Consider the following 57,671-nt stretch of genomic DNA (forward strand, 5'->3'; position numbering starts at 1 on the left):
ACATGGTGCGGCCCCCGCCCCAGCCGCCGCGGGCCGCACCATGTCCACCAGCGCCAGCAGCCCGCCGGGGCGCAGGCAGCGCGCCGCCTCCGCGAACGCCGCCCGTTTCCCGCCCGCGGCGGTGTCGGGCAGATGGGAGGTGACCTCCAGCATCAGGGCACGGTCGAAGGAACCCGCCGCGAACGGGAGCTCCGTGGCGTCCGAGTGGCGGAACGCGACCCGGTCACCGGCGGCCGAGCCGACGGCCTGGCGCCGCCCGGTCGCGACCATGCCGGGGGTCGCGTCCACGCCCACCACGGAGCACCCCGTCTCCTCCGCCAGCAGCAGCGCGGGCTGCCCCATGCCGCACCCGACGTCGAGGAGGCTGTGCTCGGGCCGCAGCCCGAGCCGTTGCCCGGCCAGCCGGACGAGGCGGTCGGCGGCCTCGGCGATGGTGGCCGGATCCTCGGCGTCGGCGTAGTACCCCATGTGCATGGCGCGGGTCTCCCGGAACGCCAGGGCCACGTCCGCGTGGCCCTCGTAGTGCTCCGCGACGGTGCGTCGTTCGTCCTGCTGTTCCATGGCGGCCGGATCACCCCGCGGACGGTCGGGCGGGGCGGACCGGCCGCCGGACGAGGCGCCGGGCCGACGCGCGGGCGTAGCCGAGGACGAAGCTGCCGCCCGCGGCCGCGCCCCACCCCAGCCTGCTGCCACGCGCCGGGGCGAACAGGTCGTGGTGGGAGCCGACGGACAGCCGCAGGCCGTACCGGGTCAGGCGCACGAACTGGCGTGGCAGCTCGCGCGCGACGGGATCCGCGAGCCGCCACCAGTCGCCGGCCCGCTCCAGATACCGACACGCGCGGTCGACCTCGAACCGCACCCAGTCCCTGGCCGGTCCCGTCATCCGGCGGTCGCGGACGGCCCGCACCAGATCGGCGCGGTCGAGCCCGAACGCCCGCAGGTCCGCCAGGGGCAGGCAGAGCCGACCGCCCGCCAGGTCCTCCTCGAGATCGCTGAGGTTGTCCATCAGCTGCAGGGCGAAGATGGCGGCCACCGCCCGCTCCCTGGCCTCCTCGCTGGTGTGGGCGCGCCGGCCCAGCAGCGCGTTGACCCACAGGATGTACGGGGCGCCCGAGCCGCGGATGTAGCGCTCCAGATCGGCGAAGGAGGGATACTCGGTGACGTGCGCGTCGCCGGCCATGGTCTCCAGGAGCCGCCGGACGGAGTCCGGCGGCACCTCCCAGACCCGCGTGAAGTGCGCGAACGCCCGGGCGAGCCGCCGGCCAAGGGCGTCCTCGGGCGATCCGGGTGGCCCGTCCCACGGGTCGGGGTCCTCGCCCGCCAGGAGCGCGAGAACGGCGCGCCGGTACGCGTCGTAGCGGGCCACGCGGACGTCGGCGGGCACGTTCGGGTCGTCGATGAGCGCGTCCGCGTGGATGGTGAACGCCTGGATCGCGTCGCAGTAGGGGCGCCGGGCGGGCGGCAGCAGCATCCGCGGCATGGCGTAGACGACGGCGCCGCGGCGGCGCATGTACGCCTCGCAGGCGGCGTAGTCCTCGCGGAGGCCCGCCCGGTCGATGGCGGAGCTCACCCCGCGCTCCGGGTGAGGGTCCAGGTGTCGTAGATCGTGTGCGGCCCGGACGGGTCGGCGGAGTAGTTGTCGTGCACCTCGGCGGTCGCGAAGCCGTGCTCGGCGGCCAGGCGGCGGACGGTGTCGTGCGGCAGCGGGTGGTAGCGGTGCAGGTCGCGGGTCCGGACGAAGGCGTCGGCGGCGCCGTCCCCCCGCGCCGCCGGGCTGAACTGGGTGTAGGCCATGTCGACGAAGCCGCGCTCGGCGGGCGCGGTGAAGGTCCAGATGTACGCGACGTCGCCCAGCTCCAGCGCCATGACGCGGGGCGTGGACGGGTCGAAGAACCGGTCGTAGAAGCCCTGGCCGAAGACGTCGAAGACGAACGTGCCGCCCGGGGGCAGCACCCGGGCGACGGCGCCGAACGTCGCGTCGATCCGCGGTTCCGATAGGTAGTTCAGCCCGCCGGCCGCGCTGATGACGGCGTCGAACTCCCCCGCCGGCACGGGGACGTCGGGCAGCTCGGCGTGCACCAGGGTGACGTCCCCGCCCAGCCGCCGCCGGGCCTGCTCCAGCATCGCCGGGGACCGGTCGAGGCCGGTGACGACGTACCCGCGCCGCACCAGCTCGGCGAGCATCAGGCCGGTGCCGCAGCAGATCTCCAGGACCGCCCGCACGGGACGCGGTTGGGTCCGCCAGAAGGTCTGCAGGAAGTCGGCGACGCGGTCGCGCGGGGACTCCTCCTGGTCGGTGACGGCCCATTCGGCCAACCGGTCGTAGGACGCCGCGAGATTGGCGTAGGGGTCGGCGGAGATGGCCGTCTCGACGCTCATGTGCTGACTGTTCCCTTCCCTTGCCCGTGCCCCGCTGTCCCGAGCCGTTGTCCGAGCCGTTGTCCGAGCCGCGGCGCCCGGGGCCGACGCCGACACGCTCTTCCTTCCCCGCTCGCCTCGCGGAGAGGCGCAAATACTCACAACGAGTGAGGGACCGGGACGACACGGGACGTTGTCCCATCGGGTGTTCGCCGATGGCGCGGGGCCACCCGGGCCGCGGCGCGGCGGTCGGGGATAGCGTGCGGTGCCTGCGTCCGGCCCTGACGGCGCGGCTCGGGCGGGACGGGTGGAAGAGCGGGACGGGCGGGACGGGCGGCGTCGCGGTGCGGGCTACCGCCAGACCAGTGCGGCGACGCGGCGGAAGTTGCCGCCCAGGATCGCGCGGACGGCGTCGTCGGGGTAGCCGCGGGCGCGCAGCGCGTCCTCGACGGTCAGCAGGCCCTCCGGGGGCATGAACTCGATCGGTCCCCAGCGGGTGTAGCAGTCGGGGAAGAGCTCCGGGTGCTGTTCCAGGAGCGCGTTGAAGTCCTCGGCGTCGAACGGGAAGTCGGTCGAGAGGCCGACGTGTTCCGGGCCGACGAGGTCCACGGCGTGGTCGATGTGCCGCACCAGCGCCTCGACGGTGGCCTCGTTGGGGCCGAGGAAGATCCCGACGCCGGTGATGCCGACGACGCCGCCCGTGGCGGCGCACTCCCTGGCCTGCTCGTCGGTGATGTTGCGGGGGTGATCCCACAGCGCGCGCATGCAGGAGTGGCTGTAGACCACCGGCCGTTCGGAGACCTCGCACAGGTCCAGGCCGGTCCTGGCGCCGCAGTGGGAGCCGTCCACCACCATGCCGACGGCGTTCATCTCCCGCACCAGCGCCCGCCCGTAGGCGGTGAGCCCCTCGTCGACCTCGTCCAGGCAGCCGCCGCCGGCCGCGTTGCGGGTGTTGTAGCTCGGCAGCATCGTGCGCACGCCGAGGTCGTAGAACTCGCGCACCCGGTCCAGGCGTCCGCCGAGCGGGCCCGAGTCCTCCAGGTCGAAGGCCACGGCCACGTCACCCGCACGCCGGGCCGCCTCGACGTCGTCGACGGTCACGGCCAGCCGCAGCCGGTCGTCCGCGACGATCCGCTCCCGCCAGCTCGCGATCAGCCCGGTGACGTCGTCGGCGCTGTGCGGGGCGTAGCCGACGTTCACCGAGGCGAAACTGCCCCCCGGCCGGCGATAGCGGGCCAACTCGCCGACGTCCGCGGTCCGCTCCAGCGGCAGGCAGCAGTGCTGCTCCCACAGCAGGGGCGGGCGGCGCGGGACCGGAGACTCGTTCGACACGGTACGCATTATGGGTCACGGCTCATGGGTCACGGCCGATCGGTCACGGCTCACGGGTCAAGGCTCATGGGTCACGGCTCATCGCTCACGGCTCATGGGTCACGGCCGATGGGTCACGGCTCATGGGTCACGGCTGATCGGTCACGGCTGATCGGTCACGGCTCATGGGTCACGGCCGATGGGTCACGGCCGATCGGTCACGGCCGATCGGTCACGGCTGATGGGTCACGGCTGATCGGTCATGGCGTCGCGCCGGGCGCCGGATCTGCCGGGTCCTCCGTCAGGAAGAGCTCCACGACGGGCACGGCCACGTCCGGCCACACCACCGGGAGGGTGAGGGTCAGCGTCCCGGCGGGCTGGCCGCCCATGCCGGTCAGGGTGGCCTGGGCCGCCGGCTCGGTCTCGCGGAACGCGATCTCGGACGCGTCGTGCAGCAGTTGGGCGTACGCCACCCTTCCGGCCAGCCCGGGCAGGTGGACGTGCTCGAACGGCCAGGCGAACAGGTGCAGGTAGAGGCGGTCGCCGCGCCGGGTGTAACGGGCGTCGGGTGGGGCGCTGAACTCCGCGGGCCCGGCGCCGCGCCCAGGCCCGCGGGTCGAACAGGTCCGGCTCGAAGTACCGCAGGTAGCGCTCGTAGTCCGGCACGGTCCGGCGCTCGCGGTTCATCACCCACTCGTGGCGGGCGCGAGCGAGTAGAGGCCCCAGTGGACGAACATGCCGAAGCGGTCGTGGGTGAACCAGGCGGGGACGGGCATGGCGGCGGGTCCTTTCGGGCGGTGCGTGCCGGGTGCTCCACACATGACGGGCCCTACTCTGCGCGCCCGCCGGGCCCGGCGGGAGGGGTGGGGGCGGAGCGGTGGCGGAAACGTCCCCGCCGGCCGACGCGGTTCCGGGGGCGTCGGCCGGCGGGGCGGTGTGCGGGGCCGCGCCAGGGGTGGCGGCCCGAGGGTGCGGACGGTGACTCAGAAGGTCACGTCGCTGCAGATGAAGTAGATCTGGTCGGCGTGCGAGGCCTTCCAGACCGTGTAGACGACGTGGTGCCCGGAGCGGCCCGGCGCGCTGACCTGGGTGGTGTAGTGCTCGGACGGCGCGTAGGCGTCGGTGCTCTGCAGCAGCTCCAGGTCACCCCAGTCCAGGGCGTCGGTCTCGGCGTCGTAGCCCTGCTTGGTGACGTAGACCTTCAGGTAGTCCGCGCCGTGCAGGGCCTGGTCGTAGAGGTCGACCGTGAAGGTGCTGTTGATCTGGCTGGTCGTCCACGCCCCGGGGGTGTCCATCGCGTTGTACCGGCCGCTCTCGACCTGGCCGGCGCTGCACAGCTGGTTGTCGGGGATGAAGGCCTCGTAGTCGCCGCCCGTCCCCTCGCGGTACAGGCCGTTCCAGTTCCACATGGCGTTGACGTCGTCCTGCCAAGCCTGCCAGCACATGGGGTCTTCCTGCTCCATGGCCGGGTTCTGGAAGTCGTCGCCCCAACGCTGCAGGCAGCCGTAGTTGCGGGACAGGGGGTCCACGACCGAGCCGTGGGCGGAGGCGTTCGGGGTGGACCACGGCGTCAGCAGGAGCATCGCCGCGGCCAACCCGGCCAGCAAGGCACGCAGCGTCAGTTTCCTGGCGTCCACGTGTGCGTAACTCACCATCACTGCGACTCTCTTCCGGGTGGGGGGATGTTATCCGGATCTTGGGAGCGCTCCCAATCGGGGGCGTTTCCCACCCGGTGCGTCGATGAAACTCTTCGACACACGAAAGTCGTGCCCGCCCTCCGCGCGGCGAGGACGCGAATCCCCGACGCGCGGAGGGCGGGCTGGTGCGTTCGGGCTCGATCAGGGTGACGTCAGGGCTGGTCAGGGCCGGTTGGGGCCGGTCGGGCCGGGCTCCGGCCTGCCGATCCGGGAGCGTCAGGGCTGGTCGTAGCCCAGGAGGTAGTCCCCGGAGCCGCTGAGGCCCTGGACCAGGTAGCGGTAGTAGCCCTCCTGGCCCTGGTGGCTGATGCTCTCGTCGGTGGTCGGGCCCGTGCTCTTCGCGACGGTCGTCCACGAGCCGCTGGTGCGCGGCCGCCACTGGAGCTGGAGGTCGTAGTCGGCGTCCGCCGGGCCGCTGAGGCAGGCGGTGTGCGTCCCGGCCGGGGCGAAGAAGTACGACTTCGGGTCGTCGAAGTAGCGGTTGGGCATCAGGTCGCTGTTGCCGGCCACCATCTGCTCGGGGTAGACCGCCGGGTACGCCTCGCAGCCGCTCGGGGTGGTCGGCAGGTCAGGCGCGTCGCCGGTGGTGGCCAGCTCCAGGTCGAACTCCGACAGCAGCGGGTTGAGCGGCTGGAAGTAGGTGTGGCCGCCGGTGCTGCAGTCCCCGGTGCCGCCGGAGAGCACGCCCTGGGCCTGGTTGCCGGACAGGAACCCGCCGCCGGAGTCGCCCTCCTCGGCGCACACCGACGTCCGGGTCAGCCCGGTGACCGTGCCCTCCTCGTAGGTCACGCTGACGTTCTTCTGCTCGATCAGGCCGCAGCGGAACGCGGACCTCTGGGAGGCCAGGCAGACCGGCGCGCCGACGGGCGCCTCGGCCGAGCCGGCGACGGGGAACCAGCCGTAGGGCCCGGGACCCAGGCCGTGTCCGTCCACGTAGGGCGTCGGCTCCGCCTCGGCGCTGTCCGGGGAGATCCAGCCCATGTCGGAGCCCGGGTAGACCACCTCCTCGACGGTGCCCATCGGGACCAGCGACGTGGCGTAGACGAGGGAGCCCGCGGGGGCGCAGTGGCCGACGCTGATCATGGCCGGCTGGCCGTCGTGTGTCGCCTCGAAGCCGGCCGTGCAGATGTCGGTCGTGCCGTAGTACCCGGCGCCGCCGACCAGCGGTCGGGGCGATGCCGTCGCCGCCTCGATCTCGACCGCCGCGGGGGCCACGCCGGCCTCCGCCACGAACGCCTCGGCGGCGGCCCGGTCCCGGGCCTCCACGACGACGGCGTCGCGGCTCGCGTCCACGTACCAGGCGGCGACGTCGGTGCTGGCGGCGGAGCCGGCCGCCAGCGCCGTCGCGTCTAACGCCGCCTTGACGTCGTTCGGTTCGGTCAGACCTCGCTCGCCCGCCCCGGCGGGCGTGGTGGCCCCGACGCCGATCGTCGCCAGGGCCACGAGGGCCACGCCGAGGGTTCTCCGTTTGCGACTACGCAGCATGAAGGGTCTCCTCAGTCGGTAGTACGAATTTGAACCGGGGGCAGTCTGACACGCGACCGCAGCCAACGGAAGGCGTTCAAATCCCCTTCAAAATAAGGAAGTTGTCAACGGCGACAGTCGGCGCCGACCGGTGGACCCGGGCCCGGGAGAGGAGGTCCGCCGACCCGGCCGGGTGGTGGAAAATCCCGATTGCACCTGCTTAGCTCGAACCTCGGCACACATGGACCAAGAGGGATGGAACGACATGACGACGATGGGGAACCTGCCCGAGGTGGTCTCCCAGGAGGAGTGGCTCGCCGCCCGTAGGGAACTGCTGGCAAAGGAGAAGGAGGTCACCCGGGCCCGGGACCGGGTCAACGCCGAGCGCCGCCGGTTGCCGATGGTCCGCGTCGACAAGCCGTACGCGTTCGAGGGCCCGGAGGGGACGGTGAGCCTGCTCGACCTGTTCGAGGGCCGGCCACAGCTGGTGGTGCACCACTTCATGTTCGGGCCCGACTGGGAGCAGGGCTGCTCCAGCTGCTCCTCCGCCGCCGACGGGATCGCCGGGCTGCGGCGGCTGCACGCGCGCAACACCTCGCTGGCGGCCGTGTCGCGGGCCCCGTATCCGAAGCTCGCCGCGTTCCGCGAGCGGATGGGCTGGACGTTCCCCTGGTACTCCTCGTACGACAGCGACTTCAACTACGACTTCCACGCCACCCTCGACGACCGGGTGGCGCCGGTGCTGATGTACCTCCGCACCGAGGAGGAGCTCGCCGAGACCGGGGAGCCGTGGACGGAGGACATGCGCGGCTCGGAACTGCCGGGCATCAGCGCGTTCCTGCGGGTGGGCGACGAGGTCTTCCACACGTACTCCACGTACGGCCGCGGCATCGAGGAGTTCCACAACGGCTACCCGTACCTCGACCTCACAGCCCTCGGCCGCCAGGAGGAGTGGGAGGAGCCGCACGGCCGCGCCACCCCACTCGGCCTCCAGGTCGGCGGCCCCGCGATGCGTCTTCCCGACGAGTTCGACGCCTGACCCGCCCGCCCCACCCGGGCAGCGCCCGGGGGCGGCCACCGTGCCAGCGGGGCGGCCGCCGTGAGCGGGATCGCGGGGCGGGCGCGCGGCACGGCTACGGGCGGGCCAGGGCGTCGGCTCGCAGGGCCAGGAACACGTCGACCCGGCCCTCGAGGCGCAGCACGTCCCGACCGGTCAGCTCGCTGATCCGCGAAAGCCGCTTCCGCAGCGTGTTGACGTGAATGTAGAGGGCGTCGGCGGCGGCCGCGAACTGCCCCTCGTGCTCCAGGAACGCCCGCAGCGTCGCCTCCAGACGGGCGCCGCGCGCCGTGTCGTGCTCGCGGAGCGGGGCGAGCAGCGCGTCCGCGAAGCGCCGCAGGTCCCGCGGGTCCAGCTGGCCGAGCAGCGCGGTGTGGGAGGGCAGCTCGGAGAACCGGGCGACCGACGGGCCGGTCGGGCGCCGCCCCAGCACCTGGCACGCCTCCCTGGCCTCCATCAGCGGGTTGCGCAGCGCGGTGCCGCCCACGACGGGACCGCCGAGGCCCAGCACCGTCCGCCGCCCGGCGAAGCGCCGGTCCAGCGAGGCGACCAGGCGCCCGGCCCACTCCGGCAGGGCCGCCGCGGCGCGCCGCCACGCGAAGATCGCGACGACGTCCCGGCTGCCCGTCGCCAGCACGGCCGGCACGCCCTCGGAGACGAACGCCTGCCTGGCCGTCTCGGCGAGATCGGGCGATCCGGTGGCGCCGTCCTCCGCGAGGGCGAGGGCGCACACGGCGAGCGGCCCGTCCGCGTCGATGCCGAACGCCTCCAGCCGGCCGGCCAGCTCGCCGGACGCCCCGACACCGGAGAGGATCATGTCGACCAGTTCCCCGGCGAACCGCATCTCGATCGCCTGCACCGCCTGCCGTCTGGCCACCTCCAGGCTGAGGAAGTGGGCGGCCTGCTCCAGGGCTCCGCGTTCCGCGTCGTCCAGGGCGTCGGCCGGCCGCAGGCAGAGCAGGGCGGCGTCCGCCTCCCCGAAGGCCCCGACCGGAAACAGCACCGCCGGCCCCTTCGAGGCGAGCGCCACCTCCAGTGGCGGCGGACGCCGGGTCAGGGCGCGCGCGACGGCGGTCAGGTCCGCGTCGGGCAGTTCGACCCCGGTGGTCGTCAACGAGCGGCCCGCGCGGTCCACGACGGCCAGCGGCAGGTCGTGGTCCCGCCCCAGCACCCGGAGCACGCCGTCCGCCCCGGTCCCGCCGGAGATCGCGTCGGCGAGGGCGTTCCCGCGCCGTACCGAGGCCACCAGGGTGTTCTGCCGGTCCTCGGCGTAGGCGCCGGCGGCGGCCTGCGACAGCGCGGTGAACGGCACCGCCACGGACAGTTCGAGCAACGGCAGCTCCGCCCGCCGGCACTCCTCGACGAGATCGCGCGGCGTCGCAGGCACGGACTCCCGCAGCCCGAAGACGATCCCCGCGCCGCCGGCCGCGCGGACATGGGCGACGAAGTCCGCCGCGGCCCCGGGCGGGCCGTGCCACAGCCCGTTGGTCAGGACCAGCTCCCTGCGGCCCAGATAGGGGGACGGGTCGGGGAGCTCGGTGGTGTGCGGCCACGCGATCTCGGCGTCCAGGGCGCCGGCGGGACCGGGGACGAGCACGGACAGCGTGAGCGCCCTGTCCTCGACGAGCGCGCGGAGCGTCAGCATGGTGGTCATTCCACCACCCGGGGCGCGAGAACAGAACGACTCGTCCACTGCCGCCCGACAGCACGGTGTAGCTCCCCACACCACGACCGGCGCAACGGTGGATGATCGCCCCTGGCGCTCGCGGCCCTGCGGCTGGTGTCGTGGACGCATGACATCAGCAGGGTCCGTCCTCGACCGGATCGAGGTACCCGCCCGCGAGGGGCGCGCCGTCGTCGTCACCGCGGGCCAGCGGGTGCGGGTCGTCGACGTCGAGGGACAGCAGGTGGGCGACGTGTTCGCGGTCTCCAGCGACGACCCGACCGAGTACCACAGTGCCGCGCACACCCGGGCGCACGTCAGCCGGCTCTTCCCGGCGGTCGGCGAGCGGTTCGTCACCAACCGGCGGCGGCCCGTCCTGACGTTGGTCGACGACTCCTCCCCGGGCCGGCACGACATGCTCGTCGCCGCCTGCGATCCGCCGCGCTACGCGGCGCTCGGCGCGCCTCCCGGCCACGCCTCGTGCGCCGAGAACCTGGAGAAGGCGCTGGGCTCCCTCGGCCTCTCGCTCCCCGTCGTGCCGCAGCCCATCAACGTCTTCATGGACATCCGCGTCGACGACGCGGGTGCCCTGGTCTGGCGGACCTCGCCCTCCCGGCCCGGCGACAGCGTCACCTTCCGGGCGGAGATGGACTGCGTGGTCGCGGTGTCCGCCTGCCCGCAGGACCTGGTGGGCATCAACGGCCCCGTCCTGACCCCCCTGACCGTGCTGGTGCTCGACGCGCCCGCCGAGCCCTCCGACACCACGCCCCGTACAGACCCGACCCGTACAGACCCGACCCGTACAGAGCGGAACCGATGATGCCCGACGCACCCGCCCGCACCACCGCCCATCCGGCCCTGGACCCCGTGCCGCTGCACGGCAGGACGCTCGGCAACCGACTCGCCGTGGCCCCGATGACCCGGGTCTCGGCGACGCCGGACGGCACGCCGACGCCTCAGATGGTCGACTACTACGCGGCGTTCGCCCGGGGTGGGTTCGGCCTGGTGATCACCGAGGGGACCTACACCGACCAGCGGTACAGCCAGGGCTACCTCAACCAACCCGGCATCGTCACCGACGCCCACGTCGAGGGCTGGTCCGCGGTCGCCGCCGCCGTCCACGAGCACGGCGCCCGGGCCGTCCTGCAGTTGATGCACGCGGGCGCTCTGTCCCAGGGCAACAGGTACCGGACCGACACGGCCGGGCCGTCGGCCGTGCCGCCGCGCGGACGGATGATGCCGGAGTACGGCGGCTCGGGCCCGTGGCCCACGCCGAAGGCCATGACGTCGGCGGAGATCGACGAGGCCGTGCGCGGTTTCGTCACCGCGGCGGTCAACGCGCGGCGCGCCGGGTTCGACGGCGTCGAGGTGCACGCGGCGAACGGCTACCTGCTGGACCAGTTCCTGACGGACTACACCAACCAGCGCGCCGACGCGTACGGAGGCTCGGTCGAGGGCCGCGTGCGGCTCACGGCCGAGGTGGTCCGCCGCATCCGGGAGGCGGTGGCGGACGACGGTTTCTGGGTCGGGGTCCGGCTCTCGCAGACCAAGGTCAACGACTTCGAACACCGCTGGGCGGGCGGGACGGCCGACGCCCGGGTGATCTTCAGCGCCCTGGCCGAGGCGGGCAGCACGTGTCTGCACGTGGCCAGCGAGGGACGCGACTGGATCGAAACGGCCCGGCTCGACGGCGCCGACACGATCACCGCGCTGGCCAGGAAGACCACGGGTCTGCCCGTGATCGCCAACGGCGGCATGCACGACGTCGACCAGGCCGCCGAACTGCTGGCGGGCGGCCATGCCGACCTGCTCTCCCTCGGGCGTGGCGCGCTGGCCAATCCGGACCTCCCGCGCAGGCTGGCCGAGGGCCGGCCGCTCGACAGGTTCGACCATGCGATGCTCGAGCCCATGGCGACGCTGGACAACGCCCGCGCCCGGCGGGAGGCCGGCGCGCGTCAGTAGCCGACGCGTCGCGCTGGCGACGCGGCCCGCCCGCCGGTGGGGACCGGGCCCGGTCCCCACCGGCGCACGACCAGGACGCACCAGCCCGACGAACCAGCCCGAGGAACCAGCCCGAGGAACCAGCCCGAGGAACGAGGCGAGGAGCACCCGGATGAGCGGGACCTGGCACGGTGGTGCGGCCGCCGTGGTGACCCTGACCTTCGACGTGGACGCCGAGGCGCCCGTGCTGGCGCACGGTCGCCGGTTCGCCGGGCACGCCAGCACCATGTCCCACCAGGCGTACGGCCCGGACGTCGGCGTCCCCAGGATCCTCGACCTGCTGGACGACACCGGCGTTCCCGCGACGTTCTTCGTGCCCGGCTGGGTGGCGGAACGGCGGCCGGGACTGGCCAGGAGCATCGTCGACCGGGGCCACGAGGTGGCCCACCACTCCTACGGCCACCGTCCGCCGACGACGATGACGCCCGAGGAGGAGCGCGCGGACTTCGAACGCGCCCTGGCGGTCTTCGACGCGCAGAACGTGCCGATCCTCGGCCACCGCGCCGCGAACTGGCAGGCCAGCTGGCTCACCCCGACCCTCGTCGCCGAACACGGACTCCGCTACGACTCCTCCCTGATGGGCGACGACCGTCCCTACCACGTCGAGACGCCCGCCGGTCGGCTCGTCGAGCTGCCCGTGCACTGGTCCCTGGACGACTGGGAACAGTACGCGTTCCTGCCCGAACCGCGGGTGGGCGCGGTGATCGAGTCGCCGCGCAAGGTTCTGGAGATGTGGCAGGACGAGTTGGACGCGATGCGGCACTACCGGTGCCTGTTCAACCTCACCAACCACCCCTTCCTGAGCGGCCGTCCGTCCCGGGCCCTCGCCCTGCGCCGGCTGATCGAGTTCGCCCGGGCGCGCGGTGACGTCCGCTTCTCCCGCTGCGACGACCTCGCCCGGGCGGCGGACGCCGACCCGTCCCTGGCCTCCCGCCGCCTGGCCCCACCGGAGCCGGACGGCTACCCCGGCGGCTGACCCCGGATCAGGGTGCCGGGGCGGACGACCGGGCCCGCGTCGGTGCTGGTGTCGGGGCTGGTGTCGGGGCTGACGTCGGGGTGGCCGGCAGGGCGAGATGGTCGCCCACCCAGCGCTGGCGCAGCCGGCGGTCGTGGCTGACCACGACGAGGGTGCCGTCGTAGGCGGCGAGGGCGGTCTCCAACTCCTCGACCAGGGCCGGGGACAGGTGGTTGGTGGGCTCGTCGAGCAGCAGGACGTCCGCCGGTTCGTCGACCAGCCGGGCCAGGGCGAGACGCTGCCGCTGCCCGGTGGACAGGCCGCCCACCCGCGCCGTCAGCTGGTCGACGTGGAACAGGCCGAGGGACAGCAGCCGCTCGGCGTGCTCCTCGGGCGGTCCGGGAAGGCCCCGGGCGAACGCGGCCAGCAGCGTGTCGCCCGGCCGGCCGGGGCGCGGTTCCTGCGGAAGGTAGCCGAGCCGGCCCTGCCGGGCGACGCTGCCGCCGCCCGGGGCCAGGTCGCCGACCAGCAGGCGGAGCAGGGTGCTCTTCCCCGCCCCGTTCGGCCCGGTGATCAGCAGCCGCTCCCCCGACCTGACCGTCAGGTTGGTGCGGCCGAGCCGACCCGGCACGCAGACGTCCGCGGCGTCGAGCACCACGCCGCGCAGTCCGGCGGCCCGCAGCGCGGGGGTGAAGCGCAGCGGCTCGGGCGGCGGCGGGACCGGGTTCGCGAGGAGTCGGCGCAGGCGTTCCTCGGCCTGCCGCACCCGGCTGGCGACCGACTGCTGCACGCGTCCCCCCGCCCGGTCGTAGGCCATCTTGTTGCCGTCCCGCATGCCCCGTCCCGGGGCCACCCGGCGGGCGGTGGTCGCGGCGGCCTCGCGCAGCCGCTCGGTCTCGGCCTGCCAGTGGTCGTACGCCTGCGCCCACCGCTGCCGGGCCGCCGCCTTCTCGGCGAGGTAGCCCGCGTAGCCGTTGCCGTACCGGACGACGCCGTGCCGGTCGGCGTCCACCTCCAGCAGGCTGGTCGTGACGCGTTCGAGGAAGACCCGGTCGTGCGAGACGACCACCGTGGTGCCCCGCCGGGTGCGCAGATGGTCCTCCAGCCAGCCCAGCGCGGCCCCGTCGAGATGGTTGGTCGGCTCGTCCAGCAGCAGCACCTCCGGGCCGGCCGCCAGCACGGCGGCCAGGCTGAGCCGGACCTGCTCGCCGCCGGACAGGCTGTGCACGGTGCGGTCCCGGCCCAGCCGACCCAGGCCGAGGCCGTGCAGGGCGCGTTCCACGCGGGCGTCGGCCTGGTAGCCGCCGCGCAGTTCGAAGAGCGTCAGCAACTCGCCGTACTCGGCCATGCCCGACTCGTCGCCGCCCGCCATGGCCGCCTCCAGGCGGCGCATCCGGCGCTCCATCGTCCGCAGTTCGTTCAGCGCCCGGTCGATGACCTCCCGCACGGTCGCCCGCGGCGGCAGTCGCTCGTCCTGGGCCAGATAGCCGAGGCCGCCGTCGGTGAGGACCACGACCTCGCCCTGGTCGGGCCGTTCCCGCCCGGCGAACAGGCGCAGCAGGGTGGTCTTGCCCGATCCGTTCTCGCCGACGATCCCGGTGCGTTCACCGGCGGCGATCGAGCACGTGACCGAGTCGAGGACGAGCCTGGTGTCGAAGGACTTGCTGACGGCGAGCGCCGTGATCTGCGTGGGCATGCGGAGACTCCGAAGCGTTCGAGAACGGTGCGGCCGTCAGGGACCGCGGGACCAGGTGACCGCCTCGGAAGAGCATCGACGACTCCGGTGGTGCGACAACGGTGCACCCCGACGCTGCCACAGGTGCCCTTGCCGGGCAATTCACTTCCTACGACGCCGCAGCCTGCCCGCCCCCGATCTCACCGGGGCGGGCAGGCGGCGGCGCTGAGAACGGCCGGCCCGGAGCCCAGGGACCGAACATCGGAACCCGACACCACGAGGTGGTCGGGTACGGATACCGATTCCAGATGTTTCTCCCTCCGGCCACCAGAAGCACGGTCAGCAACCGGTCCGGCGCCGCCCGGGCGGAAACTTTAGGAAACGGCTGGTACAGTCGCTCGCATGGCGAACCGGAAGCGGGTCACCGCGCGCGATGTGGCCGAGCTGGCGGGGGTTTCCCCTGGCACCGTGTCCAAGGCGCTGTCGGGCCGGGGCGCGGTCCACCCCGACACCCGGGAACGCATCCTGGAGGCGGCCCGGGAGCTCGACCTCAGGTCCGGCCGCGCGCTGGCCCCGCCGGACCCGGTGCGGAACCTCACCGTCGGCCTGGTGACCCAGGAGCCCTTCAGCAGGCGGCGCACGTCGCCGCTGTTGCTGGGCGCGATGGAGAAGCTCGCCGAACACGACATCGCGTCCCTGATGTGCGACGGCCGCGGCGACCCCATCCGCGAGCAGCACTTCGTGGAGTCGCTGCTGCGCCGCCGGGTGGACGGCATCCTCGTCGCCGGCAGCGGCGGCGAGAGCCTCACCCGCCCGCCGCTGCGCGGCGTGACCGGCGTGCCGGTGGTCTACCTGATGACCGCCTCCACCGATCCCGGCGACGCCTCCGTCGTGCCCGACGACCGCGGTGGGGCCGAGCTGGCCGCGCGGCACCTCGTCGCGACCGGCCGCCGGCGCATCGCCTGCGTCCTGGGACCGCGGCGCGAGGAGGCTTCCGGGATCAAGACCGCCGCCACCCGCGAGGCGCTGTCCGAGCACGGCCTGGACCTGGCCGCCGAACCGCTGTACGGACCCTGGAGCGAGCAGTGGGGCCGCCAGGCCACGCTGCAGCTGGTGCACAACGGCGTCCCGGTCGACGGGCTGATCTGCGGGAACGACATGATCGCCCGGGGCGCCACCGACACCCTCCAGGCGCTGGGGGTCCCCGTCCCCCGAGAGATCGGCGTCATCGGCTACGACAACTGGACCGTGATGGCCGAGGCCAGCCGCCCGCAGCTGTCGAGCATCGACCCCAACCTCACCGAGGTCGGCACGGTGGCGGCGACCAGGATGATCGAGGCGATCCACCACGGTTCGCCCACCCCCGGCGTCACCGCCGTCGCGTGCGACCTGGTGCCCCGGGAGTCGACCGCCGTCCCGTTCGACGCGCCGGGCACCACACCACGTCCCCGGGACGCCTGAGACACCGCCACCACCGGAACCCCACACGGCGATCGCCGTGTGGGGTTCGTCATGCGCGCGACGGCGCGGCACATTTCCTAAAGTTTCCGCGTAGGGAGACTTGTCCGCTCCTCTCCAGGCGTGATTGCATCCCGGCTGCAGGAAACATTGTTGATAGTTTCCACATCCCCAATGCTCCGGAGAGGAGGTGGACGACGGCATGACCCGGACCAACGCGCGGCGTCCCACCCGGCGTCAGGCTCTCGCGCTGCCGCTGCTGCTCGCGCCGCTCCAGGCGGCGGCCGCCTGTTCCCGCTCCGACGCCGGGGCCACGGACGGCGTGATCACGCTCCAGTTCTGGTGCTGGGCGCCCATCGCACCCGCGATCGACCTGTGGAACCGCACGCATCCGCGGATCCGGGTCGAGCTGTCCGCGCCCGCCGGCGGCGCGAGCCTCTTCCAACGCCTGTCCGCCGCGATCGTCGCGGGCTCGGGCGCTCCCGACCTGGTGCAGGCCGACTACCCGAACCTCCCCACGCTGGCGGTGGCGGGCTACCTGGAGGACCTCACCGACCTCGCGGCCGGCCTGCGCGACGCCTTCGTCCCGGCCGCGTGGCGCCAGGTGGTGATCGGCCAGCGGATCTGGGCGGTGCCGCAGGACATGGGACCGATGGGCATGTTCTACCGCGCCGACCTCCTCGACGCCCACGACCTGCCGGTGCCCTCGACGTGGGAGGAGTTCCGGGACGTCGCGGAGCGGTTGCGGCGGGCGGCTCCCGGGCGTTACCTCACCGCGTTCCCGCAGGGGGACATGTACTGGTTCGCGGCCCTGGCCGCGGCGAACGGTGCCGAGTGGTTCGGGACCGAGGACGACGCCTGGCGGGTGAGCATCGACGGCCCGCAGGCGCGGCGGACCGCGGAGTACTGGACCGGACTGCTGGACGACGGCCTGGTGACGATCCGTCAGCACTGGAATCCCGCCTGGCACCAGGCCCTGCAGGACGGCACCCTCGCCGCCTGGCTGGCCCCGGCCTGGGGCCTGACCACCCTCGTCTCCTACCCCCCGAACGACCCGGACGGCGTCTGGCGGGCGGCCCCGTTGCCCCGCGCGGATCCCGACCGGCCCGCCTCCGGCCCCTGGGGTGGCTCGTCGACGGCCATCGTCAGGGGGTCGGCGCATGTGGAGGCCGCGATGGAGTTCGCGGCCTGGTTGAACACCGACGGCGAGGCCGCCGACCTGATGAGCGATCCGGAGAACGCGGCGTTGTTCCCGGCGTCGGTGTCCGGGCAGGACCGGCCCGCGGTCGCCCGGCCGCAACAGGTGCTGGGCGGGCAGCGCTCGGGCGAGGTCTTCCGGGAGGCGGCCGCGCACACCCGGCCCATGATCTGGGGTCCGACCATGGACCAGGTGCGCGACGACTTCATCGACGCCGTGACCGTCGCGTTGAACGAGGGCGAGTCGCTCACCACCGCGTTGACCAGCACCCAGGACCGGACCGTCGAAGCCCTCGAACGCAAGGGACTGGGTGTCCGCACATGACCAGCACGAGCCCTCCCGCACCCCGGCCCGGACGTGAGCGACTCGGCCGCCAGACCCGCCACGGCTGGGCGTTCCTCTCCCCCTTCCTGGTCCTCTTCCTCCTGTTCCAGGCCGTCCCGATCGGCTACGCCGTCTTCCAGAGCCTGCGCGCCCAGGAGTGGTCGGGGCTCGGGCTGGGCGGCCCGGTCACCCGCTTCGCCGGGCTGGAGAACTACCAACGGGTCCTGCAGGACGACGAGGTGATGAACGGTGTGCTGCGGATGCTGCTCTACGGCGCCGTGCAGGTCCCGGTCATGCTGGGGCTGGCCCTGGCCATGGCCCTGCTGTTCGACGCAGGGGTGCTCCGGGCACGGCGCTTCCTCCAGCTCGCCGCGTTCATGCCCCACGCGGTGCCCGGCATCGTGGCGGCCGTGCTGTGGGCGTACCTGTACGTGCCGGGGATCAGCCCGGTGGTCGAGACGCTGGACGGCCTCCGGTGGGAGGTGGACTTCCTGGGCCCCGACACGGTGCTGTGGTCGATCGCCAACATCGCGACCTGGCAGTGGACCGGCTACAACATGCTGATCATCTTCGCCGCGCTGCAGGCCCTGCCGCGGGAGCTGTTCGAGGCGGCGCGGGTGGACGGCGCCGGCGGCTGGGCGGTGACCTGGCGCATCAAGGTTCCGCTGCTGCGGCCCGCGCTCGTCCTGACCTGTCTCTTCTCCGTCATCGGCACCCTCCAGCTGTTCGCCGAACCGCTGGTCGTCCGCTCCCTGACCGCGAACGTCACCGGCTCCTACACACCGAACATGGCCGCGTACTTCCAGGCGTTCGGCCTCAACGACCCCCAGTACGCGTCGGCGATCGCGGTCAGCCTGGCGCTGTTCACCTTCGCCCTCAGCTACGGGCTGATGCGCCTGGCGCAGAAGGGAGTCGACGAATGAGCGCCGCTCCGACCACCCACGCCCCCGCCTCCCGTTCCTCCGCTCCGGCGCGGCTGTTCCCCGCGACGCTGGCCTGGCTGTTCCTGGGGGCGCTGACCCTCTACTTCCTCTTCCCCATCTTCTGGCTGCTGGTCTCCGCGACCAAGGACACCTCGGAGATGGGCGGCACGAACGGCTTCTGGTTCGCCGACGCCGGGTTCCTGTCGGGGCTGTGGGACAACGTGGACACGCTGTTCACCACGGAGGACGGCGTCTTCGGCCGGTGGCTGCTGAACTCCGCCGTCTACGCCGGGCTCGGCGCGCTGGGCAGCACGGTGGTCTCCGCGTTCGCCGGCTACGCGCTGGCCAAGTTCCGCTTCGCCGGGCGCGACGCCGTCTTCGCCGGGATCCTGGGCGGCGTCCTCGTCCCCGGCACGGTGCTCGCGCTGCCGCTGTTCCTGCTGATGAGCCGGCTAAACCTGACCGACACCTACTGGGCCGTTCTGCTGCCCTGCCTGGTCAACCCCTTCGGGGTCTACCTCTGCCGGGTCTACACCGCGGCGGCGATGCCGGACGAACTGCTGGAGGCCGCCCGCATCGACGGCGCCGGCGAGGTGCGGATCTTCACCACCGTCGCGTCCCGCATCCTCTCCCCCGCGCTGGTGACCGTCTACCTGTTCTCGTTCGTCTCGATCTGGAACAACTTCTTCCTGCCCCTGGTCATGCTCACCGACCGCGACCTGTGGCCGGCCACCCTCGGCCTGTACGGCTGGCAGCAGCAGTCCATGACCATGCCGGAGGTGACCACCGTCGTGATCACCGGCTCCCTGGTCTCCACGCTTCCGCTGATGGTGGTCTTCTTCGCCATGCAGCGCTACTGGCGGGCCGGCCTGACCGTCGGTTCCCTCAAGGGCTGACGCCGGAGACCCGAGTCCGCCGTTTCCCGGCTCCGCCCGCTTCCCCCGTGACCGAACCCGTTCGAAGGAGAGAGTCGTGTCCCCTGGAGATCGCGCCGAGGAGCCGCTGGCCGGTCTCCGGCAACGGCTGGGCGGTTTGGCCTTCGGCGGTGACTACAACCCGGAGCAGTGGCCGCCCGAGGTGTGGCGGGAGGACGTGGCGCTGATGCGGGAGGCCGGGGTCAACCTGGTGACCGTCGGGGTCTTCTCCTGGGGGCTGTTGGAGCCGCGTCCCGGGGTGTTCGAGTTCGGCTGGCTGGACGAGGTGATGGGCCTGCTCGCCGACGCGGGCATCGCGGTGGACCTGGCCACGCCGACCTCCTCGCCGCCGTCCTGGCTGGCCCACGAGCATCCGGAGACGCTGCCGCTGGACGCCGAGGGCCGCCGGTTCGCGTTCGGCGCGCGCCAGCACTACTGCCCGTCCTCCCCGGTCTACCGCCACCACGCGGCGCGGATCGCCGAGCGGCTGGCCGAGCGCTACGCCGCCCATCCGGCGCTGGCGATGTGGCATATCGGCAACGAGTACACCGGCCTGGAGTGCCACTGCCCGGTCTCCACGGCGCACTTCCGGCGCTGGCTGGCCCAGCGCTACCGGACCGTCAACGCGCTCAACGACGCGTGGGGCACCGCCTTCTGGGGTCAGCGCTACGACTCCTTCGGCCATATCGGCACCCCGGGCGGCCCGTTGCTGTCCGGGCCCAACCCGGGCCAGCGGCTGGACTTCCAGCGCTTCACCAACGACGCGGGTCTGGAGTGCTTTGCGGCCGAACGCGACATCGTCCGCCGGCACACCCCCCAGCTGCCGGTCACCACGAACTTCATGGGCGCCTTCAAGCACCCGGACTACTGGCGCTGGGCCGAGCAGGAGGACGTCGTCTCGGTCGACATCTACCCCAACACCTGGGACCCGGAGGGCCAGGTCTACGCGGCATGGAACTTCGACCTGATGCGCTCGCTGGGCGGCGGCCGGCCGTGGCTGGTGATGGAGTCGGCCACCGGGCCCAACGTCCAGCGCCGCCGCAACTCCGCCCGCGCCCCGGGCCGGATGCGCGTGCTGTCCCTCCAGGCCCTCGCCCGCGGCGCGGACTCCGTGATGTTCTTCCAGTGGCGCGAGTCGCGGGCCGGCGCCGAGCGCTTCCACTCGGCCATGCTGCCGCACGGCGGCACCCGCACCCGCACCTGGCGGGAGATCACCGCGCTGGGCGCCGACCTGGGCCGGCTCGCGGAGCTGACCGGCGGGGCGTGCGATCCGGCGGAGGTCGCGATCGTCTTCGACTGGGAGAACTGGTGGGCCCTGGAGGGACCCAACCACCCCTCCCAGGACCTCGACCACAAGACCCGCGTGCTGGACCACTACCGGCCGCTGTGGGGCGCCAACATCCCCGTCGACTTCGCCCGCCCCACCGACGACCTCACCCGCTACCGCCTGGTCGTCGTCCCGAACCTCTACCTCGCCGACCACACCGCCGCGGACAGCCTCACCCGCTACGTCCACGCCGGCGGCCACCTGCTGATGTCCTACTTCTCCGGCATCGTCGACCAGCACGACCGGGTCCACCCCGGCGGCCACCCCGGCGCCTTCCGGGAACTGCTCGGCATCCACATCGACGAGTTCAACCCGCTCCAGCCCGACCGGACCCACGGGCTGCGGTACGCCGATCACACCGGCACTGCCACCGACTGGCAGGACGTCATCGAACCCGACGGCGCCGAACCCCTGGCCACCTACGCCGACGGCGACCTCACCGGCACCCCCGCCGCCACCCGCCATCACCACGGCGCCGGCACCGCCACCTACCTCGGCACCTCCCCCGACCCCGACACCCTGCGCCGCATCGTCCTGGACGCCACGGCGGCCGCCGGCGTCACCCCCGTCCTGGACACCCCGGACGGCGTCGAGGCCACCCGCCGCCACACCCCCGACGGCACCCCACTCCTCTTCCTCCTCAACCACACCCCGGGCGAGGTCACCGTCCGCCTCCCCGACGACGCGCCCTCCGCTCTCGACCTGCTCGCCACCGACGACACCACCTCCACCACAGGACCGCTGCGCCTCGCCCCCTACGGCGCGGCCGTGCTCCGCGAGGCGCCCTGACGGGACGGCGCCGGCCGTCAGCGGAGGGGCGCGGTGCGGATGAGGGCCCGGAAGCTTTCCAGGGTCGTCAGCAGCCGGCGGGCCTCCGCCCGGAGGCCGGGCTCGCCGGCGCACAGGTCGCCGACGGTGACCGCGGCGCCGGCGGTGAGCGCGTCGAGCAGGGCGACCAGCCGGTCGGGGGGCAGCGGGCTGCGCGCCACGTGTCCGTTCGCCGCGCAGAGCACCCCGTCGGACGCCCGGGCCCAGCGAATCGGGCCGGCGGCCCGCACGGTGTCGCCCTCGGCCAGTTCCACGGCGGGCGCGGGCGGCGGCGCGGGCAGGAAGCCGCCGCCGGTCCACCGTTTGAGGGACAGCACCGCGGCGCGGTCCGCGACCCGGTCCGCGGTGCCGCGGTCCCGGAACGAGCGCAACGCGCCGCCGAGCGCCTCGGGCAGGTCGCCGGGCAACGCGGCCGGCGCGTCGCCCGGCGGCACCAGCAGGCCCTCGGCCACCGGCGGCAGCAGCGCGGGATCGCCCTCGCCCGTCACCAGCGACTCGGGGCTGCTGTCGTAGAGGAGGTCGTGCACGTCGTAGCTGGCGCGGTGCCCGCCGCGCGGCACGCCGACGTTGACGCTGGTGGCCGGCCGGTCGCTCAACGCGCTCTCGCCGACGTGGAAGTAGCTGTCCGGCCAGTACAGCAGCTGCCCGGGGGCGACGTCCGCGGTGAACGACCCGGCCAGCATGCCCTGGTAGTCCAGCACCGAGGACACCGGCTCCGACCACGGCCGTTCGGCCCAGAACCGCATCCGCTTGTGCCCGGAGAGCCCGTACATGAAGGTGGCGAAGCGGTCCTTGTGCACCCCCACCGGGCTGTGCTCGTAGCTGCCGTGGAACAGCGTGGTGATCGCGCCCGTCAGCGGCAGCCCGACGCGTTCCCACAGCCCGGAGAAGAACGCCCGCTCGCGCCGCCACTGCGGCTCGTGGAAGGCGTGCAGCACGTGCACCACCAGCGCGTACCGGCGCCCGTCGAGCCGCTGCGCGAGCCGTTTGGCGTACCCGTCCAACGAGCCGTCGGCGGCCTCGGGCAGCAGCCCGCCCGGCTCGGTCTGCTGCTCGCGGCCCACGGTGAACTGCGCGTTGGCCGGCAGGTAGCGCGACGCGGGCGGCACGGTCCCGGCCACCGCCGCGTGGAAGATCTCGGTCTCCTCGAACGGGGCGGCGCCTGGCGAGGTGACGAGCACCGGCTGCCGGTCCCAGTAGCGCTCGACGAAGACGTCCCAGTCCAGGGTGTCCATGACGGCCAGCCGTGTCATGCCTCGGCTCCTCCTTCGGATCCCTGGGCCGCTTCGGACCCCTGGGCTGCTTGGGCCGCTTCGGACCCCTGGGCTGCTTGGGACCCCTGGGCCGCTTGGGCCGCTTGGGACCCCTGGGCTGCTTGGGCCGCTTGGGACCCCTGGGCTGCTTGGGCCGGTTCGGACCCTTGGTCGTCCACGACGTCCACGACGTCCACGACGTCGATGCCGCGCAGTCGGTGCAGCCGGCCCAGAAGGGCCAGCACGCCTGCGCTGCGGTCCCCGGCGCCCACCTCGGCGCACAGTTCGGGCACGCCCAGGGTCCGTCCCGGCCGCAGCGCGGCGCCGAGCCGTTCGCCCGCCGCCCCGGCGACGGGCAGGAGCTGCCCGTTGACCGCCCACACCGCCCGTCCGGGGCCGTCCGGCAGCCGGACGATCTCGCCGGTGACGCGAACGCGGTCCTCGGCCCGCGGCCCGGGTTCCTCGGACGGCCGCGGGCCCGGCACCGGTTCGAGCCCGGCCGCCGAGCGCCGCGCCGCCCACTGGACGCGCAGCGTCCGGGCCAGGTCCGGGCTGTCCGCGGTCCGCCGCACCAGGTCGCCGGTGTGCCGGTCCGCGGCGGCGACGGCCACCGAACCGTCGGGCAACAGCGGGGGCGCGGCCGGCAGATACGGCACCGTGCCGTCGGCGTACGCGGCGTCCCGCTGCGCCGCCTCGATCATGAGGTTCTTCACGATGGCCACCGCCGCCCGGTGTTCGGCGCTGACGAGCAGCCGCAGCGCGAGGCAGCGTTCGCCGAACGCCTCGGCGAAGCGGTAGCCGCCCGGCCAGTACAGCAGGTCGCCGGGCGCGCCACGGAGTTCCAGGTCCCAGGCGTCCGCGTCGGGCTCCGCGCCGTCCGCCCGCTCCCGCCACAGTCGCACGGTCAGCTCGCCGCCCAGCACCCAGACCAGCCCGGCGTGGCGCGGCGGCAGCGCCAGGCCCGCGGTGCGCAGGTAGCCGTGGCCCGCGGTGAGTTCGGCCGTGACCGGCAGGGCGGGCCAGCCCACCAGGTGCCACAGCCCGGCGACCAGATCGCGTACCCGGGACCACAGGGCGAAGTCCAGCAGCAGCGGCTGCGTCACGGACAGCAGGAGCCCGTCGTCGCCGAGCTTGTGCCGCACCCGGTCCAGATAGCGATCGGCGTCCGGGTCCTCGGGCCCCGGCAACAGCTCGCCCGGCGCCCGCAACTGCCCGCCCGTGCTGAAGAAGCGCACGTCCGGCAGGCTCCGCGCCCGGGTGCCCGCCCGGAACGACGCGCTCGCCGCGGTCATCACCGCGAAGGCGTGGTCGGGGGCCACCGCCGGATCCGGCCCGGTCTCCCCCGCCGGATCCCCGACCCGGACAGGCTCCCGCCCCCACGCGCCCGCGACGGTCTCCTGCCACGGGGCCCGGTCTGTCGTCACGATGTCTCCTCCACGGGCGAGCTGAGCGGAAACGTCTCGCGCACCCGGCGCGCGTACCGGGCCAGCGGCTCCAGGCCCAGCCCGGCCCGGCGTTCGTCCACCCGTTCCGGGTCCTCGATGGGGCAGGGCCGGAGCAGGTCGCCGACCCGTTCGAACTTGGTGCCGTACAGTTGCGGGCGTTCCTCGGCCAGCCGCAACGCGTCGGTCACGTAGGCGATCTCGCGGGGCGGCATGTCTCCCGCCTCGGCCGCTCGCCGGATCAGCTCCAGGCAGCTGGTGCGGAACGCCACCTCGCCGCGCGCGTGCTGGACCAGCCGGCAGGCCACCGCCGCGGCCCGCTCCCCGACCAGCGCCCGTCCCGGCCAGCCGTGCCGGTCGACCACCGTGCGCAGCCAGACGAGCCCGGCGTCCGTCAGCCGGTGGAGCTTCTCCTCCAGCGCCGCGTCGGCGAACCCGCCGGCCCGCCACGGGGCGCGCAGCGCCGCGTCGACGCGGTCGAGCCGCAGCAGCCTGCGCCGCACCTCGGCCGCCGGGCCGGTCGCCGGCGGCGCCAGGGGCGCGGACAGCTCGGCCACGCGCATCCGCGCCCGACTGCCCTCCCAGCGGTAGACGACGCGCCGGTCGCGCTCCGGCCAGGCGAACGCGACCTGGCCCTCGCCCGGCGCGCCCACATCGATCGAGACCCCCGCCGACTCGGCCGCGGGCGCCTCGTCGAAGACGTGCTCCACCGCGTCCCGCAGCGCCACGCCCAGGCCCTCGAGGCGCCAGCGCGCCCCGCTCACCACGGGGGTCGCGGGCGGCCAGTACTCCTCCTCGGGCATCGCGGAACGCCGCGCGGGCGGCTCCTCGCCGACGCTGAGCAACCCGCCCCCGGCGGCGGACCGAAAGAAGTACGGCACGTCGCCCCGCGCGAGCTGCGCCCGTTCGTCCGCGCCGAACGTCTCCAGCTCCCCGGCACCGCGCAGGGCCGCACAGTAGTCGGCGGTCCGCCGGAGGATGACCCGGACGTGATGGGCGTTCCGCCGCTCCTCGACGAACCGCACCACGGTGTCGCGGTGGCGGCACAGCAGGGTCCAGGCGTCGAACATGCCCCGGAGCATCGCGGGCAGATGGGGCCCGTAGCCGGTGCGCCCGCGCGCGTCGGCGACCAGCGAGGGGGCGGCGACGCGGCCCACGGCCTGCTCCGTCCGCCACAGTTCGAGGGTGCCCGCGGGGCCTCGCCGCCAGTGGCAGGGCACGGCGGCCAGCGAGCACCAGCGCGCACCGCTCTCCAGGCCCGGATGGTGGTGGCCGCCGCTGGCGAGCGGGTGGTACGTCAGCCCCGTGGTGGGCAGCCGAGGCACGTCCGCGAAGTACGTCTCCAGGTCGATCGGATACAGCAGCGGTTCCGGCTCCCCGTCCCGCCAGCCCACGACGACGTTGTCCGCGTGCAGGTCCGCGGCTCCCAGCGCGTAGCAGACCGCGGTCAGCTCCCCGGCGCGCCGCCAGAAGCGTTCGGCGTCCGGCTCCGGCAGCACGGTGCCGGTCATCCGCCAGCCGTCCTCCTCGCGCAGCACGCCCTGGTGCCGGGACGGCGGAGTGACCCACTCCTGCCAGAGGTAGCCCGCGTCGCCCTTCCCGCGCCAGGCCGGGAGCACCGGCAGGCGCACCTGGCCCGACGCCGGGGCCAGTCGGTTCAGCAGGTCGAACACGCCGCCCTCGGCGAGCAGGAGCAGTTCCCCGGAGGCCGGGCGTGGTTTGTAGGCGAGCCGGGTGCCGTCCGCCCGCTCCAGGCAGAGCACCCGCTGGCCGCCGTTGTGCGTCTCCTCGCCGTGCGCCCACAGCCGGGTCACCGCACCGCGGATCCCCAGGTCCGGGCCGTCCGTCTGCAGCCGCTGGAGGAAGACGCCGAGGAAGCTCTCGCACTGCGCGACCCGCAGCGCCGCCAGGCGCCGCGCCTCGTCCTCGGACCCGGCGGCGCAGGCCAGCAGGATCTCGCCGAACAGGGGCCCGAACAGCTCCCCGTTGGTCACCTCGAGGACTCCGGGAGCCAGGACTCCGGCGCAGCCGGGACCGTTGCTCCGACACCAGGAGTCGAGCCGCTCCACCAGGGCCGCGAGCGGCGCGAAGCGCCGCCCCGCCAGGGCCCCCGCGATCAGGCGGGCATCCGCCGGACCGCACGGCTCTCCCCCGGTCATCAGGGTGTTCTCCGGCCCGAGCACGCCGAACGGCGGTAACAGCCCGGGCGCGGAACCGTTCCTCACGGCATCCACCACGCGCGTCACAGCCGTCGTGGCACGCGGGACCTCAGGTCCGGGATCGCGCAGCACGCACAGCGCGGCTCTGGCGGCGTGGGACATGCCGACGCGTTCAGCAGCAGTAGATCGCCTGGCAGGTCTCGGGGACCTGCGGGCTCGCCATGGACGTGGCCCCGTGCTCGGGGATGTCCATCTCCACCTCGCCGACCACCAGGTCGAACTCGGCGTCGCTCTGCACGCGTTCCATCTCTGTCACAGGGTGCGGACTCATGTCACCTTCCCACATCAGGGATAGCGGAACTTGCAGCGGTACTTGCACGAACCACCTACCCGGTCGGTTTCGCGAGCAATCTGCCGACCGCTGGCGCGAATATGCCAGGGGCGGGTGGCGGAACTCCCCCGCGAGCACCTTCCGCACCCGGTTTCCCACGCGTCACGGACCGCCTCGGCAGCGGCCGGTCCCGCGGGGCTGCCGGCGGCGCGGACGAGCACGTGCGCCGCCCTCGTGATCGACGGCGAGCGCGGCACACCAGGCGGCGGCGCACCGGCCGTCCGCGCTCCTCGACCGGGCGCCGCCCCGGTGGCCGGCGTTCTCCGGCCACTAGGCTGAACGCCAACGCGGGCTGACCAAGCGCTGGGCTGGTGCGGGCCGTTGACGAAGGGGAAGCGTTCGTGAGTTTCGGGCAGCCCGGCCAGGCCGGGCCCGAAGGGGGTTACGGCTTGCCGCCGCAGGGCGGCCAACCTGGGTCCGGAACTCCGGCGCAGCCGTATCCGCGGCCCTCCCCGCAGCGGTGGCAGGCCCCCGGTCCCGGCGGCCCCGGAGATCCCCGAGACCCCGGCGGGAACCGGTCCCGGTCGCTGGTCATCGCCATCGCCGCCGTCGTGGTGGTGGCGGCGCTGCTCGTCGGGGCGGTCTTCCTGATGGGCGACGACGAGGACGGCGGCTCCGGCGGCGGCTCCGGCGGTGACGGCGACGCCGGCGGCGACGCGGACGTCAGCTACGAGCTGGTCCTGCCGGTCACCAGCGGCGACTTCCGGATCGCCGGCTCCGCCCAGGAGCTCACGGACCTCGACCGCGACCAGCTCGCCGAGATCGGCCTCCGGGAGCCCGAGGGGACCGCCGGCACCTACCTCGCCGGCATCACCGCCGGCGAGGCCGCCCAGTTGACGGACCTGTCGGAGCTGGGCGCCCGCGAGGTCAGCACCATGACCGTCTACGGCCTCTGGGGCGCGGTGGCCGATCCGGGGCGCTCCCTGGACGCGCTCCTCGACTACGGCGCCAGCCAGAGCGGGGCGGCCACGGGCACCAGCCTCACCCTGGTCGGCGAGCCGGAGCCGATGGAGCCGGCCGGCCTCGACGGTGCGGTGATGAAGTGCCAGTACGCGGAGGCGGCCGACCCCGCCACCGGCGGGATCAGCAGCATCCCGGTCTGCGCCTGGGCCGACGGGGCCACGCTCGGCTTCGCGGGCCTGCAGCGGCAGAACGCCGCCGGCAACGTCGACGTGGAGCTGCACGTGGCCGCCGACCACATCGCGACGCTGCGCGCCGCCTCGCTGGTCGAGACCTCGCCCCGGCCCGCGGACTGACCGGACCGAACCTCCGGGGTGACCGCGCGCGTCTGACCAGGCGACAGTTGACCAGCCGACCAGCAGGCCAGCAGGCCAGCAGACCAGCAGACCAGCAGGCCAGCAGGCAGTAGGCAGTAGGCAGTAGCGAACACGAGGCGTAGCGGAGGACCCGGCATGGCCGTCACGTTGGCCGAGGAGATCATGCTGCTGTCCCTGGACGACGAGTCGGGGGCGAAGGAGCAGCGGGACGCGGCGGGCTGGGCCGTCGCGGGCGGGATCCTGCTGGAGCTGGTCCTCGCCGGGCGGGTGTCCGTCGAGGGCAGGAACCTCGCCCTGGCGGACGCGACGCCCACCGGTGAGCCGTTGCTCGACCTCCGGCTCGCCCTGCTCGAGTCCTGGCTGGGCGGCCACGAGAAGCGCCGCGTGAAGGACTGGTTGACAAAGGACCGCTCCCCCGCCGTCGACGCGGCGGTGGAGCGGCTGTGCGAGCGCGGCGTGGTGGTCGAGCGGCGGCAGAAGTGGCTCGGTCTGTTCCCGGTGCGCCGCTACCCCGAGGCCGACGGCGCGGCGGAGGCGGAGCTGCGGCAGCGGCTCCGGGACGCCGTCCTGGACGGCGCCGACCCCGACGAACGGACCGCGGGACTCGTCGCGCTGGTTCACGCCGCCAAGCTGCACGGGCTGGCGTTCCCCGGCGTTCCCCGTAAGCGGGTGGCCGACCGGATGGCCGCGATCGCCGCCGGGCAGTGGGCGGGCGAGAGCGTGCGCGCCGCGATCCGCGACATGGAGGCGGTGATCGTGGCGGTGACCATGACCACCGTCATCACGGCCACCACCTGACGGCGCGCCCGCCGGGGCGCCTGATCCCGGTCGGCCGGACCGGCGACGGTCTCGCACATGTTCTCCTCTTCTCCGCGGACCCGAGAGCGGGGCGACGGCAGGAGCCGGACGCCCCGGAACTCCCCCTGCTCGCCGACGCCGCGTCCGCGCTGCTGACCCACCGGGAGTCGCCCGGCGCGCGGTGAAAGCGCGAGGAAAGCGGCGTCACCATCCTTGGCGTACAGGAGGGGCACCACGGCTGCCGGAGTTGACGGGCGCGCGATCCGTGGCTGACAGCGCGGGCGCGCGCCGATCAGCGACGCCCGCGGTTCGGACGCCGGGTTCGTCACCCAGCCCAGGCCCGAGGACACACGACCGGTGCGGGACGTCCTGATCGGTCAGCAGCAGGAGCGGGAGAAGAACGCCATGTCAGTTACGCCAGGCGGCTACCAGCCACAGCCCGGACAGCCCCCGCCACCCGGGCAGCCGCCGCAGCAGCCGTACCCGCAGGCCCAGGCATACCCGCAGGCCCAGCCCTATCCCGGGCAGCCGCCGCAGCAGCAGCAGCCGCCGCAGCCGTACGCGGCACCGCCGAACGCCGCGTCGCCGAACGGGCAGCAGCCGGGGCAGCCGTATCCCGGGCAGCAGCCGGGGCCGTATCCCGGGCCGTATCCGGGACCGCAGCAACCGGGTCCGCCGGCCGGCGGACGGCGGCGCGGGGGCCGGTCCCCCATGGTGGCCGTGCTCGTCGTGGTGCTGGTGCTGGCGCTGGCCGGGGGCGCCTGGTTCGTGTTCGGCCCCGGCGAGGACGAGGACGAGGGCGGCGGGCGGTCCACAGGAGCCGATCCCAACACTCCCGGCGGGCAGATGTGGGCGGTCAACGAGGACGGCGCGGAGGACGGCGACCGACCCACCGGCTTCTGGCCGGTCGGCGACACCGTCGTCAAGGCCACCGGGAACGTGTTCACCGCCTACGCCGTGGCCGACGGCTCCGAGGCCTGGTCGCTCGAAGTGGAGGGCACGGCCGTCTGCGTGCCGGCCACCACCACCGAGGACGGCCTGATCGTCATCGGGCACGGGGAGCACAACTGCGGCCAGAACATCACCCAGATCGATCTGACCACCGGCGAGACCGGATGGAGCCGGCCGCTGGAGCCGGAGGAGAACCCGCTCAGCTTCCACATCGCGATCGCGGGGTCCTCCTACGCCGTCCAGACGCTCGGCGGCTGGAACCTGCACCGCGTCGAGGACGGCGAACCGATCTCGACCGCGGCGGCCATGTACGACGCGCTGGGCCAGTCCGTCAACGACACGGACTACGCCCGGGAGCAGCAACTCACCACCGGCCAGGAGGTCTGCGCCGTGGACGCGCTGGCGGGCGGCGAACTGCTGATCCGGCGGCGCACCTGCGCCACGGTCACCGACCCCGCCACGGGGGCGGTGTCGGCGCCCTTCTCCCGGCTGGAGAACATCGACCCGGCCACCGGCGACACGCTGTGGAGCCTCGACCTGCCGGAGGGGCGCTGGCTGTCGAAGATCAACAGCGTCTCGCCCCTGATCGTCACCCTGCGCGACCAGGAGTTCGGCGGGGAGCTCGAACTGGCCTTCATCGACGAGGCCGGGCAGATCACCGGCCAGGTGCCCATCGAGAACATCGGCCTCGGGGCGGACGACACCGCCGCCTACAGCGAGCAGGCGTGCCGTGGGGACACCGTCGTGTACAGCCCGGTGGACGACTGCGAAAGCATGGCCGTGCACGGCGACCGGCTCTACGCCTCCCCGTCGACGATCTTCAGCGATCCCATCGTGACCGCGCTGAACGCCACCACGGGAGAGGTCGAGTGGTCCTACGAGGCCACGGACTTCTCCGCGCAGGTTGTGCTGGACGCGGACGAGGACGGCGTGATCGTCCATCAGGCCGGCTTCGACGGTGAATCATCGGGGCAGATCGCGCGCATCTCCCCCGACGGGCAGCAGGTCGAGCCGCTCTTCAGGACCGACGACCTCTACCTGGCGGGGAACAGCTTCGTGGACTTCCGCGACGGCCGGCTCGTCACCAGCCCGCCGGACTACTCCCTGGACGAGGATCTCGCGGCTTACGGCCCAGACGGCGGCGGCGGCAACACGCCGAAGTAGCCGGCCACGGCGGAACCGCCGGCCCGCGGTCGTTGGCCACCGCCAGGTGGACGGGGCACTCCAGCCGGTCGAGGCAGCCGGACACCCCGGCAAACGCCGCCTTCATCGCGGCGAAGGCCGTGCGGTCGGCGAGCAGCGACCTGTCGGCCAGCCGGGCCAGGGCCTCGGCGGTGCCCGGCCGTTCCGCCACGGCCGCGGCGGCGTCCGGAGTGAAGGGCGCCACGAGTACGGACACCGCCCGCAGCACCGCCCGTTCCTCGTCGGTGAGGAGCCGGTAGCTCCAGTCGATGGCGGCGTGCAGCGCGTCGGGGAGCGCGCCGCGGGTGCTCAGCTGCCGGGCCACCGTGGGCAACGGGGTGGTGGCCACCCGGGGCGCGACCAGCTCGATGGCCAGCGCAATCCGGTCCACGGCCCGGCACACGGCGTCGACCTCGGACGCGGTGACGGCGTCCGCGGCCCGCGGCGAGACGCGGGCCAGCCGGCCCGCCGAGCCTTCCGGTGGCCAGCAGCAACGAGTGGCGCTGGCCGGGCGTTGGTGACGCGGCCCGACGTGGTCTTCGCGGACGAGCCCACCGGGGCCCTGGACCTGGCCTCCCGCCGGGACGTGCTGGCCCTGCTGCGGGAGGTCGTCGACGTGACGGGGCAGACGGTGGTGATGGTCACCCACGACCCGGCCGCCGGCCGCCGCGGACCGGGTGCTGTTCCTGGCCGACGGCACGGTCGTGGACGCCCTGGACTCCCCCGGCGAGGCACGGGTGGCCGAGCGGATGAACGGGCTGGCGGACCTGCCGCCGCCCGCCGCGCCGCGGACGCAACCCCGTCGGGGGCGGTGACGGCGCCGGCGGTTCGCCGCGACGCCGGAGTACCGCCGCAGCGCTGGTGGCACTGCGGCGGTACTGTCGCCGAACTCCGACCGGTGACGCTCGCCTTCGTCAGTCGGTGGGTCCGGCCGCTTCCGGCGGCGACGGCCGTCGCCGCCGCGGGCCTAGCAGCTGCCGTCCGACTCCGCCAGGCCGGTGCCGGCACCCGCCGTCCTGGCGACGATGGCGGGCACGCAGTCGGCCGCGTCGAGGTCGTAGGCGTAGGGGATGGAGACCGAGGTGTTGGACTGCGGGTCGGGTCCCGCGGGGTTGGTCTCCTCGTCCGGCTCGGACCAGGTCACGTTGTCGAACGTGTTGCCGCTGACCTGCCAGTACCCGGCCTCGTCGGTGTAGAAGGTGCCGAGTACGTCGTGGGCGTCCTGGAAGTAGTTGTTGTCCACCTTGGCGCGGGCCCCGGCCCGGGAGTTGATGCCGGACTCGTGGATGTCCACGTAGTGGTTGTTGTAGACGTGGGCGATGCCGCCGCGCAGCAGGGGCGTGCGGGAGTCGATGTTCTCGTACAGGTTGTGGTGGTACGTGACGTACCCGTTCGAGGTGTCGCTCTCGCTGGACCCGACGAGCCCGCCCCGGCCGGAGTTGCGCAGGATGCTGTAGGACAGGGTCACGTACTGCGTGTTGTTCTTCATGTCGAAGAGGCCGTCGAAGCCCTCGTCCTCGCCGCCCGACGCCTCCAGGGTGGTGTGGTCCACCCAGACGTTGCGGACGTCGCTCTCCATGCCGATGGCGTCTCCGCCGTTGGACGTCGGGGAGCCCGACTTCTTGACGTTCCGGATGGTCACGTTCTGGATGATGATGTTGCTGGCCTCGCGGATGTGGATGCCCAGCTGGTCGAAGACGGCCCCGCCGCCGACCCCGACGATGGTGACGTTGCTGATCTGCTTGAGCTCGATCACGTCGTCGGCGGTGTTGCAGCTGTCGCCGTCGACGTCGCTGGTGTTGCCGTGGTTGATGGTGCCCTCGACCTCGATGATGATGGGCGTGTCGCTGCTGGCCCGGCCGCACAGCGCCTCGTGGATCTCGGTGCCCGTGGAGGCCCGGACGGTCTCGCCGCCCGCGCCGCCGGTGGTCCCGCCGTTCTGGGAGGCGTAGCCGGTCGCGGTGCCGGCCACGGCCGACGCCTGGGACGTCGTCAGCACCGCACAGGTCGCGGCCGCGATGGCCATCGCGGTCGCCACCACGGGGAGTCGCCGTGCGACTGATCGTTTCATCCTGGTCTCCTCCTGCGCCGTCGAGTGTGGGGGGTGCTGCTCCGCGGGGTCGTGGTCCCGGCCGGCCGTCGAGGCTGCCGAGTGCCTGTGGTGGGGCGACCACACGGAAGCGTCCTGGCGTGAGCGCCTGGTGGGCGCGGCTGAGACCGTGATCGCGCGGCGGTGCCGGTGGGCAGTGCGAGGCGAAGCGGCTCCGGGCGCCCGGTGGTCCCGTCCGGCCAGGCGCCTGGAACGGAAGCGTAGAGGCGGGAAAGAGCACTATTCAGCGCACCGCTTGGACATTACCGAACCACCGCTTCCGCACCCTCCGTGGCGCCCCGGCGGGCGGCCCGGCGGCGGCGGGCGTCGGCTCCCCGGCCTCCCCCCGCAGGCCGGTAGTGTATGAGGGGGTCACGTGGCGACGCTGCGTGGCCTCCTGACGGTTGCGGTCACACGACGAGGACGCGAGCATGCGCACGCACGAACTGAGCCAGCGCTTCCAGAACTTCTTTGCGGCCAGGGGGCACAAGGTGGTTCCCAGCGCCTCGCTGATCTTCGACGACCCCAACCTGCTCTTCGTCAATGCCGGAATGGTCCCGTTCAAGCCGTACTTCCTGGGTGACGTGACGCCGCCCGACAAGCGGGTCACCAGCGTTCAGAAATGCGTCAGGACCGGCGACATCGACGAAGTGGGCAAGGCGACGCGCTACAACACCTTCTTCCAGATGGCGGGGAACTTCTCCTTCGCCGACTACTTCAGGGAAGAGGCCATTTCCTGGGCCTGGGAGCTGATCACCACCGCGCAGTCGGACGGCGGCCTGGGCCTCGACCCCGCCCGGCTGTGGGTCACGGTGTACCAGGACGACGAGGAGGCCGTGCGCTTGTGGCGCGGCATCGCCGGACTGCCCGAGAGCCGCATCCAGCGGCTGGGGAAGGCGGACAACTTCTGGTCGATGGGCGTTCCGGGACCGTGCGGCCCGTGTTCGGAGATCTTCTACGACCGGGGCCCCGAGTTCGGTCCTGACGGCGGTCCGGCCGTCGACACCGAGCGGTTCCTGGAGATCTGGAACCTGGTCTTCATGGAGAGCGAGCGCGGCGAGGGAACGGACAAGGAGAACTTCCCGATCCTCGGCCCGCTGCCGGCGAAGAACATCGACACCGGCATGGGCCTGGAACGGACCTCGATCGTGCTCCAGGACGTCGCGAACGTCTACGAGACCGACCTGCTGCGACCGGTCATCGACCGGACCGAGGACCTCAGCGGTCAGAAGTACGGTGCGAAGCACCAGACGGACGTGCTCTTCCGCGTCATCGCCGACCACGCGCGCAGCGGCGTCATGCTCGTCAACGACGGCGTCACGCCGGGGAACGAGGGCCGCGGCTACGTGCTCCGCCGGCTGCTGCGCCGCATCGTGCGCTCCACCCGGCTGCTGGGCGTCGACGAGCCGATCCTGCGGGAGTTCGCGACCGTGGTCCTCGACATGATGGCGCCCTCCTACCCGGAGCTGGTCGCGGACTTCGAGCGCATCGCGACCGTCATGGAGAACGAGGAGACGGCGTTCCTCACCACGCTGGCCAGCGGCCTGAAGATCTTCGACCTGGCGGTCAGGGAGACCTCCTCCGCCGGCGGGTCCGTGCTCCCGGGCGCCAAGGCGTTCCAACTCCACGACACCTACGGCTTCCCCATCGACCTGACGCTGGAGATGGCGGCCGAGAAGAACCTGACGGTCGACGAGGACGGGTTCCGTCAGCTGATGGCCGAGCAGCGGGCGCGCGCGAAGGCCGACGCCGCCGCGCGCAAGACCGGCCACGCCGACGGCGCGGTGTACAAGCCGCTGCTCGACCTGGGCGCCACGGAGTTCACCGGGTACCAGGAGTTGGAGAGCGAGGCGACCGTCCGCGGCGTGGTCCGCGAGGGCACCCGCGTCGCCAGCGCGGAGCCAGGTGACGTCGTCAACGTCGTGCTGGACCGCACGCCGCTGTACGCCGAGTCCGGCGGGCAGGCCAGCGACGCCGGGACGATGCTGGGCGACGGCCTCGAACTCGAGGTGCTGGACGTCCAGAAGGTGCACCGGAAGCTGTGGGTCCACCAGGTCCGGGTGCGGTCGGGCGAGCTCCGCGAGGGCGACCACGTGCTGGCGAGGGTCGACCCGGAGTGGCGCACCGGCGCCCGGCAGGCCCATTCGGGCACCCACGTGGTGCACGCCGCGCTACGGCAGGTCCTCGGCCCCAACGCGCTGCAGCGGGGCTCGTTCAACAAGCCCGGCTACCTGCGGCTCGACTTCGCCTGGCAGCAGGGTCTCTCCGAGGCGACGCGCAGCGAGATCGAGGAGGTCGCCAACCTGGCGGTGCGCAGGGACCTGCCCGTCAGCGTCGCGCACATGACCATGGCCGAGGCCAGGGACCTCGGCGCGCTCGCCCTGTTCGGCGAGACCTACGACGAGACCGTCCGCGTGGTGGAGATCGGCGGCGCCTGGTCCCGGGAGCTGTGCGGCGGCACGCATGTGGCGCACTCCTCGCAGATCGGCCCGGTGGCGCTCGTCGGGGAGTCCTCCGTGGGGTCGGGGCAGCGGCGCGTCGAGGCGTACGTGGGCATCGAGTCGTTCCGCTATCTCGCCCGGGAGCGCACGCTCGTCCGGGACATCTCCGAGGTGCTGAAGGTGCCGGGCGAGGAGATCCCGGCCAAGATCGAGAGCCTGCTGGAGCGGCTGCGGTCGGCCGAGAAGGAGCTGGAGCAGCTACGCCAGGCCGAGCTCCGGGCGTCCGCCGCCGCGCTGGCGGGCAGGGCGGAGAGCCTGGGTGGCGTCTCGGCGGTGGTCTCCACCGACCACGACGTGCCGGGCGGCACACTGCGGACGATGGCCTCGCAGGTCCGCGACCGGCTGGGGCAGGCGCCCGGGGTGGTCGCGCTGTTCTCGGTGGTGGACGGGGGCAAGGTCGCCGTCTGCGTCGCCACCACGGCCGCCGGCCGGTCTGCAGGGCTGGCGGCCAACCGCCTGCTGGCCGAGGCGCTGCCGCACGTGGAGGGCCGGGGCGGCGGCAGTCCCGAGCTCGCCCAGGGCGCCGGTAAGGCGTCGGCCGGCATCCCCCAGGCCGCCGCGGCGCTGCGCCGCGCGCTGGCCGGCTGACGCGAGCCGGTCCCGACCGGCAATCCCGACCGGCATCGTGGCCGGCATCCTGGTCCGCGCCCTGGAACCGTCAGGGAAACGCCTCGATGCCGGCCAGCCGGTACGCCGCGGCGACGATCCGCCGCCGGCGCAGCAGCACGGGCGTGCTGAGCCGCATCAGGTTGGACGCGTAGGTCATGACGACGCCGTTGGTGTGGTCGGCGAAGCCGAAGGTGCCCGTCGCGGCGTCGACGCCGACGGCGGGGAAGGCGAACCGGGCGCCCACCCAGCCGGACCCGGTGTAGGCGCCGGCCGAGTAGCCCCAGCCCTGCCCGCCCGCGTCCCAGGCCGTCATGCCGGTGCCGAGTTCGTCGGAGAGCTGGGCGAGGGCGCGGGCGAGGGACCCCGGGACGTGCGGCCGGTGCGGGCACAGCACGTACGAGTAGAACGCGGCGAGTTGCGCGACGTCCCCCCACATTCCGGTGCCGGCCCATGCCGCGTCCAGCACTCGGGGGTCGCTGATCCAGTCCAGCGGCCGGGGATCGTCGCTTCTGGCGTCCAGGACGCCGACGGGCGGCGGGGGCGTCCCGTGGTGCGCCGGCGGACCGAAGCCGATGCGCAGCCCGAGCGGCCCCAGCACCAGGTCGTGGACGGCCGTCACCCGGTCCGTCCCCGTGAGCTTCTCGATGACGAGCCCGACCAGGTACCAGGACGTGAACATCCCGTAGCGCGGGACGGTGCGCGCGGCCGTGTCGACGGGCGAGCCGGCGATCCAGGCGCGGATCCTCGCCTCGTCCCAGCCGCGCGGGATCGGCTCCCGGGTGATGCCGGTCCGGTGGGTGAGGAGATCGAGCAGGGTGATCTCCCGCTTTCCCGGTCGGTCCAGCTCCGGGACGTAGGCGTGGACGGGATCGCCGAGGCTCGTCTCCGGCCGCTCCTGGACGAGCCGGAGGAGCGCGGCGGCCACGATCGGCTTCGCGGCGCACATGTAGGGGAAGCGGACGGGTTCGGCGGCGCCGACGGTGAGGTGGGCGACGACGCCGCCGGGCGCGCGCAGCGACACCGCCTCGACCGCCCCGTCCGGCGCCCGCTCCCCCAACCGCAGGGCCGCCCAGAGCTCCTCGTCATCCATGACCGGCTCCTCGTTCCGCGCCCCCGGTGAGCCCGGCCCCGGCGGTGAGGGCGACGAGCCGCGGGTAGTCGATCTTCCGTGCCGGCGTCAACGGGAGCTCCGGCAGGGCGGCGACCCGCACCGCGGGTGCGGGGATCCCGAGTTCGCGGCACATCGGGCCGAGCCGCCGCCGCGTTCCGGTCGGGTCGCCGGCGCAGTAGACGACGATGCCGGCGGCGTCCGGAACGGCGGCGACCGGCCGGGCTGCGGTGCCGAGCGCCTGCTCGACCTCGTCGAGACTGACCCGCCGCCCGGCGATCTTGGCGATGCGCCGGACGCGGCCGGTGAGGGTGAGGAAGCCGTCGGCGGAGAGCGATCCGAGGTCGCCGGTGCGCAACAGCCCGCTGAGCCGGTCGCCCCTGGCCAGGTCCGCGCGGTCCGCGGCGTAGCCCAGCATGACGTTCGGCCCCTGGTAGAGGACCTCGCCGTCGGGCGCCAGGGACAGGCGGCCACCGGGGACGGCCCGGCCGACGGTACCGACGCGGTCGGGGTGGGCGCGGGCGTCGAGGACGGAGATCCGCGCGGTGGCCTCCGTCTGCCCGTACATCAGGAACAGCCGGGCCTCGTGTCGTTCCGCGGTGGTGCGGAGCGCGTCGCGGAGGTCGGGCGCCAGGAAGCCGCCCGCCTGGGTGAGCGAGCGCAGTTCCGTGGGCCAGCGCGCGGTCAGGGACCGCAGCAGCGCCTGGTAGGTCAGCGGCACGCCGGCGACGGAGGTCACCCCGGTGCCGTGCAGGACGCGCAGGAACTCGCGACCGGAGGAGGGCGCGGTGGTCAGCGTGACGCTGCCGCCGGCGCGCAGGTGGCTGTTCAGCACCGACAGGCCGTAGCAGTAGTGGAGCGGCAGCGAGGTGATCGCGCGGTCGTGCCGGGTGATGCCGAGGGCCGCGACGATGCTGTCGGCGTTGCTGAGAAGGTTGTGCGCGGACAGCGTCACCGCCTTGGGGCAGCCGGTGGAACCGGAGGTGAGCAGCAGCAGCCGGGCGTCGTCGTGGATCGGCGGACCGGCGTCGGGAGCGATCCGCCGGAAGAGGTCGCCGTCCGGCCGGTAGCCCGCGGTGGGTGGCGCGGGGGGACGCACCAGGAGTTCGGGGCGATACGCCGTCACGAGCCTGTCGACGGCGGCCGGCGTCAGCCGGGGGTCGGCGCACAGCACGGCGTGCCCGGTGTCGAGGCAGGAGAGGTAGCACAGCACGGTGTCGACGTCGGCGCGGGCGAACAGCACCACCAGGCTCCTGGTGCCCAGGCCGGAGAGCAGCCGGCGCCAGCCCGCCGAGCGGCGGTCGAGGTCGCGGTAGGTCAGGCCGCTCCCGTCCGGATGGACCAGCGCGGTGTCGTCACGGGCTCCGTCGGCCAGCCACATGGTGGTCAGGCGTCCCGGCCCGAGCGGGAGCTGACGGCGTGGGCCAGCGCGCGGACGCTTCCCGCGTCGACGGCCTCCTCCAGCGGCAGTTCGACGCCCAGCGACTCCTGGACGAGGGTGACCAGCTGGATGACGCTCATCGAGTCGGCGCCGAGGTCCAGGAAGTCGTCGTCCAGCCCGACCCGGGAGGCGTCGGGGACGCCGACGGACTCGGCGACCATGGCGCACAGCGTGCGCTCCAGCTCCGAGTGGGGCGGCACGAAGCGGGTGATCCGGGTCGCCGGCAGCGTCGGCAGGGTGGCGGCGAACGCGTCCGGGTCCGCGGGCAGAGCGTCGACGAGCGCGACGAGCGCGGGGCCGTCCTCGGCCAGCAGCGACCAGAGGTGCTCGCGGATCTCGATCACGCTGGTGAACCGCACGGGCACGACGGCGAGCGCCCAGGCGTCGTCGTGTCGGAAGGCGAGGGCCTCGCGCACGTCGGGGTGGGTGAGCGCGGACTCCCGGACGCGTTGGTCGGCCGCGGTGGTCTGGTGGGGTCCCGTCATGGCGCGGTGTCCTCCTGAGCGTGGTTCGTGACTCTCCAGCGGTGCAGCTTGCCGGCGTCCGTCCGGGGCAGTTCGGCGACGAAGGCGATGGTGCGGGGCCGTTGGGCGGGCGAGAGCGCCGCGCGGCAGTGTCGGGCCACGTCCGCGGGCGTGAGGCCGGAGCCCGGGGCCGGCACGACGTGCGCGTGCGGCACGCTGCCGAGGTCGGCGTGCGGGTGGGCGACGACCGCCACGTCGCGCACGCCGGGCAGTTCCAGGACGACGCGCTCGATCTCGGCGGGATACACGTTGCTGCCGCCGACCGTCATCATGTCGGCGCGGCGGCCGACGAGGTGCAGGTAGCCGTCCTCGTCGAGGCGGCCCTGGTCGCCCACCGACAGGAAGCCGTCCACGGTGTGCCGCAGCCCGGGTGCCGCGCCGGCGAGGGCACGGCTCCGCCGCGAGCCCCGCCGCATGAAGACGGTGCCGACCCGGCCCGGGGGCAGCACCGCGCCGTCGTCGTCCAGGATTCGCAGCTGGGTGAGGAAGCCCTTCCCGACGGTGCCGGGTCGACTGAGCCATTCGTCGCCGCGGGCCAGGGTCATGCCGATCTGCTCGGTGGCGCCGTACATCTCGAAGACCCGCTCGGGACCGAGCAGGTCGAGCCAGGCGCGTTTGGTCGCGACGTCACAGGGCGCCGCGGTGTGCAGCAGGCCGCGCAGCCGGGCCAGGTCGCCGCGGCGCGGCGCCGCCTCGAGCATCCGCCGCATGTGGGACGGGGTGACCTGCAGCCATTCGACGCCGTGTTCGGCGATGGTGGCCACCGCGCGGTCCGGGGAGAAGACGCCCTGCACCACGAGCGTGTGCCGGTCGGCGAGGCCCGCCACCGCGCTCAGGAACGGCGCGGAGTGCGACAGCGGCCCGAGGACGATCTGGCGCGTCCGCTCGCGCCAGCCGGTCCTGCGCAGCAGCAGGCGCAGACCGGTGAGGGAACCGTCGCCGAAGCTGCCCGCGGAGAGCCGGGGGCGACCGCTGGTGCCGCCACCGGCGAGGAGGTAGTCCACGTCGGCGTCCGCCGCGGGCGCGGACGGAGGACCGGCCACCCGCTCCGGCGCGCCGTCCGGGTCCCGCGGCATGCGGTAGGCGGTGCCGTGGGCGTCCGCCACCAGGTCCATGAGCCGCGCCAGTTCGGGCGCCGGAGTGGCCGCGCCGACCGGGAACACGGGCAGTTCGGCGCTGAGCGCGGCTACCAGCCGCAGCACGCCCTCCAGGGTGTTCGACACCGGAACGACGAGCGCCGGCCGCGCGGCCGGCGAGCCGCCGGTGAGGCGGCGGCGTAGCGACGCCGCCCAGGACGCGCTCGTCTCGGCGAGTTCGGACCAGCTCAGGACGCGCGTGGCGCGCCGCCGGGACTCGATGACCGCCGCCGCGCGGGGCGTCTCGGCCGCGGCGCGGGCCAGGCTGTCGCGCAGCACGGGGGCGGTGGACGAGGCGGCCATTCAGCCTTCCCTGATGTACTCGGGGGAGAATCGCGGCGGCCAGCTGCGGGCGGGGAAGAATCCGAGGGAGTAGGCCCTGGACACCAGTTGCGGCCGATTGACGACTCGCAGTTCACGCAGCATCTGCCCGATGCGGTAGTCGACGGCCTGCCTGCTCAGGTGGAGTTGCGCGCCTATCTGCACGCTGGACAGACCCGCCGCGACCGCCTGCAGGATCATGGCGTCGAGGCGCGGCAGGTATCTGGTATTCACATGACCTCCATTCATCGTGGCGAAGTCAACTCATGGGGCGAGAGCAGAGGATGAGAACGGTCACCGACGCGGTGACGGCGCGAGGACAATCATCGGCGAATACCGTAACCGTCGCGCGGCGGCTGGGCATGTCCCGGATTCCGGGTACAGCCGTTCCGTTGACGCCGTGTGGGCGTCACGGAAACATGGCACCGGGTAACGAATCGGCCTGACTCGGTGGGAGGTTCTTCTGGTGACGTGGAAAAGACCTCATGTCTCGCCCGCGCCGACCGGGGACAGGTATTCCGTATCACGGTTCCAGGAGCGCCAGGTCCTCTTCGAAAGGCAGGAGCGGTGCGCCGGGCGGCATCGCCTCGACAATCTCTATCTGGCCTACCGAATAACCGGCCCGCTGGAATTGACGGCGCTTCGACGCGCGGTGGAGTTCCTGGTGCGGCGGCACGAACCGCTGCGGACCTGTTTTCCGCCCGACGAGGTGCGGCCGCCCGTGGCGCGCGTCCGTCCGGCGGGGGACGCGCTGGACGTCCTGCCGCCGCTGGACACCGCGGACGTCGCGGACACGGCGGACACGGCGGACACCGCGGACACGGCGGACGTCGAGGAGGCGGCGCTGTCCGCGCTGCGCGGCTGCGTGGAGACGCCGTTCGACATCCAGTCAGGACCGCTGTTCCGCGCCTTCGTGCTGCGGCTGCGCCGTGCCGAACACCTCCTGGTGCTCTGCCTGGACCACGTGGTCAGCGACGGCATCGCGTCCCTGCGCCTGCTGCACGACGAGTTGGCCCGCTGCTACGCGGCCTACGCCGGTGGGGCGGAGCCCGACCTGCCGCCGCTGCCCTTCCGGTACAGCGACTTCGCGGTCGCGCACCGCTCCTGGCTCACGCCGGCGCTGCGCGACGAGATCCTCGACCACTGGCGGCCGCGGCTGCCCCCCGACGTGGCGGAGCCCGAACTGCGACTGCCCCCGCTCGCCCCGGGCAGCGAACGGTCGCTGGGGCGCGGCGCGGTCGCACGGCTGGCCCTGGGCCCGGATCTGGCCCGGGCGTTGCCCGAGATCCGCGGACGGCACCGGGCCACCTCGTTCATGGTCTTCAGCACCGCGCTGCTGGCCGCCCAGCGCGCCTGGTCGGGCGAGGAGCGGGTGGGCGCGCTGTTTCCCGTCGATCTCCGCGCCGGCTACGGCGCGCAGGCGCTGATCGGCCGCTTCTCCAACCTGTCGGTGCTGTGGCTGCCGGTGTCCAGGGACCGGGCGCTGGGGGACCTGCTCCTGGAGGTGAGGTCCCGCACGCACCAGGCCATGCGGTTCTCGGACATGCCCTTCGGCGAGATCGTCCGCGAGCTCTATCCGAGCTGGTACGGCTCGATCGACACCCCGCCCTACGTGTTCTTCCAGGTGCGCGGCGCCGCCCCGGCTCCCTGGCGGGCGGGGGCGGTGGTGGCCCGGCCGGTGCGGCTGCCCGCCACGGAGGGCAGCCAGCTGCACCCGGGCGTCAAGGTGCAGGTGCACACCGACACGGCGGAGCTGACCTGCCAGTACGGCGCGACGGCGTACGCGCCCGAGGTGGTGGACGGCCTGCTCGGCCTGATGGCGGACGCCGTGCGCCTGCTGCACGAGCGGCCCGAGGCGTCCATGGCCGACCTCGCCGCCCGGCTGCGGAGTTGATCATTGGAATCACGGGCTCCCCAGCGCCGCGCGCAGCGCGGCCAGGTCGACTCGCCGGCTGCGCAGCAGACCCGTCATGAACTCCTCGGGGCTGCCGCCGAAGTCCGCGCCGGTCATACGCAGTCCGAGCCGGCGGGCCAGGGCGACGTTCTCGTTGCGGTGCACCTCGGCCACCACCGCGCGCACGCTCTCGGCCGCCGCCACCCGTGGGCGCAGGAAGCCCGACCAGTAGGCGTGGGAATGGCGTGCCACCTCCTCGACGACGGCTCCGGAGCCCTCGGGTTCGGCGCAGGCGAGCTGCGCGAGGCGCCGCATGACGTGCCCCCTGCCCTTGTTGGCGGGGACGAGGCCGGCGCCGGCGAGCAGCGTCATCGTCCGCACCAGGTCGACGAGGCGGTGGTGGCCCACCAGGGCGTACGGCATCGGTCCGATGAGCGAGAAGTAGGAGTCGGCCTCGTTGGCCGCCCACACGATCCGCTCGAAGCCGAACCCGACGTCGATGATGCTGCGCACCGCGAGCCGGTCGTTCGTCGCCCGCAGCAGGATCGCCTCGCCGAGTTCGAAGCCGAAGTACGTCACGTTGACGGTCCGGAAGGCCAGCTCGCCGCGGCGCCTGAGGTCCGGCTCCACGGTGAGGGCGAGGCCGTCGGCGTCGAGGCCGAGCGCGAGCAGCGCCGCGGTCCAGGCCCGCAGGTGGGCGAGGTAGTCGGCCATGTCGCCGTTGGCCTGTTCGGTGCAGAGGTTGACGAAGGAGCTGGAGATGCCCTCCTTCCTGCCCACCCGGGCCAGCGTGCGGACCCGCACGCAGGGCTGGGCGAGCAGGTAGCGTCCCTCCTTCACCTGGGCTCCCCGGTGCAGCTCGTCGTCGAACAGCTGCACGCCCGCGACCACGAAGAACGTGTCCCGCGCGGCCGACAGCAGGTTCTCCAGCACCGTCCTGCGGAAGCCGGTGGCCTCGAACACCCCGGTCATCACGCCGAGGACCTCCGCCGCCGGCCGGTGCCGCACCCCGGCCCGGCGGCCGACGAAGCGGTACCACTCCCCGCAGCCGGACCGGGGGTCTCCGCAGCCCTCGGCCCGGTTCCGGGTGAAGTAGGTCCGGCGGCAGCCCGAACAGCTGCCGGTCGTCCAGCCCAGGTCCCGCAGGCCCGCGGAGAGTTCTCCGTCGAAGGCCGCCGTCGCGCCCGGGTCGTCCATCTCGCTGCCTCCTCAGGCTCGGCTGTGTGTGGTGCGCCGCGCGCGTTCCAGCGCGGTCCTCATCGCGGCGACGGTGGCGAAGCGGTCGCCGGGCTCCCGCGCCGTCGCCCGCCGGGCCACGGCGGCCAGCGCGGCGGCCGGTTCCGGCGGGGCCGTCGTCCCGCCGGACGCCAGGACCGTCCGGAGCAGCGCGCCGAGGCCGAACACGTCGCTGGCGACCGTCGGTTCGCCGCCGGCGCGCACCTCGGGCGCCCACGTCTCGTGGTGGAAGGCGACGGTGCCGCTCAGCCGCGGGCCGGCCGCCGCGCGGTCGGCGACCGCGTGTCCGAGGTCGCTCAGCTTCGGCCGCGGCGCCGCGCCCGTGCCGGCGATCCGCACCACGCCCGGGTGCGGACCGCCGTGCACGACGCCGTGGTGGTGCGCGGCGGTGAGCGCGTCGGCCAGCGCGAGCACCACCTCGATCGCCTGGTCGGGGTGGAGCCGGCCCTCGGCCGTCCAGGCCAGCAGGCTGCGTCCGGCCACCCGTTCCTGGACCTTCCACACCCGCGATCCCGACATCGTGCCGAAGTCGAGGACGGCGACCAGGGCCGGATGCCGGAGGGCGGCGACCGCGGACAGGATCCCGAGCAGCCGCTCGCGGAACGCGGCGTCCGCGGTCAGGTCCTGATGGAACAGCTGGGCGACGACCGGCGCGGAGGTCCGCGCGTCGACCGCCCGGTACGTGTCGCACCAGGTGCCGGTGCCGAGCCGGGCGCCCAACCGGTAGCGACCGCTCTCAGCGACGAGTTCGACCACGTGGTCAGCCATTGTGGACGCCTTTCCGAGGAGGAGATCCATGGACGGCACGGCAGGTCCGCGCCCCGAGCCGGATGACCGGCTGCGCGTCGCGATCGTGTGCCCGCCGGACCTGAGCCAGGGCCGCGGCGCGGAGAACGTGCTGGCGGGTGTGCTGCCCTCGCTGGCGGCGCGCGCCGAGGTGCTGGTGCTCTCGCTGGGTGAGCCCGGCGCGGAGTTCAGCGCCATCGCGGAGGGATGCCGGGTCGCCGTGGTGCCCCTCGACTACCGCACGCGCGGCTGGTTCGTCCGCGACGCGGACGCCGTCGCCGCGCGCGTGGCGCGGGAGGCACGCGGATGGCGAGCCGACCTCGTGGTGCTCTACTGGGAGATCTGGGACCTGGTCCGGGCCCTCGCCACCCGGCTGGGGGCGGCCGGTGTGCCGTTCGCGGCCATGCTGCACGCGATGCCCTTCGCCTACGCCCCGCCGCGGCCCACGTCGTTCCGGCGCGACGCCGTGGCCCGCGTGCTGCGCGACCGCGACCCGCTCGGCGCGGTCTTCACGCTGCGCCGCCTGGGCGCGGCGGTGCGCACGCTGCGCACGGTGCCGCTGATCGCGGCCAACGAGACGGTCGGCCACTATCTGCGAACCTACTTCCCGGGGCTGGTCTTCGCCGAGGCCAGTCCGGGCAGCGCCGTCTCGGTCCCGACGGCACCGCGCCACGGCCCTCCCGAACCCGAGTACGACTGCGTCTTCATGGGGAAGCTGATCCCCGGCAAGGGCGTCTTCCAGCTGCCCGGCATCCTCGAACGGATCGCGCGGCACCGGCCCGGGTCGCGGCTGCTGGTGCTGGGCACGTTCGCCGGCCGGGCCGACGAACGCCGCTTCCACGCGCTGCTGCGGCGACACGGCGTGGCCGACCGGGTGGACCTGGCCGGCTGGGTGCGCGGCGAGGACAAGTACCGGCTCCTGGCGACCGGGAGGGTCTTCGTCTATCCGTCCTACGCCGGGGACACGTTCGCCATCGCGCTGCTGGAGGCGCTGGCGTGTGGCGTGCCCGCCGTCACCTACGACGTGCCCTTCGCGCGCGCCACCTATCGCACGCCGGCGGTCCGCCGGGTGCCGGTCCACGCCCCGGCGGCGCTGGCCGACGCGGCGCTCGCGATGCTGGACTCGGAGGGATACCCGGACCTTTCGGCCGAGGCGTTGCGGTTCGCCGCGCGGTACTCCTCGTGGCACGCTGTCGCCGAGGGTCAACTGGCCTCCTTCCACCGGATCCTGAGCCGCCACGGCGTGGCGGGGCGAACGGCGCGGTGATCACAGCAGGTGCCGCGCCACCTTGTGGACGGCCGTGACCACGTCCTCCGCGTCCCGGTCGGTCATCACCGGACTGACGGCGACGATGACGGAACGCCCGAAGAGGTCCTCGCTGACCGGGCACAGGCCCGGGTGGTAGCGCCGGGTCGTGGGATGCCGGGGGCACGCGAACGGGCAGCCGTCCGACCAGGCGGTTCGCTGTTCCAGGACCGCCGGGTTGAGGTAGACCGGCGCACCGCCGTACATCTGGCCGGCCGGGATGCCCTCGCCGGCGAGGGCCGCGGCGAACCGGGCGGCGGTCTTGGCGTCCTCCGTGAAGAAGATCAGACTGCCGCCCTCCCCCGTCGGATCGGGCAGGCGCCGCCAGGTCAGCGGCAGGTCGCCCAACGCGTCGCGGATCGCGCGCGCCACCTCCCGGCACCGGGACACGATGCCGTCCAGCCGGTCGAGTTGCGCGGACAGCACCGCGGCGGCCAGTTCGGTCATGCGCTGGTTGGTGCCGATGAACGGGGCCCCCGAGTGGTGGCTGCGGGATCCGGTGCTGGTGGTGAACTGGCCGCCCTGGTCGTGGAAGCGCAGCGCGCGGTCGTACACGTCCCAGTCGGACGTGAGCAGCGCGCCTCCCTCGCCGCAGGTGATGTTCTTGCCCTGTTGGAAGCTGAGGGCCGCGGCGTCCCCGAAGCTGCCTGCGGGGCGCCCGTGGAAGCGCACGCCGGCCGCCTGTGCCGCGTCCTCCAGGACGAACAGGCCGTGGCGGGTGGCGACCCGGCCGATGCCCGTCATGTCCGCGGCGACGTTGTCCAGGTGGACCGGGATGACGGCCCGGGTCAGCTCGGTGACGTTGGCGGCGACGGATGCGGGGTCGAGCGTCAGGGAGTCGTCCACCTCGGCGAAGACGGGCACGGCGCGGGCCATCACCACGGCGCCCACCGTCGCGACGAAGGTGACCGCGGGAACGATCACCTCGTCCCCCTCGCCCACCCCGAGTGCGGTGAGCGCCGTGGACAGGGCCGTGCTGCCCGAACTGAGGGCGAGCGCGTGGCGGGTGCCGCACCGCCGGCGGAGCTCGTCCTCGACCGCGGTCACCCGACCGCCGGCGGTGGGTCCGTAACGGAACAGCGCGCCGTCGCCGAGGACGCCGGTCGCCCGCCGGATCTCCTCGGCACCCAGCAGCTCCGCCCCGCGGCCGCGCGGGTAGGGGACCTGCCGCACCGGGGTCCCCCCGTCGATGGCGAGCCGGTCAGGCATCGCGGTCATCCTCCGTCTCCTCTCCCGTACTTGCCGTGCTTGCCGTGCTTGCCGTGCTTGCCGTGCCTGCCGCACTTGCCGTGCTTTCGGTGGCTCCCGTGCTTCCCGTGCTTCCCGTGCTTCCCGTGCCTGCCGCACTTGCCGTGCTTTCGGTGGCTCCCGTGCTTGCCGTGCTTCCCGTGCTTTCGGTGATTCCCGTGGGCCCCACGGGCCTCGGCCGGGGGCAGGTGCTCGCCACGTCCTGGTGCGTCCCGTGCTCGGCCGACTCCAGAACGGACAGCAGGACGTCCAGCACGTGACGGGCCAGCCGGCCGTCGGCGCGGGGGCGGTCGCCCAGGCGGGCGGCGAGGGCGAGATCGGCGAGCCCGATGCCCCGCCCGGCCGGGAAGCGCGGGCCCTCCGCCTCCCGCCACTGCGTCCAGCCGGCCTGGCGGAGCAGGACCCGTCCCTCGTAGCCGTCGGGGTCCGGGAGGCTCAACGAGCCCTCGGTGCCGTAGATCTCGATCCGCGGCAGCCGCGCGGCCCACACGTCGAAGCTGGTGATCAGCGAGCAGACGACGCCGTTCGCGAACTCGAGGTTCGCCGTGACGTGGGTGGGGACCGACACCGGGACCGTGCTGCCGCGGGCCGGCCCCGCCATCACGAGGCGCCGGTCCTGGCCGCTGGTGGCGGCGCCGGACACCCGGACGACGGGCCCGAGCAGGCTCACCAGGGCGGTGACGTAGTAGGGCCCCATGTCCAACAGCGGGCCCGCGCCCTGTTCGTAGAGGAACCCGGGGTCCGGGTGGCGCAGCTCCGGGCCCGCGGAGGTGAAACAGGCGACGGCGCCCACCGGCCTGCCGATGGCGTTCTGGTCCAGCATGCGCCGCGCCGTCTGCAGCGGCGGCCCGAGGAAGGTGTCGGGAGAGCAGCCGACCTCGACGCCGGCCTGCCGGGCGAGGCGGAGCACCGAGGCGGCCTCCTCCCGGTCCGTGGCGAGCGGCTTCTCGGCGTACACCGACTTGCCGGCGCGGATCGCGGCCATGCTCACCTCCGCGTGCCGCGCCGGCGGGGTGAGGTTGACGATCACGTCGACGTCGGGCCGGGCGAGCAGGGAGTCGACGTCGGGGCTGACCGGGACCGAGAACTGTTCCCCGCGCGCCGCGGCGCGCGCGGGGTCGACGTCGGCGCACGCCACGATCCGCAGCCCCGGGAAGCGTTCCGGGGCGGTCAGGTAGGCGGGGCTGATGCGGCCGCAGCCGACCACGCCCACCCCCGTCGTGCCGCTCGGGTGTCTCGCCGCCGTCATCGCGTTTCCCCCTCCACGGTGGCGGCGTCGCCGAGCAACCGGCGCGCCGTGGGGAGCCAGGGGTCGCCGCCGGCGGCCGACTGGCGGGCCACCCGGGGGCGCGGCGGCCGTGCGGTGGCGGGCCAGTCCAGCCCGGCGTGCGCCAGCACCCGGCGCAGACACCCGTCGAAGTCGGCGACCAGGTCCTCGTACCACAGCCGCAGCGGTTCGACGCCGCGGCTGGCGAAGAGCCGCCGCCACGCCTCCTCCTGTTCCAGCACCTCGGTGTGCAGCCGCCGGACGAGGTCCGGATCGAAGGCGGCGGCATCCGGTGGCGCGTCGGGCCGTTCCGCCGCGCCGACCGCCCAGGTACCGCTGGTCACCGCGCGGGCGTGGGAGACCGCCTGCGCCACCGTGTCCCGGCGGCTCAGCCACACGTAGGTCGGCTCGGGGAAAACGGCCGGCAGCAGGTCGGCGGCGTCGAGCGCCCGGTAGGCGTCGAGCTCGCGGACCCGGTCGCGCAGGTGCTCCACGTGTCCCCACATCAGCTTGACGGAGAACAGCCCGTTGGCCGAGGTGCCCTCCCGTCTCATGCCGGCCAGGAACGCCTCGTAGTCCCGGGCCCCCCAGAGGGCGGACCACTCCTTCTCGTCCCAGGGGATGAGGTACTCGCTGGGATAGCCGGCCACCGACGTCTGGGCCAGGGCGGTGCACAGCATCCAACTGCCCGCCCGGGGATTCGTGCAGACGAGCAGCGACCTGACCGGCTCCACGGACCTCTGACGACCCGTCAGCTGTCGTGCCCGGCAGCGACGAATCTCCAGCCGCGGGCTGTAGCGGCCCGGATCCTCGCCCGCGAACCGGGTGCCGACCGTCGTGTCCATGTCCGCGTCCATGTCCGCGCGCCCCTCAGGCAAGTCGCACGCCCGCCGACACCAGTTCGTCGGTCAGCCCGGGGAAGTCGTCGAGGGTTTCCATGACGATCGCCTGCACCTTGTCGAGCGAGACGGTGGTGTCGGCGAGCCGGACCAGGATCCGCCACGGCCGGTCGAGGCGCTGGCCGGTGGCGCTGACCAGGTGCACCTCGGCGTACGAGCCCGTCTCGTCCGCGAGACGCTCGGCGATGCGGTTGGCCGCCAGGTTGTAGAGCTTGCCGACGTGGTACACCGGGTTCTTGCCGTTGGCGCCCTCCAGGTTCATGGGGCGGAGCGGCGTGATCAGCCCGTTGACCCGGTTTCCCCGTCCCACGACGCCCTCGTCGCCCGACTCGATCGAACTGCCGGTGAGCGTGAGGTACAGCTCGTCCTTCTCCGGGATGTCCCGGGCGTTGAGGCGGAACGAGGTGCGCAGTCCTGGCAGCAGGCGATCGGCGAACAGCTGGCACTCGGCGAGCACCGTCTCCCGGTTCGCCAGGTAGGCGGCCCGGGACGGCACGTGCGCCGACTTCTGCGGCACCGCGAGGACGATGTCCGCCCGGTCCTCGTCGGCGTAGCCCATCAGCTTGACGTCCGTGCCGCACCAGGGATGGGCCCGGGTGAACTCACTGTCCCCCGAGAGGTGGTTGACCAGGGCCGTCGTGAACGACTCCAACGGGTTCAGCGGCGCCCATCCGGTGCCCAGCGACGTGTCGTTCGCCAGGACGGTCCGCCGCTCCCTGAGGTCCTCGATGGAGCGGGGCGCGAACCACCGGGTCCGGTCGCCGTCCCGGCCGTCGGTGACGACCGCCCCCGGGCTCGGGTTCTGCGTCACGTTGAGGTCGATGCGCAGCCTGCCGTCGAGTTCGGGCAGCCGCTCCGCGAAGAAGCCGCGCACGGCCTCCTCGACCAGCGAGCGCACGGGGACGTCGGCGTCGCCGCACCGGAACGCGGCGCGGCCGTTCACCAGCACGCGCACCGGGTCCCGCATCGCGCCGCCCCCGTAGCGGACCTCGCACGAGCCGCCGAGCAGCGCGAGCTTGTCGAAGTTGTGGTGCAGCACCGCCCCGAAGTGCTGCCGGGTGTACTGGCTGTAGACCCGGGACAGCCGTTCGGCCAAGTGGTCGGCCAGCGTGTCCGGATGCCCCAACCCCTTGCGTTCCACAAGGGAGAAGACATCCGGCGCGGCGCCTCCCACTTCGATGACCATGTGGCTGCCGTCGAGGAAACTCTCCGTTCGGTTCACCGTGGCTCCTGACCGTTTCGTGGTGGTGGTTTGTCAGCTGATGCCGTCACGCCGCGGCCATGGCCCGCGCCCGCCACAGCCGGGCGTAGGGGCCGTCGGCCAGCAGCAGGTCCTCGTGCCGCCCCTGCTCGGCGATGCGCCCGTCCTCGATGACCACGACGCGGTCCGCCGCGGCGGCGGCCGACAGGCGGTGCGCGACGATGACCGTCGTCCGGTCCCTGGCCAGCCGAAGCAGGGCTCGGGTGACCGTCCGCTCCGTGAGCGGGTCCAGGGCCGCGGTCCCCTCGTCGATCAGCAGCACGTCGGGGTCGATGAGCTGGGCCCTGGCCAACGCGACGAGCTGCCGCTGCCCGGCGGAGAGGTTGCTTCCGCCGGCGGCGACGCGGTAGTCGTAGCCGTCCGGGAGGGCGCTGAGCACGGCGTGGGCCCCGATGGCCGTGGCCGCGGCCTCGATCTCGTCGCGGGTCGCCGCCGCCCGACCGTAGGCGATGTTGTCGCCGACGGTGCCGGGGAAGAGGAACGTCTCCTGCGGCACCATGCCCAGCCGGCGGCGGTATCCCCTCAGGTCCACGTCCCGCACGTCGAGGCCGTCGGCGCGCACGGCCCCGGAGTCCGCGTCGTAGAACCTGGCCAGCAGCTTGACGAGGGTGGACTTGCCCGCGCCCGTCTTCCCGGCGAGGACCACCGTCTGCCCCGGCTGGATCGAGAGGCTGACCTCGCCCAGCACCGGGGTCGCGGTCCCCGGATAGGCGAAGTGCACCCGGTCCAGCGCGAGCCGGCCGGCCAGCCGCGCCGGCGACGGCGCGGGACGGGACGGCGGCGGCGGGTTCTCGCGCGTCCGCAGGAAGGCGTCCACCCGGCGCAGGCTCACCGAGGTGCGTTGCAGCCCCTCGAAGAACTCCGCCAGGTTCTGCACGGACGACAGGAAGACGCCGATGTACAGGAGGAACGCCGCCAGCGTGCCGACGGTCATGGCGCCCTCGCCGATCCAGTGCGCCGCCAGGGCGATCACGACCAGCGTGGTCACGTCGGTGACCAGCCGCGTGCAGGTCAGATAGGTGGCCGACTGCCGCTGCGCCCGCAGGCTGGCGGCCATGAACTCCTCGCCCAGCCGCGTGAACCGCTCGGTGGACCGGCGCTCGGATCCGCTGAGCTGGGTGAGCCGCAGGCCGCCGATGTGCTCGTGCAGCGCCCCTGAGAGGTCGGCCGTCCGGCTCCTGGCGTCGTTCAGCGCGGCCGTCGACCGCGACCGGTACAGGAGGGTGGCGAGCAGCAGGAGCGGCTGGGCGGCCAGCATGACCATCCCGAGCCGGGGGTCCACCGCGAGCAGCAGACCGCTGGCGCCCACCGCCCAGAGCAGGCTGGACAGTCCGTTGGACAGGTCCGCCTGCAGGAAGGCGGCGAGCGTGTCGACGTCCACGGTCATCCGGGTCATCACCCGCCCCGAGCCCTCGCGTTCGTAGACGTCGAGGCCGACTCGCTGGGACTTCGTGAAGACGTGCACCCGGACCGATCTGAGCAGCAGTTCGCCGGTCCGCCCGGTCACCCGGATCTGCGCCAGGGAGAGCAGGAAGCCGCCGAACACCACGACCAGTCCGCACAGCGAGGCGACGGCGATGACCCCGAGGTCCCGGTCCTGGATGCCGGCGTCTATGCCCGCCCGGATGACCAGGGGCAGCGCGAGCATGCAGCACGAGGCGAGCACGACGAGGCCGAGGCCGAGGCCGATGCGCCGGGCCAGCGGGGACAGCAGCGGGCGGAGGCTCGCCGCCGGCTCCGCGTCCGGGTTCGCGTCCGGGGCCGGGCCCGGCGCCGCGTCTCGGTCCGGGACAGGGGCGGACTCCGCGGCCGGCGGCGGGACGGGCACGGCGGCCGCGGCCGGGACGGCCCGCACCGCCCGTGCCACGGCTTCCGGATCGGCCGGATCCTCCGGCTCCAGCGGCGCGGCGGACGCGGCGACCAGGGCCCGGACCAGCGGGGAGCGGGCCTCGACCTCCGGCAGCGTCCCGACGTCGGTGACGCGCCCCTGGTCGAGGACGGCGACCCGGTCCGCGAGGGCCAGCGCGGAGCCCCGTTGGGTGATGATGAGCGTCGTCGTGCCGGGGAGGAACTTGCGCAGTGCGGCGAGGATGTCCGCCTCGGTGCGCGGGTCCACGGCCGCGGTCACGTCGTCGAGCAGCAGCACCCGGGGCGCGGCCAGCAGCGTCCTGGCGAGGGCGATGCGTTGCCGCTGACCGCCGGACAGGGTGTGCCCGGCCTCGCCGACGACGGTGTCGTACCCGTCGGGCAGGCGCCCGACGAACTCGTCCGCCTGGGCCACCCGGGCGGCCGCGACGATGTCCTCCTCGGCGGCGTCGGGGCGCCCGTGGACCAGGTTGGCCCGCACCGTGTCGGCGAAGAGGAAGCTGTCCTGCGCGACGACGCCGACCGTGTCCCGCAACGACTCCAGCGTCAGCTCCCGGACGTCGCGCTCCCCGACGAGGACCGCGCCCCGCGTCGCGTCGTAGTGGCGCGTCAGCAGCGGCGACAGCGTCGACTTCCCGGCGCCGGAGGGGCCGACCACGGCCAGGATCTCGCCGGGTCGCACGGTCAGGCTCAGCCCGTCGAGCGCGGGCCGTCCCGATCCGTAGCCGAAGCCGACGTCCGCGAAACGCACGCCGACCGGGCCGGCGTCGACCGGAACGGCGTCCGGCGCCTCGACGACGCGGGGGCGGGTGTCGACCAGCTGGAAGACCCGTTCGGCGGCCGCCGAGCACTGCTGCACCGTGGGAATCAGTCCCGCCAGCATCCGGACCGGCCCCGCCATCAGCGCCAGATACGAGCTGAAGGCCAGGAAGGTGCCCACCGAGATCGTGCCCCGCACCGCCATGCCGCCGCCCACGGCCAACACCGCGACCTGCGCGAACGCGGACACCGAGCCGAGCAACGGGCCGAAGACGCTGCGCGCCCTGACCAGCCGCATCCGGTCGTCGAACAGCCGCCGGGCCAGGTCCCCCACCGCGGTCTGGTGCCGGCGTTCCTGGACGAACGCCTTCACCACCCGCACGCCGACCACCGCGCCGTTGATCTCCTCGGTGATCTCGGCGGTGCGGCGCTGCACCTGCTGTGCGGCGGCGGGCAACCGCCGGTGCGCCTGGCGGGTGACGAACCAGATCACCGGGCCGACGAGGAGCGCCACGCACGTCAACAGCGGGGACATGCTCAGCATGAAGCCGAGGGCCAGCGCGAACATCAGGAGGTGGCCCGCGGTGCTCGGCAGCTGCTCGACCAGGCCGTGCAGTCCCGACAGGTCCGAGGTGACGCGGCTGATCTCGTTCCCGGCCCGCAGCCGGGCCTGGGCGTGCCCGTCCGTGCCCATGAGCGAGCGGAACATGTCCGTCCGAAGATCGTGCTGGACCAGCAGCGAGAGCCGCCCGGACGCGGTCTTCTGGATCCAGGCGGCGACGAACCCGGCCGCGAGAACACCGCCCAGCACGGCGAGCACGGAGCCGAGGGAGCGGTGTCCGGCCACGATCACGTCGTCGACGACCACCCGTTGCAGCACCGGCACCACCGCGGTGGCCAGGGCGAGCACCAGCGAGGCGCCGCAGGCCACGACGAGTGCCGGTCGGCGACGCCACACGTAGCCGGCCAGCCGAGCGGTCCATCGCCCGGACGCGGGAGTCTCGGCCGACACGTGCACGTCGATCCCCTCCCGTCACCCGAGTGAAAGCGATTCCAGCCTGGCGGGGGCGAATTGGCGTTTCGCCAACCTTCCGGTGCTTGCATCGGTGGCCTGTCATCCCTCGTCCGCACGCCAGGTGGTGGTCATGCCGGGTAACACGAAAAGCCAGGTCAGTCGCGAGGTTTCACCGGACCGCTGGGCGCGGTGGGTGCTGGAACGCCGCTTCGGAGGCAACGAGCAGGCCCGCAGGAAGACCGACGCCTTCCTGGCCCCGATCCGCGCCCGCATCATGGCCCTGGCCGAGGTGCGTCCTGGCGACACCGTGCTGGACATCGCCTCCCGGGACGGCTACCTGGGGCTCGCGGCCCTGGAGAGCGTCGGGGACACGGGCACCGTCGTCTTCACGGAACGGTCGGCCGAACTGCTGGAGGCATGCCGGAAGAACGTCCAGGACGCCGGCCTGGCCCACCGCGCGGAGTTCCTGAGGCTGCAGCCCGACGATCTCTCCCCCGTCGGCAGCGGCGAGGTGGACGTCGTCCTGATGCGCTCCATCCTGAACTACGTGCCGGACCGGCAGCGGGCGTTGCGCGAGTATCACCGGGTGCTGCTGCCGGGCGGGCGTCTGTCGTTCATCCAGATGTTCCCCGGCCCGGTCGTGCCGGGAAGGCTGCTGGGTTATCGGACCGAGGGCGTGGATCATCTCGCCGCCCGGGTGCGCGACGTGCTGCTCGCCCACCGGCCCGACACCTACGCCGACTGGGACGAGCGGCAGCTGTTGACCTGGGTGGAGGCCGCCGGCTTCCGAACGATCAGCATGCTGCACGAGACGGAGATCAGCGACACGTCGGACTGGCCCCTCCCGGTGTGGGACGAGGCCAGGAAGATCGCGGCGGGCCCCGACCAGCCCACGCTGCAGGAGGCGATCGACGAGGCGCTGACCCCGGCCGAGGCGGCGGAGTTGATCGCCGTGCTGCGCGTCGAGGTGGAGGCGGGGCGGCGCGCGGTGCGCTTCCCGAGGACCTATGTCCGGGCGGTCCGCAGCCAGCCGGACGAGGACGGGGCGGGCAGCCGATGACGCCACCCACCCCGGACAGCGCGGCCCTCCGCCACGCCCCGGCGTGGCGCGGGGACGGCCTCTCCGAACCGACGCACTGGACCGTTCCGCTCGACGCCACCGCGGGCGAACTGCTGGTGCAGGCAACGCGGCGGCTGCGGCCCTCCCACGGCTGGCCCGAACCGCTGCGCCCCGAGGACTTCCCGGTGGAGCCGCAGGCGGCGTGGGCGACCCGGGTGCGGCGGCTGCTGCGGACGATCGGCTTCGCCGTGGTGGACGACTTCCCGGTGGCGGCCGTGGGCGGCGACGCCGACCTGACGCTGTGGTTGCTGGCCGGCCTCTTCGGCGAGCCGATACGGCAGAACATCGAGGGCCAGCGGGTGGACCGGGTCCGCAACGAGGGGCGGGCCACCGTGCGCGGCGCCAAGACCAACCGCGCCCTGGGCTTCCACACCGACTTCGCCAACGCCACCCCCGACGTCTTCGGGCTGCTGACGGTCAGGGAGGCGGCGGAGGGAGGAGAGTCGCTGCTGGCCAGCGGCCACCTGGCGTACCGGGCGCTGGCCGCCGAGGACCCGGAGTGCGTGGCGACGCTGGAGGGCGAGTTCCTCTTCGACCGCAGCGGCGACGTGCCGGAGAACGAGCCGCCGCTCGTGCCCTCCCCCGTCTTCCGCCGGTCCGGCGACGAGCTCCGCGTCCTCTACAACCGGGCCCGGATCCACCGCGGGCATCGCGCCGCCGGCCGGCCCCTCACCCGCCAGGAGACCCGGGCGTTCGACGCCCTGGACGCGCACCTCGCCGCGCCGGGGGTGGCGTTGCGCCATCGACTGCGCCGGGGGCAGGTGCTGTTCGTCAACAACCGATGGATGCTGCACAGCCGCACGGCCTTCACGGACGGGCCCGACTCCGGGCACCGGCGCGAACTGCTCCGGGTGTGGCTGCGGGCCGCGGCCCCGACCTCGGTCCAGACCCCGACCCCGGGCTCGTAGGAAGGCGACGGCCATGCACTTCAGCCTGATGTTCTTCGCCGCCGGTGGCTCCGGCCACCAGGACCACTACCGCCTGCTGTTGGAGGCCGCGCGCCGGGTGGACGACTCGCCGGTGACCGCGGTGTGGCTGCCCGAGCGGCACTTCACGGAGTTCGGCGGCCCCTACCCCAATCCCGCGGTGCTGGCCGCCGGCGTCGCCGTCGCCACCTCCCGGCTCCGGCTGCGGGCCGGCAGCGTCATCGCGCCGCTGCACGATCCGCTGCGGATCGCGGAGGAGTGGTCCGTCGTCGACCAGCTGTCCGGCGGCCGGGTGGAGTTGTCGTTCGGCTCCGGGTGGAACGTCAACGACTTCGTCCTCGCCCCGCAGGACTACGAGGCGAGGCGGGAGCTGACCTGGGAGCGCGTCGAGACGGTGCGCCGGCTCTGGCGGGGCGAGCGGCTGCCGCGCCGCAACGGCGCCGGGAACACCGTCGAGATCGGGTCGCTGCCGCGCCCGGTGCAGCCCGAGCTGCCGGTGTGGCTGACGGCGCAGTCGACCTCGACGTTCGCCCGGGCCGGCGCCGCCGGGCTGCCGGTGCTCACCAACCTGAACTTCAACTCGCCCACGGTCCTGGAGACCAACGCGAAGACGTACTGGGAGGAGGCCCGGGCCGCCGCCGACCGGGACCGCGCGGCCATCGCGCTGATGGTGCACACGTTCGTCGGCGCCGACGACGCGACGGCGCGGCAGGCGGTCGCCGACCCGCTGCGCGGCTATCTGCGGGCCAACCTGGACATGCGGGCGCGGTTCGCCGAGGGGAAGGCGAGCGGCCCGCCGGCGGCCACGGCGGTCGGCGAGGAGCAGGTGCGCGACATCATCGAACGCGGCGTCGGCCGGATCACCGACTGGGCCGGGCTGATCGGCGGTCCCGGGACGGTGGCCGACAGGGCCGCGTCCTTCGCCGAAAGCGGCGTCCAGGAACTGGCGTGCCTGATCGACTTCGGGGTGCCCGTGGACGAGGCCCTCGCGAGCGTTTCCCGGCTGTGCGACCTCGCGGAGCGGCTGTCATGACGCTGCGTCAGGACTACGGCGGCACCGCGGCGACCGCGGCCACCCTCGGGGAGCTGCTGCGGGTCCAGTCCCTCGCCCGCGGCCCGCACCCGGCGCTCCTCGACACGGGCGGGCGGCGCCTGACGTACGCCGAGCTGTACCGGCGGGTGGTGGCGCTCGGGGACGTCCTGCGGGGGCGCGGTATCGGCCGCGCGGACCGCGTGGCGCTCATGGTTCCCGACGGGTTCGACACGGCGGTGGCCACCCTGGCGGTGGCCGCGCACGCCGTCTGCCTGCCGGTGAACCCGACGCTGCGGGAGCCGGAGCTCCGGCGTCTCCTCGCCCGGGTGCGCCCCCGCGCGGTGGTCGTCGCCGCGGAGCGCTCGGTGGCCGGTCGGCTGGCCACGGACCTGGCGGCGGACCTGGGGGCGGAGGTGCTGACGCTCGCGGGACCGTCCGGGACCGTGCGCCCCGTCTCCCCGAGGACCGGGACAGCGGGTGGCGACCGCCGCGAGCCCGCCCCCGCCGCCGCCGGGGACGTCGCGTTCCTGCTCGCCACCTCCGGCACCACGGGGCGGTCCAAACTGGTGCCCCTGACCCACCGCAACGTGTTGGCCGGCGCGCGGGCCACGGTCAGCTGCTACGGGCTCGACGTGGCCGACCGGCGGCTCAACGTCATGCCGCTGTTCCACGTCCAGGGTCTGGTCGGCTCCCTCGTCGCCTCGCTCGCCGCGGGGTCCA

The 57,671-nt window shown here is 73.7% G+C and carries 46 protein-coding genes and 2 pseudogenes (1 of these 48 running past the window's edge); 20 read left to right on the plus strand and 28 right to left on the minus strand.

What is annotated here, in order from left to right:
• The 8 genes from ABGB06_RS33750 to ABGB06_RS33785 form a co-directional block, all read right to left on the minus strand.
• Positions 1-561 (minus strand): class I SAM-dependent methyltransferase (locus ABGB06_RS33750; protein WP_347597355.1); only part of this gene is annotated, 561 nt, incomplete at its 3' end.
• Between the two features lie 10 nt (positions 562-571).
• Positions 572-1,570: a squalene/phytoene synthase family protein gene (locus ABGB06_RS33755; protein WP_347597358.1), complete on the minus strand. Its 999-nt coding sequence runs from the start codon at positions 1,568-1,570 to the stop codon at positions 572-574.
• Positions 1,567-2,379 carry a class I SAM-dependent methyltransferase gene (locus ABGB06_RS33760; RefSeq protein WP_347597361.1) on the minus strand — a complete coding sequence of 271 codons (813 nt, stop codon included), beginning with the start codon at positions 2,377-2,379 and terminating at the stop codon, positions 1,567-1,569. The genes ABGB06_RS33755 and ABGB06_RS33760 overlap by 4 nt, the downstream gene beginning before the upstream one ends.
• A 330-nt stretch (positions 2,380-2,709) precedes the next feature.
• A complete protein-coding gene (locus ABGB06_RS33765; protein WP_347597364.1) occupies positions 2,710-3,699 on the minus strand; it encodes a membrane dipeptidase in 990 nt (329 codons plus the stop codon).
• A 230-nt stretch (positions 3,700-3,929) separates the two neighbouring features.
• Positions 3,930-4,142: a hypothetical protein gene (locus ABGB06_RS33770; RefSeq protein WP_347597367.1), complete on the minus strand. Its 213-nt coding sequence runs from the start codon at positions 4,140-4,142 to the stop codon at positions 3,930-3,932.
• A 213-nt stretch (positions 4,143-4,355) separates the two neighbouring features.
• A complete protein-coding gene (locus ABGB06_RS33775; RefSeq protein WP_347597370.1) occupies positions 4,356-4,445 on the minus strand; it encodes an alpha-L-fucosidase in 90 nt (29 codons plus the stop codon).
• Positions 4,446-4,652: 207 nt separating this feature from the next.
• Entirely contained in the window at positions 4,653-5,324 is a 672-nt protein-coding gene (locus ABGB06_RS33780; protein WP_347597373.1) for a lytic polysaccharide monooxygenase auxiliary activity family 9 protein, read from the minus strand.
• Positions 5,325-5,582: 258 nt separating this feature from the next.
• A complete protein-coding gene (locus ABGB06_RS33785; RefSeq protein WP_347597376.1) occupies positions 5,583-6,851 on the minus strand; it encodes a S1 family peptidase in 1,269 nt (422 codons plus the stop codon).
• Positions 6,852-7,095: 244 nt separating this feature from the next.
• Between ABGB06_RS33785 and ABGB06_RS33790 the strand changes: the two genes are divergently transcribed.
• Entirely contained in the window at positions 7,096-7,869 is a 774-nt protein-coding gene (locus tag ABGB06_RS33790; RefSeq protein ID WP_347597379.1) for a DUF899 domain-containing protein, read from the plus strand.
• A gap of 94 nt (positions 7,870-7,963) precedes the next feature.
• On the opposite strand, the gene ABGB06_RS33795 is transcribed toward ABGB06_RS33790, so the two are convergent.
• On the minus strand, positions 7,964-9,541 hold the full coding sequence (locus ABGB06_RS33795; RefSeq protein WP_347597382.1) for a PucR family transcriptional regulator: 1,578 nt from the start codon (positions 9,539-9,541) through the stop codon (positions 7,964-7,966).
• Between the two features lie 139 nt (positions 9,542-9,680).
• Here ABGB06_RS33795 and ABGB06_RS33800 point away from each other — a divergent pair, with 139 nt between their 5' ends.
• The 3 genes from ABGB06_RS33800 (at position 9,681) to ABGB06_RS33810 (ending at position 12,527) form a co-directional block, all read left to right on the plus strand.
• Positions 9,681-10,370, plus strand: a complete 690-nt coding sequence (locus ABGB06_RS33800) for an urea carboxylase-associated family protein (protein ID WP_347597385.1) — start codon at positions 9,681-9,683, stop codon at positions 10,368-10,370.
• Complete coding sequence (locus ABGB06_RS33805) at positions 10,370-11,512, plus strand: NADH:flavin oxidoreductase (RefSeq protein ID WP_347597388.1); 1,143 nt, start codon at positions 10,370-10,372, stop codon at positions 11,510-11,512. Before ABGB06_RS33800 ends, ABGB06_RS33805 begins: the two co-directional genes overlap by 1 nt.
• Positions 11,513-11,663: 151 nt before the next feature.
• Positions 11,664-12,527 carry a polysaccharide deacetylase gene (locus ABGB06_RS33810; protein ID WP_347597391.1) on the plus strand — a complete coding sequence of 288 codons (864 nt, stop codon included), beginning with the start codon at positions 11,664-11,666 and terminating at the stop codon, positions 12,525-12,527.
• Positions 12,528-12,534: 7 nt separating this feature from the next.
• Here ABGB06_RS33810 and abc-f read toward each other — a convergent pair whose 3' ends face one another.
• Positions 12,535-14,202, minus strand: coding sequence for a ribosomal protection-like ABC-F family protein (gene abc-f, locus ABGB06_RS33815; protein WP_347597394.1), 1,668 nt, complete (start codon positions 14,200-14,202; stop codon positions 12,535-12,537).
• Between the two features lie 381 nt (positions 14,203-14,583).
• Between abc-f and ABGB06_RS33820 the strand changes: the two genes are divergently transcribed.
• The 5 genes from ABGB06_RS33820 (at position 14,584) to ABGB06_RS33840 (ending at position 21,114) form a co-directional block, all read left to right on the plus strand.
• Positions 14,584-15,642 (plus strand): LacI family DNA-binding transcriptional regulator, encoded by a 1,059-nt coding sequence (locus ABGB06_RS33820; protein ID WP_347597397.1) that lies wholly within the window; start codon positions 14,584-14,586, stop codon positions 15,640-15,642.
• A gap of 199 nt (positions 15,643-15,841) precedes the next feature.
• The gene (locus tag ABGB06_RS33825; protein WP_347597400.1) at positions 15,842-17,161 is read left to right on the plus strand and encodes an extracellular solute-binding protein; all 1,320 of its coding nucleotides are present in this window, start codon (positions 15,842-15,844) and stop codon (positions 17,159-17,161) included.
• Positions 17,158-18,084 carry a sugar ABC transporter permease gene (locus ABGB06_RS33830; protein ID WP_347597402.1) on the plus strand — a complete coding sequence of 309 codons (927 nt, stop codon included), beginning with the start codon at positions 17,158-17,160 and terminating at the stop codon, positions 18,082-18,084. Before ABGB06_RS33825 ends, ABGB06_RS33830 begins: the two co-directional genes overlap by 4 nt.
• A complete protein-coding gene (locus ABGB06_RS33835) occupies positions 18,081-18,980 on the plus strand; it encodes a carbohydrate ABC transporter permease (protein ID WP_347597405.1) in 900 nt (299 codons plus the stop codon). Before ABGB06_RS33830 ends, ABGB06_RS33835 begins: the two co-directional genes overlap by 4 nt.
• Before the next feature lie 76 nt (positions 18,981-19,056).
• Positions 19,057-21,114, plus strand: a complete 2,058-nt coding sequence (locus tag ABGB06_RS33840) for a beta-galactosidase (RefSeq protein WP_347597408.1) — start codon at positions 19,057-19,059, stop codon at positions 21,112-21,114.
• Positions 21,115-21,131: 17 nt separating this feature from the next.
• Here ABGB06_RS33840 and ABGB06_RS33845 read toward each other — a convergent pair whose 3' ends face one another.
• The 4 genes from ABGB06_RS33845 to ABGB06_RS33860 all read right to left on the minus strand — a co-directional run bounded on the left by ABGB06_RS33845 (position 21,132) and on the right by ABGB06_RS33860 (position 26,338).
• Entirely contained in the window at positions 21,132-22,406 is a 1,275-nt protein-coding gene (locus ABGB06_RS33845; RefSeq protein ID WP_347597411.1) for a cupin, read from the minus strand.
• Entirely contained in the window at positions 22,403-23,830 is a 1,428-nt protein-coding gene (locus ABGB06_RS33850; protein WP_347597414.1) for a hypothetical protein, read from the minus strand. The genes ABGB06_RS33845 and ABGB06_RS33850 overlap by 4 nt, the downstream gene beginning before the upstream one ends.
• Positions 23,827-26,073 (minus strand): DUF4135 domain-containing protein, encoded by a 2,247-nt coding sequence (locus tag ABGB06_RS33855; protein ID WP_347597417.1) that lies wholly within the window; start codon positions 26,071-26,073, stop codon positions 23,827-23,829. Before ABGB06_RS33855 ends, ABGB06_RS33850 begins: the two co-directional genes overlap by 4 nt.
• 106 nt (positions 26,074-26,179) lie before the next feature.
• Positions 26,180-26,338, minus strand: coding sequence for a hypothetical protein (locus ABGB06_RS33860; RefSeq protein WP_347597420.1), 159 nt, complete (start codon positions 26,336-26,338; stop codon positions 26,180-26,182).
• Between the two features lie 401 nt (positions 26,339-26,739).
• Between ABGB06_RS33860 and ABGB06_RS33865 the strand changes: the two genes are divergently transcribed.
• The 3 genes from ABGB06_RS33865 to ABGB06_RS33875 all read left to right on the plus strand — a co-directional run bounded on the left by ABGB06_RS33865 (position 26,740) and on the right by ABGB06_RS33875 (position 30,588).
• Complete coding sequence (locus ABGB06_RS33865) at positions 26,740-27,654, plus strand: hypothetical protein (RefSeq protein WP_347597423.1); 915 nt, start codon at positions 26,740-26,742, stop codon at positions 27,652-27,654.
• A 156-nt stretch (positions 27,655-27,810) separates the two neighbouring features.
• Positions 27,811-28,473, plus strand: coding sequence for a GPP34 family phosphoprotein (locus ABGB06_RS33870; protein WP_347597426.1), 663 nt, complete (start codon positions 27,811-27,813; stop codon positions 28,471-28,473).
• Between the two features lie 357 nt (positions 28,474-28,830).
• On the plus strand, positions 28,831-30,588 hold the full coding sequence (locus ABGB06_RS33875) for a PQQ-binding-like beta-propeller repeat protein (RefSeq protein WP_347597429.1): 1,758 nt from the start codon (positions 28,831-28,833) through the stop codon (positions 30,586-30,588).
• On the opposite strand, the gene ABGB06_RS33880 is transcribed toward ABGB06_RS33875, so the two are convergent.
• Entirely contained in the window at positions 30,506-30,997 is a 492-nt protein-coding gene (locus ABGB06_RS33880) for a hypothetical protein (protein WP_347597432.1), read from the minus strand. The two genes, ABGB06_RS33875 and ABGB06_RS33880, sit on opposite strands and share 83 nt — an antisense overlap.
• 70 nt (positions 30,998-31,067) lie before the next feature.
• Here ABGB06_RS33880 and ABGB06_RS33885 point away from each other — a divergent pair.
• Positions 31,068-31,421: pseudogene (locus ABGB06_RS33885) on the plus strand (ATP-binding cassette domain-containing protein); the annotation flags it as partial.
• 155 nt (positions 31,422-31,576) lie between these two features.
• On the opposite strand, the pseudogene ABGB06_RS33890 reads toward ABGB06_RS33885, so the two are convergent.
• A pseudogene (locus tag ABGB06_RS33890) lies at positions 31,577-32,677 on the minus strand (pectate lyase); the annotation flags it as partial.
• Between the two features lie 449 nt (positions 32,678-33,126).
• On the opposite strand from ABGB06_RS33890, the gene alaS reads away from it, so the two are divergent.
• Positions 33,127-35,784, plus strand: coding sequence for an alanine--tRNA ligase (gene alaS / locus ABGB06_RS33895; RefSeq protein ID WP_347597435.1), 2,658 nt, complete (start codon positions 33,127-33,129; stop codon positions 35,782-35,784).
• Between the two features lie 70 nt (positions 35,785-35,854).
• On the opposite strand, the gene ABGB06_RS33900 is transcribed toward alaS, so the two are convergent.
• The 5 genes from ABGB06_RS33900 to ABGB06_RS33920 are packed head-to-tail and all read right to left on the minus strand — an operon-like array spanning position 35,855 to position 40,569.
• Positions 35,855-36,895, minus strand: a complete 1,041-nt coding sequence (locus ABGB06_RS33900; RefSeq protein WP_347597438.1) for a serine hydrolase domain-containing protein — start codon at positions 36,893-36,895, stop codon at positions 35,855-35,857.
• Positions 36,888-38,294, minus strand: coding sequence for an AMP-binding protein (locus ABGB06_RS33905; protein ID WP_347597441.1), 1,407 nt, complete (start codon positions 38,292-38,294; stop codon positions 36,888-36,890). Before ABGB06_RS33905 ends, ABGB06_RS33900 begins: the two co-directional genes overlap by 8 nt.
• A 5-nt stretch (positions 38,295-38,299) precedes the next feature.
• Positions 38,300-38,839, minus strand: a complete 540-nt coding sequence (locus tag ABGB06_RS33910) for a phosphopantetheine-binding protein (RefSeq protein WP_347597444.1) — start codon at positions 38,837-38,839, stop codon at positions 38,300-38,302.
• A complete protein-coding gene (locus tag ABGB06_RS33915) occupies positions 38,836-40,317 on the minus strand; it encodes an AMP-binding protein (protein ID WP_347597447.1) in 1,482 nt (493 codons plus the stop codon). Before ABGB06_RS33915 ends, ABGB06_RS33910 begins: the two co-directional genes overlap by 4 nt.
• Positions 40,318-40,569 carry a LuxR C-terminal-related transcriptional regulator gene (locus tag ABGB06_RS33920; RefSeq protein WP_347597450.1) on the minus strand — a complete coding sequence of 84 codons (252 nt, stop codon included), beginning with the start codon at positions 40,567-40,569 and terminating at the stop codon, positions 40,318-40,320.
• A 232-nt stretch (positions 40,570-40,801) separates the two neighbouring features.
• Here ABGB06_RS33920 and ABGB06_RS33925 point away from each other — a divergent pair, with 232 nt between their 5' ends.
• Positions 40,802-42,229 (plus strand): condensation domain-containing protein, encoded by a 1,428-nt coding sequence (locus ABGB06_RS33925; protein WP_347597453.1) that lies wholly within the window; start codon positions 40,802-40,804, stop codon positions 42,227-42,229.
• Positions 42,230-42,238: 9 nt separating this feature from the next.
• On the opposite strand, the gene ABGB06_RS33930 is transcribed toward ABGB06_RS33925, so the two are convergent.
• On the minus strand, positions 42,239-43,426 hold the full coding sequence (locus ABGB06_RS33930) for a hypothetical protein (RefSeq protein ID WP_347597456.1): 1,188 nt from the start codon (positions 43,424-43,426) through the stop codon (positions 42,239-42,241).
• Positions 43,427-43,438: 12 nt separating this feature from the next.
• Positions 43,439-44,233, minus strand: a complete 795-nt coding sequence (locus ABGB06_RS33935; protein WP_347597459.1) for a hypothetical protein — start codon at positions 44,231-44,233, stop codon at positions 43,439-43,441.
• A 28-nt stretch (positions 44,234-44,261) separates the two neighbouring features.
• Here ABGB06_RS33935 and ABGB06_RS33940 point away from each other — a divergent pair, with 28 nt between their 5' ends.
• Entirely contained in the window at positions 44,262-45,518 is a 1,257-nt protein-coding gene (locus tag ABGB06_RS33940) for a glycosyltransferase (protein WP_347597462.1), read from the plus strand.
• Here ABGB06_RS33940 and ABGB06_RS33945 read toward each other — a convergent pair whose 3' ends face one another.
• From ABGB06_RS33945 to ABGB06_RS33965, 5 genes are read right to left on the minus strand one after another with little or no spacing between them, the layout of a single operon-like run.
• On the minus strand, positions 45,519-46,775 hold the full coding sequence (locus ABGB06_RS33945; protein WP_347597465.1) for a DegT/DnrJ/EryC1/StrS family aminotransferase: 1,257 nt from the start codon (positions 46,773-46,775) through the stop codon (positions 45,519-45,521).
• Positions 46,759-48,054, minus strand: coding sequence for a Gfo/Idh/MocA family oxidoreductase (locus ABGB06_RS33950; RefSeq protein WP_347597468.1), 1,296 nt, complete (start codon positions 48,052-48,054; stop codon positions 46,759-46,761). Before ABGB06_RS33950 ends, ABGB06_RS33945 begins: the two co-directional genes overlap by 17 nt.
• Positions 48,051-48,917 carry a Stf0 family sulfotransferase gene (locus ABGB06_RS33955; RefSeq protein WP_347597471.1) on the minus strand — a complete coding sequence of 289 codons (867 nt, stop codon included), beginning with the start codon at positions 48,915-48,917 and terminating at the stop codon, positions 48,051-48,053. The genes ABGB06_RS33950 and ABGB06_RS33955 overlap by 4 nt, the downstream gene beginning before the upstream one ends.
• 25 nt (positions 48,918-48,942) lie before the next feature.
• Entirely contained in the window at positions 48,943-50,193 is a 1,251-nt protein-coding gene (locus tag ABGB06_RS33960; protein ID WP_347597474.1) for a methionine adenosyltransferase, read from the minus strand.
• Between the two features lie 46 nt (positions 50,194-50,239).
• Positions 50,240-53,875: an ABC transporter ATP-binding protein gene (locus tag ABGB06_RS33965; RefSeq protein WP_347597477.1), complete on the minus strand. Its 3,636-nt coding sequence runs from the start codon at positions 53,873-53,875 to the stop codon at positions 50,240-50,242.
• A 127-nt stretch (positions 53,876-54,002) separates the two neighbouring features.
• Here ABGB06_RS33965 and ABGB06_RS33970 point away from each other — a divergent pair, with 127 nt between their 5' ends.
• The 4 genes in view from ABGB06_RS33970 to ABGB06_RS33985 are tightly spaced (at most 13 nt apart) and all read left to right on the plus strand, a layout consistent with a single transcriptional unit that may run on beyond the window.
• Positions 54,003-54,932 (plus strand): methyltransferase domain-containing protein, encoded by a 930-nt coding sequence (locus ABGB06_RS33970; RefSeq protein ID WP_347597480.1) that lies wholly within the window; start codon positions 54,003-54,005, stop codon positions 54,930-54,932.
• Positions 54,929-55,900, plus strand: a complete 972-nt coding sequence (locus tag ABGB06_RS33975) for a TauD/TfdA family dioxygenase (RefSeq protein WP_347597483.1) — start codon at positions 54,929-54,931, stop codon at positions 55,898-55,900. Before ABGB06_RS33970 ends, ABGB06_RS33975 begins: the two co-directional genes overlap by 4 nt.
• Positions 55,901-55,913: 13 nt before the next feature.
• On the plus strand, positions 55,914-56,951 hold the full coding sequence (locus ABGB06_RS33980) for a MupA/Atu3671 family FMN-dependent luciferase-like monooxygenase (protein WP_347597486.1): 1,038 nt from the start codon (positions 55,914-55,916) through the stop codon (positions 56,949-56,951).
• On the plus strand, positions 56,948-57,671 hold the beginning of the coding sequence (locus ABGB06_RS33985; protein WP_347597489.1) for a non-ribosomal peptide synthetase. The gene runs 1,127 nt beyond the window's last position; the window shows 724 of its 1,851 coding nt (coding positions 1-724); the start codon lies at positions 56,948-56,950; its stop codon lies beyond the right edge, outside the window. The genes ABGB06_RS33980 and ABGB06_RS33985 overlap by 4 nt, the downstream gene beginning before the upstream one ends.

Origin of the sequence: Streptomyces sp. B6B3, assembly GCF_039871525.1 — a bacterium.
Taxonomy (GTDB): Bacteria; Actinomycetota; Actinomycetes; order Streptomycetales; family Streptomycetaceae; genus Streptomyces.

Coding starts and splice junctions, on each gene's coding strand:
- ABGB06_RS33760 (WP_347597361.1), bottom strand. CDS start 2,379: ATGAGCGTCGAGACGGCCATCTCCGCCGACCCCTACGCCAATCTCGCG.
- ABGB06_RS33765 (WP_347597364.1), bottom strand. CDS start 3,699: ATGCGTACCGTGTCGAACGAGTCTCCGGTCCCGCGCCGCCCGCCCCTG.
- ABGB06_RS33775 (WP_347597370.1), bottom strand. CDS start 4,445: ATGCCCGTCCCCGCCTGGTTCACCCACGACCGCTTCGGCATGTTCGTC.
- ABGB06_RS33780 (WP_347597373.1), bottom strand. CDS start 5,324: ATGGTGAGTTACGCACACGTGGACGCCAGGAAACTGACGCTGCGTGCC.
- ABGB06_RS33785 (WP_347597376.1), bottom strand. CDS start 6,851: ATGCTGCGTAGTCGCAAACGGAGAACCCTCGGCGTGGCCCTCGTGGCC.
- ABGB06_RS33790 (WP_347597379.1), top strand. CDS start 7,096: ATGACGACGATGGGGAACCTGCCCGAGGTGGTCTCCCAGGAGGAGTGG.
- ABGB06_RS33795 (WP_347597382.1), bottom strand. CDS start 9,541: ATGACCACCATGCTGACGCTCCGCGCGCTCGTCGAGGACAGGGCGCTC.
- ABGB06_RS33800 (WP_347597385.1), top strand. CDS start 9,681: ATGACATCAGCAGGGTCCGTCCTCGACCGGATCGAGGTACCCGCCCGC.
- ABGB06_RS33805 (WP_347597388.1), top strand. CDS start 10,370: ATGCCCGACGCACCCGCCCGCACCACCGCCCATCCGGCCCTGGACCCC.
- ABGB06_RS33810 (WP_347597391.1), top strand. CDS start 11,664: ATGAGCGGGACCTGGCACGGTGGTGCGGCCGCCGTGGTGACCCTGACC.
- abc-f (WP_347597394.1), bottom strand. CDS start 14,202: ATGCCCACGCAGATCACGGCGCTCGCCGTCAGCAAGTCCTTCGACACC.
- ABGB06_RS33820 (WP_347597397.1), top strand. CDS start 14,584: ATGGCGAACCGGAAGCGGGTCACCGCGCGCGATGTGGCCGAGCTGGCG.
- ABGB06_RS33825 (WP_347597400.1), top strand. CDS start 15,842: ATGACCCGGACCAACGCGCGGCGTCCCACCCGGCGTCAGGCTCTCGCG.
- ABGB06_RS33830 (WP_347597402.1), top strand. CDS start 17,158: ATGACCAGCACGAGCCCTCCCGCACCCCGGCCCGGACGTGAGCGACTC.
- ABGB06_RS33835 (WP_347597405.1), top strand. CDS start 18,081: ATGAGCGCCGCTCCGACCACCCACGCCCCCGCCTCCCGTTCCTCCGCT.
- ABGB06_RS33845 (WP_347597411.1), bottom strand. CDS start 22,406: ATGACACGGCTGGCCGTCATGGACACCCTGGACTGGGACGTCTTCGTC.
- ABGB06_RS33860 (WP_347597420.1), bottom strand. CDS start 26,338: ATGAGTCCGCACCCTGTGACAGAGATGGAACGCGTGCAGAGCGACGCC.
- ABGB06_RS33870 (WP_347597426.1), top strand. CDS start 27,811: ATGGCCGTCACGTTGGCCGAGGAGATCATGCTGCTGTCCCTGGACGAC.
- alaS (WP_347597435.1), top strand. CDS start 33,127: ATGCGCACGCACGAACTGAGCCAGCGCTTCCAGAACTTCTTTGCGGCC.
- ABGB06_RS33900 (WP_347597438.1), bottom strand. CDS start 36,895: ATGGATGACGAGGAGCTCTGGGCGGCCCTGCGGTTGGGGGAGCGGGCG.
- ABGB06_RS33905 (WP_347597441.1), bottom strand. CDS start 38,294: ATGTGGCTGGCCGACGGAGCCCGTGACGACACCGCGCTGGTCCATCCG.
- ABGB06_RS33910 (WP_347597444.1), bottom strand. CDS start 38,839: ATGACGGGACCCCACCAGACCACCGCGGCCGACCAACGCGTCCGGGAG.
- ABGB06_RS33915 (WP_347597447.1), bottom strand. CDS start 40,317: ATGGCCGCCTCGTCCACCGCCCCCGTGCTGCGCGACAGCCTGGCCCGC.
- ABGB06_RS33930 (WP_347597456.1), bottom strand. CDS start 43,426: ATGGACGACCCGGGCGCGACGGCGGCCTTCGACGGAGAACTCTCCGCG.
- ABGB06_RS33935 (WP_347597459.1), bottom strand. CDS start 44,233: ATGGCTGACCACGTGGTCGAACTCGTCGCTGAGAGCGGTCGCTACCGG.
- ABGB06_RS33940 (WP_347597462.1), top strand. CDS start 44,262: ATGGACGGCACGGCAGGTCCGCGCCCCGAGCCGGATGACCGGCTGCGC.
- ABGB06_RS33945 (WP_347597465.1), bottom strand. CDS start 46,775: ATGACCGCGATGCCTGACCGGCTCGCCATCGACGGGGGGACCCCGGTG.
- ABGB06_RS33950 (WP_347597468.1), bottom strand. CDS start 48,054: ATGACGGCGGCGAGACACCCGAGCGGCACGACGGGGGTGGGCGTGGTC.
- ABGB06_RS33955 (WP_347597471.1), bottom strand. CDS start 48,917: ATGGACACGACGGTCGGCACCCGGTTCGCGGGCGAGGATCCGGGCCGC.
- ABGB06_RS33970 (WP_347597480.1), top strand. CDS start 54,003: ATGCCGGGTAACACGAAAAGCCAGGTCAGTCGCGAGGTTTCACCGGAC.
- ABGB06_RS33975 (WP_347597483.1), top strand. CDS start 54,929: ATGACGCCACCCACCCCGGACAGCGCGGCCCTCCGCCACGCCCCGGCG.
- ABGB06_RS33980 (WP_347597486.1), top strand. CDS start 55,914: ATGCACTTCAGCCTGATGTTCTTCGCCGCCGGTGGCTCCGGCCACCAG.